A 40,914-nucleotide genomic window follows, 5' to 3' on the forward strand; every position below is an offset into this window, starting at 1 on the left:
GGCGTCTGCCATTGCCAAGGCGCTCCAGGCTAACCTCTGCTTTATCAGCGACATCCCAGGAATCCTGGTCGGGGAAGATGGAGCCAAGAAGAAGCTTGATAAAGTTTCTAAAGCGATTATTGAAGAATTGATCGAAAACAAAACCATTTACGGCGGCATGATTCCAAAGGTAAAAGCGGCCATCGATGGACTTGTCCATAACATTAGTGAAGTGGCCATCATCAACGGTTTTGAAAAAAGCAGCTTACTAGATTACGTGAACGGAAAAAATACAGGAACAAAAATTGTTTTAGAAGAGGAGATAGCGTAATGACAGCCAATAATACCGTCTCTCAACTTTCACCGGTAATGCCAACCTACGGACGTTTCCCTGTCACTCTCGAAAAAGGTAAAGGAAGCTACGTCTGGGACGATAAAGGCACAAAATATTTAGATTTTACCTCCGGGATCGCAACCTGTAACCTGGGCCATGTACCGGATGCTATAAAAGAAAAACTCGAAGAACAGCTGCAAAATCTTTGGCACTGTTCAAACCTATACAATATTCCAAACCAAGAAAAACTGGCAGCCCTCCTTGCAGCCAACAGCTGCGGCGATCAAGTGTTTTTCTGCAACAGCGGAGCGGAAGCAAATGAAGCAGCGATTAAGCTGGCTAGAAGATATGCAAACAAAGTAAAAGGGAGCGGCTCATCGACAGTCGTGACCTTCAAGCAATCCTTCCACGGCCGAACATTAGCGACCTTAACGGCAACCGGCCAGGAAAAAATTCAAAACGGCTTTGCGCCATTGATGCCAGGTTTCAGCTACCTGCCTTACAACGACATGGAAGCACTTGAAGAGCTTGGCGAATTAAAGCCAGCCGCTGTTCTTCTCGAACTTGTCCAAGGTGAGGGCGGCGTTATTCCAGCCTTCCCGGAATGGGTACAAAAGCTCGACCAGATTTGTAAGGAAAACGGGATTCTTCTGATGGTTGACGAAATCCAAACCGGCATCGGCCGTACAGGAACACTTTTTGCCTACCAACAATACAGCATCGAACCGGATGTCATCAGCGTTGCCAAAGGTCTTGGCTCTGGATTCCCAATCGGCGCCATTATCGCCAAGGAAGAAGCGGCAAAAGGCTTTGAACCAGGCAGCCACGGCAGCACATTTGGCGGCAACCCGCTGGCAACAGCAGCAGGGCTGGCAACCGTTACACATATACTTGAAAACAACATACTTACCAACGCGAACGAAATGGCAGAGTATCTCGACCAACAGCTTGAGAACCTGTCTGCAAAATACACTTTTATCAAAGAACTCCGCGGTAAAGGGCTTTTAAAAGGCTTAGTCGTCGACAATGATGCATCAGCCATTGTCAAGAAAGCAATCGAACAAAACCTGTTAATTTTAACAGCAGGTCCTAATGTCATCAGAATTTTACCGCCGTTAACGGTCACAAAGAACGAAATCGACGAATTTATTATAAAACTGGAAGAGGCGTTCCAAAGTTTAGAGAAAGGCGAGTGAGGTAAGTTGGAACAGGGATATCTTACTTTGGAAACGGGAGAAGTATTTGAAGGTGTGCTAATCGGCGCAAATAAGGAATCTCTCGGGGAAGTAGTTTTTAATACAAGCATGACCGGCTATCAGGAAATTATCACTGACCCGTCCTACGCTGGACAAATCATTACATTTTGCTATCCGATTATCGGAAACTATGGAATCAACGCCTTGGATGATGAAAGTATTTCACCGGCACTTGCGGGGGTTGTCATCGGTGACTTATGTGAAACACCGAGCCATTATCAATCCTTTCAAAAGTTTTCTGACAAATTAAAACAGGCCGGCGTTCCCGGAATCGTGAATGTCGATACAAGACTTCTTGTCAAAACCATCCGCAGCCGCGGAACCGTTAAGGGCTTCATCAGCAAAAAGGCTGAAGCAAGCTTCACGAAAGATGAAAAAGCACCATTATGGGTAGACCAAGTATCCACGAAAAAGGTGCAATTTTTCAAAAATAACGGCCCGCATGTGGTCTTAATGGATTTCGGTTATAAAAAATCGATCCTTACCGCTCTTTTAGCAGAAAATTGCGCGGTAACGGTTGTTCCTTACAACACACCTTTTGAAAAAATAAAATCTATAGATCCAGATGGAGTCCTCATCAGCAACGGCCCTGGGGACCCAATGTCACTGCAAAAATGGTTCCCGGAAATCAAGAAAATAAGCCAGAACTATCCGACACTAGGCATTTGCCTGGGACACCAGCTTATTGCCCTTGCTTACGGAGCTAAAACAGAAAAGCTTGCCTACGGCCATCGCGGCGGCAACCATCCGGTGAAAGAGTTAATGACCGGAAAGGTAAAAATCACCGCCCAAAACCATGGCTACGTAGTCGTCGACAACAGCATCGACGAAAAGGTATTCAATGTCACCTACCGAAATGTGAATGACAAGTCCATTGAAGGACTAACACATAAAAACTATCAAATTCAAACCGTGCAATTTCATCCGGAAGCGCACCCGGGACCAAGCGACACCGCTTATATTTTAACAGAATTCGTAAGCAAGATTGCTTCAGTGGGAGAGACACGTTATGCCATTAAATAAAAACCTGAAAAAAGTACTAGTCATCGGATCAGGCCCGATTGTCATCGGGCAGGCTGCAGAATTTGATTATGCAGGAACGCAGGCGTGTATCGCCCTGAAGGAAGAGGGACTTGAGGTTGTCCTCATCAATAACAACCCGGCGACCATCATGACAGATGAGGCAGTTGCCGATAAGGTCTATATTGAACCCCTTAATGTAGAAACGATTGAAAAAATCATTCAAAAAGAAAAACCGGACGGGGTCATTGGTACCCTGGGCGGGCAAACAGGCTTGAACTTAACCGTTGAATTATTTGAGCAAAAAATTCTTGAAAAATATAATGTGGAGCTTCTTGGAACTTCGGTTGCCTCCATCAAAAACGGCGAGGATCGCGAGAAGTTCCGGAACTTGATGCTGCAAATCGGCGAACCGATTCCGGAATCAGCGATAATTCACACGTACGACGAAGGCCTTGCATTCGTTAACGAAATCGGCTATCCAGTTATTATCCGCCCTGCCTATACGCTCGGTGGAGATGGCGGCGGTTTTGCCTATAACGAAGAAGACCTTGAGATCGTTTTGAAGAAAGGTTTGGCAGCCAGCCCGATTCATCAAGTATTAGTGGAAAAAAGCATCAAGGGCTGGAAGGAAATTGAATATGAGGTCATGCGGGATGCCAATGATACATGTATCATCGTTTGTAACATGGAAAACATGGACCCAGTCGGTGTTCATACAGGCGACTCGATTGTCGTTGCTCCTTCACAAACATTAACAGATGTTCAGTATCAAATGCTCCGTGACGTTTCTATAAAGGTTATCAAAGAATTAGAGATTATCGGGGGCTGCAACATTCAGTTCGCACTCCACCCGGAATCCAACGAATATTACATCATCGAAGTAAATCCAAGGGTCAGCCGTTCATCGGCACTCGCCTCCAAAGCAACCGGTTATCCGATTGCAAGGATGGCGGCCAAATGCGCAATTGGCTATCACTTGGATGAGATTGTGAATCCGATAACAGGCAATACCTTTGCCTCGTTTGAACCGGCAATTGATTATATTGTGGTAAAACTGCCGCGCTTCCCGTTTGATAAGTTCCCGGAAGCAGACCGGACACTAGGGACGCAAATGAAAGCTACCGGCGAAGTCATGGCGATTGACCGTACTTTTGAAGGTGCCCTAAACAAGGCGATCCGCTCGATGGAAATGAATGTATACGGTCTTTGCAAAGAAGCAAATCAAGCTTTAGAAGAAACTGCCCTGGTACAGCTTTTGGAAACGGCCAATGATCAGCGCCTGTTTATCATCGCCGAAGCATTCCGTAGAGGCATGACGCTTGAACAGGTACAGCAGCTAACTCAGATTGACCCGTGGTTTTTACACAAAATTAGCTCTATCGTGGCCCTGGAAAAGGAATTGGCTAGTTTCCAATGGAGCGAAGTGCCTGACACACTCCTGAAGAAAGCCAAGCGCACCAATGTTGGTGATAAGCTATTGTCGCAAATCTATGGTGTTCCTGAAAAAGAAATTAGAAGCAAGCGTAAAGAACTAAACCTGAAACCAGGCTATAAGATGGTTGATACCTGCTCCGCAGAATTTGACGCTGTAACGCCATATTATTACTCTACTTGGCACGGCTTTGACGAGGTGAAAGCTGAAGATTTGCCGAAAATCCTTGTCATCGGTTCAGGTCCAATTCGAATCGGTCAGGGAATCGAATTCGATTATTGTTCTGTACACGCCGCTAAGGCTATCAAGAAAAAAGGCTATCAGGCGGTTGTTATCAATAATAACCCGGAAACAGTCAGTACGGATTACTCCGTTGCCGACAGCCTTTACTTTGAACCTCTTGCTGCCGAGGATGTTCTGCATGTGATTGAAAAAGAACAGATTGAAGGCGTCCTGATTCAGTTCGGCGGGCAGACAGCTATTAATCTTGCCCATGAGTTAGAAGCAGAGGGAGTCAAAATTTTAGGAACTTCTGTAAAACATGTCGATCAACTCGAAGACCGGAAAGAATTTTATCAGCTCTTAGAGGAACTAGATATTCCGCATATCGAAGGGAAAACAGCTGAAAATGCTAAGGAATTGCTCAATGCGGCAACAAACCTTGGTTACCCGGTACTCGTAAGACCGTCTTATGTAATCGGCGGACAGTCCATGTTTACCATTTTTTCAGAGGAAGAATTAATTGGTTACATTCAGCAGCTTGAAAAAAATTCAAACGAAAAAATGTGGCCATTATTAGTAGATAAATATATGCCAGGATTAGAGTGTGAAATTGATGTTATCAGTGACGGTAACGATATTGTCGTTCCTGGAATATTTGAACATATTGAAAAAGCAGGGGTTCATTCCGGTGACAGTATCTCCGTATTCCCGCCGATTTCGTTGACAGCAGATACGAAAGAGACGTTAATCGAGTACGGTGCCAAAATTGCCAAGGCGACCTCCATCATCGGCATGATGAATATCCAATTCGTCGTCTATGAAAATATCGTCTATTGTTTGGAAGTGAATCCGCGTTCGTCAAGAACGGTGCCGATTATCAGCAAGGTAACGGGTGTTCCAATGATTGAATGGGCCGTACGAGTTCAATTAGGCGAGACTCTAAAGGATGTAAGTCAAACAATAGGTTTGCTGCCTGAACCGGCATACTATTCCGTAAAAGCACCAATTTTTTCATCAAGCAAGTTAAAGGGTGTTGACCATGTGCTTGGTCCGGAAATGAAGTCAACCGGTGAGGTGCTTGGTATGGGCGGAACTTTCCAGGAGGCTCTCAATAAGGCACTTCCTTCCATAGGTGGAACGGCCGGAGAAGATTACCTGTTATGCTCCATTTCTGACCGTGAGAAAACAGGAAGCCTGCCAATTCTAAAAGAGCTTGCAGGAAAATGGAAGCTTGCAGCAACAGAAGGCACTGCAGCCTTTTTAGCAGCCAATGGCATCGTTGTCGAGACTGTTGTGAAAAACGAACAGGATGTGAATGACCTGTTCAAAAAGCAAAACATGAAAGCTGTAATCAATATGCCAAATCAAGGACGGAACAAACAGAAATTTGGCTTTTATATCCGCGAGCAGGCGATCCGCTATAAGGTGCCGGTGTACACCCATCTTGATACGGTGAAAGCAATCCTCGACTTGCAAAAAACAGTGGCAGCAGATTTTACAGTTCATACTGTAAGTGAGTTTTATCAATTGGAAAAGGAAGGTGCGGTTCATGTTAGAAGCCGTTAAATTAAATTCAAATAAATTACAGCTGAAGGGGAAGGATTTCCTTCAGCTGGCTGATTATACAACAGAAGAAATTCTTTATATGCTGGAAGTGGCCCAGGAATTAAAGGCCCAGCAAAAGCAAGGGAAGCCGCACCCGCATTTGGGCGGCAAGGTCCTGGGAATGATTTTTGAAAAATCATCTACACGTACAAGAGTATCCTTTGAGGTAGGAATGCTGCAGCTAGGCGGGCATGCGATTTTCTTAAGTTCAAGAGATATCCAGATCGGCCGCGGGGAAAGCATTTCTGACACAGCAAAGGTCTTATCGCGCTATGTCGACGGCATTATGATTCGTACGTTTGCACACGAGACGGTTGAAGAATTAGCAGAGCATGCGACCGTTCCTGTTATTAACGGCTTAACTGACCTGCAGCACCCGACACAGGTCCTGGCAGATTTATTAACCATTTTAGAGAATAAAGGGAAATTAGCGGGCTTAAAGCTTGCCTATGTGGGTGACGGAAATAACAATATGGCTCATTCATTAATGGAAGGTGCTGCAAAAGTAGGCATGGATATCAGCATCGCCAGCCCGGCAGGATATTTGCCAAATGAGGAAATTACCGAGAGAGCCGTCAAGTTTGGGAAACAAACAGGAAGTACGGTTACGATTACAAACAATCCACAGGAAGCGGTTAAAGATGCAGATGTGATCGTAACAGATGTTTGGACCAGCATGGGGCAGGAAGAAGAAACGGCAAAACGCCTTGAGGCATTCCAAAGCTATCAAGTGAATACAGAACTATGCAAGCTGGCAAAAGACGACTATCTTTTCTTACATTGTCTGCCTGCACACCGCGGTGAAGAGGTAACGGCAGAAGTTATCGATGGCCCTCATTCCGTTGTTTTTGATGAAGCAGAGAACCGTCTTCATGCACAAAAAGCAATTTTAAAACTTTTACTAGAGAAATAGACTTTCTTTTTTTGAAATTTGTTGTATAATAATACCGTTGAATGAATTTAAATACACAGTAATGTAAGGAGCGTTTAAAATGGCAAAGGAAAAAATCGTATTAGCCTATTCAGGCGGTTTAGATACATCAGTTTCGGTTAAATGGATCCAAGAAAAATATGGCTATGATGTCATCGCGCTAGGACTTGATGTCGGCGAAGGAAAAGACTTGGAAGCTATTAAAAATAAGGCATTAAATGTTGGCGCTATTAAAGCCATCATGGTAGATGCTAAAGAAATGCTAGCAAAAGATTATATTATCCCTGCATTAAAAGCTAACTGCTTATATGAAGGCAAGTATCCACTATCTTCTGCGCTATCAAGACCATTAATTTCAAAATTATTGGTTGATGTAGCGGAGCAGGAAGGAGCAGCAGCGGTGGCCCATGGTTGTACGGGTAAAGGAAACGACCAAGTCCGCTTTGAAGTTTCCGTGCAAGCCTTAAACCCAAGTTTAAAGGTGGTTGCACCAGTTCGTGAATGGGGTATGACCCGTGATGAAGAAATCGCCTATGCACAGGAACATGGGATTCCGATTCCAGTTGATTTAGACAATCCATTCTCAATTGACGCCAACATTTGGGGCCGTGCCTGCGAAGCAGGAGTTCTCGAGAATCCTTGGGCAGAAGCACCTGAAGCAGCATACGATTGGACTAACCCAATTGAATTAGCTCCAGATCAGGCTGAATATATTGAAATCGAATTTGAACAAGGTGTTCCTGTAGCCCTTAATGGTGAAACTTTACCGCTTGTTCAATTGATTGAAACGTTAAATGCCCTTGGCGGCAAGCATGGTGTCGGCCGTATCGACCACATCGAAAATAGATTAGTTGGGATTAAATCCCGTGAAGTATACGAAAACCCAGCAGCACTTATTTTAATCAATGCTCACAAAGAATTGGAGTTCTTGACATTACCTCGTGAAGTAACTCAATTCAAAACACAGGTAGACCAGCAAATGGCGAAAATCATTTACGAAGGTCTTTGGTACTCACCATTGAAAGCGGCTCTTGATGCGTTTATTGACGAAACTCAAAAGGTTGTTTCCGGAACCATCCGCGTGAAGCTCCATAAGGGCAACCATATGGTTGTCGGCCGTAAATCCGTTCACAGTCTTTACAATGAAGAGCTTGCTACTTATACAAAAGGCGATGCATTTGATCATAATGCAGCAGTTGGTTTCATTAAGCTTTGGGGTCTGCCAACAAAGGTATATTCTGAGGTTAATAAAAAAGAAGAATCGGTTGTGAAACAATAATCTTATTTGAAAAAAAAATTTGGAGTGCCCTCGAAGCTTGAATTTCGAGGGCCCATCTTTTTAAATTTTAGGGGGAGCATTGAGATGTCAAAGCTATGGGGCGGACGTTTTACGAAGGAAACTAACAAACTAGTAGAAGAGTTTACAGCTTCGATTTCCTTTGACCAAAAGCTGGCCAAGGAAGATATTGCAGGCAGCCTTGCCCATGTGCAGATGCTTGGTGAATGTGGCATCATTCCGGTGGAGGATGCAGAAAAAATTAAAAATGGCCTTCTATTGATTAAGGAAAAAGTAGACCGCGGCGAGGTCGAATTTTTAGTTGAAGATGAAGACATTCATATGAATATTGAAAGACAGCTAATCGAAGAGATTGGACCTGTTGGCGGGAAACTCCACACAGGCCGCAGCCGGAACGACCAAGTGGCGACGGATATGCATCTTTATTTAAGAACAAAGACAACTGAGCTGATCACGTTGGTGGAAGAGGTTCAGCAGGCGATTATCGGACAAGCGAAGGAGCATGTCGAAACGCTGATTCCGGGCTACACCCATTTGCAGCGCGCGCAGCCTGTTTCATTCGCCCACCATTTAATGGCGTATTTTTGGATGTTTGAACGCGATAAGGAGAGACTGTTGGATTCGCTGAAACGCGTGAACTGGCTTCCGCTTGGTTCCGGTGCGTTGGCAGGAACAACTTTCCCGATTAACCGTGGGATTGTTGCCGAGCAATTGGGCTTTGAAACCATTTATCCAAATAGCATGGATGCCGTCAGCGACCGCGACTTTATCCTTGAATTCCTGTCGATTGGCTCGATTATCATGACACATATTTCTCGTCTTTCAGAGGAGTTGGTTATTTGGTCAAGCCAGGAATTTCAGTTTGTTGAGCTCGACGATTCGTTCTGTACAGGATCAAGCATCATGCCGCAGAAAAAGAATCCTGACGTACCCGAGCTTCTGCGAGGAAAAACAGGCCGCACGTATGGCAATTTGATTGGCTTGCTGACTGTGTTGAAAGGACTGCCGCTCGCTTATAACAAGGACCTCCAGGAAGACAAGGAGGGAATGTTTGATACAGTGGCAACCCTAGAAGGCTCATTGAAGCTTTTGGCACCGATGATTGAAACAATGACCGTCCGCAAGGATGTCATGCGAAAAGCCATCAATAATGACTTCTCTAATGCTACTGACATTGCCGATTACCTCGTCCGCAAAGGATTGCCATTCCGCGAGGCTCATGAAGTGATTGGAAAAATTGTTCTTTACTCGATTCAATCCGGCAAATTCCTATTGGATTTAACACTGGACGAATATCAGCAGTTCAGTACGCTGTTTGAAGAGGATATTTACGTTGTTTTGGCGCCAGAGCATGTGGTGGCGGTCCGAAATAGCTTTGGCGGTACCTCACCAGAGCAGGTAAGAGAGCAAATTAAACTTGCTGAGGGAAAACTAGAGCAGTAAGCTGTTTAATAGGTAAATAAATTACCTTTTGGGAAAGAAATTAGTAGGATATCTACATTAAAGCCAGCGCCCCTGCTGGCTTTTTATCTACTTACATATTTGGAATGCATTTCATTTGTATAAAGTGCTAGATTATAAGATAATTCAATATGGAATCTATCTTCCAATAACTTACCTGGAGGCGAAAAATGAAACTTAGAGTATCTGTTGTTCAGTACCATCTTCACACAATCAACTCATTTGCGGAATTTGCCGCTCAATGTGAGCATTATATAAAAACCGCCGAAGAATTCGGGGCTGAATTTGTTCTTTTTCCTGAATTCTTTACTACGCAACTACTTTCCATTGGAAATGGCCAGGGGCAAAGCCTGACCATCAATGACCTGCCTAGCTTTACTAACCAATACCGTGAACTATTTATCAAATTTGCAAAAGAAACCAACATGCACATCATTGCGGGGACCCATGTCCTTGAAAAGGATGGCAAGCTATACAATACTGCTCATTTATTTTACCCAGACGGCCGCGTCGGCGAGCAGGCTAAACTGCATATCACGCCAACCGAGGTTAACGAATGGAATATGGCAGCAGGGGACTCGTTTCAAATTTTTGAAACAGAAAAAGGAAAAATTGCTCTGTTAACCTGCTATGATATTGAATTTCCGGAAATCGTCCGGATGGCGAAGGCGAAGGGTGCAGACGTGATTTTCTGTCCATCCTGCACGGACGACCGCCACGGCTTCCACCGCGTTCGTTACACGAGCCATGCCCGAGCGATCGAAAATCAGGTATATGTAGTGTTAACCGGAACGGTTGGTGCGCTGCCAACGGTTGATTTTATGCGGGCAAACTTTGGCCAGGCCGTCATCATCACTCCAAACGATATCCCGTTCCCGCCAAAAGGGCTTTTAGTAGAAGGGGAAATCAACAACGACATGGTCGTAACCGCCGATCTTGACCTGGAACTGCTATACGAAGTTCGCGAGCGGGGGGCTGTGACCACCTGGCGCGACCGCCGCACTGATTTATATACAGATTGGAATTAAAACGAGGGGGGCCTTTTCATGTATCGCAGTGAATTTTACGTTTATGATCAGGACCGGCCGCTGCCGGTTTGTATACGTAATTACACAATGGAGGACTTTGATCAGCTCATCGAAATCCAGTCCGAATGCTTCCCGCCTCCTTTTCCATCCGAGCTTTGGTGGAATGAAGAACAATTAACGAATCATGTGACACTGTTTCCGGAAGGGGCATTATGCGTTGAAATCAATGGGGAATTGGCGGGCTCCCTGACCGGAGTTTGTGTCGAGTTGGACCCGTCTAATCACAGCCATACATGGGAAGAAGTGACCGACCACGGCTATATCCGCAACCATAATCCGAACGGCAACACCCTCTACATTGTCGATATCAGCGTCCGTCCGAAGTACCGCAAGCTGGGACTCGGAAAATTAATGATGCATGCCATGTACCATGTGGTCATTGAAAAAGGGTATGACCGTCTTCTTGGCGGCGGGCGGATGCCGGGGTATCATAAAGTGGCTGAAAAAATGACGCCGGAAGGGTATCTCGACGCTGTCATCAAGGGCGAGCTGAAGGATCCTGTTATCAGCTTTCTCCTTCGCTGCGGACGTGTGCCAATCGGTGTCGCCAGAAACTATTTAGAGGATGAAGAATCATTTAACAATGCGGCATTAATGGAATGGAAGAACCCATTTAAATAATTTATAAGGGGAATCAGAACCAATGGAATTTAAACGCATTACCAATATTGAAGACCCTAATTTTAAAAAGCTTCACGATTTAATGGGACAGATTTTTCCACCGGAAGAGGTCCTAGATTATGAATTGTGGAAAGAACCGTTAGAAGACCCAAGTATCCGCGTATTCGTTGCCGTCAATCAGGACCAGGTCGTCGGTGCGACTGAGTACCGCTATTATCCTGACTGGAATATTGCGATGACCGACTTCACGATCATCAGCAAACCGGGCCTCTCGCTTGGCCGATTTTTAGCTGAAAATCGTCTAAAAGACTTAAAACAGCTTGCTGCCCAAAACGGTAAGGAGCTGTTCGGAATGTTTGCCGAAATCTATGACCCATACCGTGTAGAGCAACACGAATTTGGCGGTGTGAAGGTCATGGACCCGTACGTGCGCCGTGAGGTTCTGTCACATTTAGGCTATAAGCGCCTTGACCTTGCCTATGTTCACCCGTCTTGGGAAAACAATGGGGAAGCTGTGTCTGGGCTTGATCTATGCTTCATGCCGATTAAGGAAGAAATCGCTGAAATACCGGCATCACTTGTCAAAGACTTTCTAACTACCTATTATTCTGTGCTTTCCAATAAACCACAGGAATGGCTGGACATGGTTGAGAAGTTAGCAGCAAAAGAAACGGTCGCCCTTTTGCCACTTTAATATTGACAACACTTGAAAATTCAGATAATATACTTTTTATATATCTTTGGAAATTTAATGAAAAATTAAATAAATACTCTTATCCAGAGCGGCGGAGGGACTAGGCCCGATGAAGCCCGGCAACCTTCAAGGTATTCCTTGAAAAGGTGCTAATTCCTGCAGGTTATTTGTAGCCTGATAGATAAGAGGAGGAATAGAGCCCTCTTCTTATGAAGAGGGTTTTTATTTTTCAAAAAAATAAAGGGGTGGCAGACATGTCTGTAATTAATGTGGCAATTCTCGGGTTCGGTACGGTAGGTGAAGGGGTTTATCGGACGATTCAATCACATAGCAATGAGCTGGCGGCAGAATTAGGGAAGGAAGTAGAGGTTGCTGCCGTCCTTGTTAGAAATAAGCAAAAGCCGCGGGATATTAGCGGGAATGTTCTGCTGACAACTGACTTCGAAGAAATTCTGCAATTGCCGAAGCTTGATGTCGTGATTGAATGCATCGTGGATAAAGACCCGACTTTTTCCTACTTGAAAAAAGCAATCCAACGGGGCTGCCACATCATTACAGCGAATAAGGAGATGTTTGCCCACCACGGGAATGAGCTTATCGAGTTGGCAGAACAGCATCAGGTGTCGGTTGGTTTTGAGGCGACAGTGGCTGGAGGGATTCCGGTCATTCAAACGCTCGGTCAGCTTTTAAAAATTAATCGTGTCCAGCGGATCCTGGGAATCCTCAATGGAACGTCCAATTTCATCTTGACCGAAATGAGGGAAAAACGGCAGTCATTTGCCGAAAGCTTGTTGCGGGCGCAGGAAAATGGCTATGCCGAGGCGGATCCGACCAATGATGTGGAAGGCTATGATGCTTTTTATAAAACAATGATCTTAAGCAGGCTGGCATTTGGAGAAGAGCCTGACTGGCGTGATGTTGAACGGGTAGGGATTACGTCTATTACGAGTGAATTGATTGAAGCAGCGCAAAACTTAGGGTTAAGGTTTAAACATATTGCGAGCATCTGGAAGTCAGGCGCCCGCATCCAGGCAACGGTGAAGCCGGTTCTGGTCGGCTCTGAGCACCCTTTTTACCATGTTGAGGGAGTGGAGAATGCGGTAAATGTAAAATCTGATATCGTTGGTGAAATCACCCTTCAAGGACCGGGCGCAGGTATGTACCCAACGGCTAGTGCCATAATCGAGGATTTGGTCCACGTATGTCAAAGCCACGTGACGAAATCTAATTATTTGAAAACCTCAGGGGAGGACATTGAATTGAAAAATGAACACCAGAGGGAGTACTGGCTGGTCCAGGGTCTGGTCCAAAAATATGGCAGTCCCGCGATTACCCTGGTGGATGAAATCTCTGAGGGAATCTTTGTCCTAAAGGGTTCCAAAAAGGACATCGAACAGCTTGCGCAAAGGCAACCATCGGTTCAATATTTTTCGATCCTGGGTAAGGAAGAATTCCTCGTGAGGGGTATTGAGGAAGCGAAGGCATTATAGGGTTGGATTGAGGGGCATCTTTTATGTGATGCTCCTTTTGTTATGTATGGACGTTCATTTATCCAGTGTTTTTTCCACATCTAAAGTCCTGTATTTATAGGTAGTCCACAATGTTATGCACATTATCCACAATTTTGAAAGCGGTTATCCACCGTTAGTTATTAACAGAAAAGCTGATTGTAAAAATCAGGTTTTATAAGGGGTTAGCTGGTGTTGTCCACATTATTAACATTGTTCACAAAAGAGGAGGGGGAACGTGCTGTATTGCGTTCACAATCTCTTCATATATCTAACATTAATATGTTAAGAAACTGTGAAAGCCCTTGTTTTTTCAATAGCAGGAGAGTATATTAAAAGTGTAAAGAAGATAGTGAAGCAATTCACAAAGACTTCCTTACAAGACACAGCTAGCTGATCAATCCCTTTCATAAGGGAATAACTTAAAGTTAAATTTGTGAAATACTTCACAAAAAAACTATGGAGATGATTATGATGAGATGGTACAAAACTCCTTACGCAGCTGTTGTTTGGACAGTATTACGTGTTTGGCTTGGATTACAATGGATAGAAGCAGGTTATCATAAGTTAACTGGCGGTTTCGATGCTACAGGGTTCCTAAAAGGAGCAATGGCGGCAGCAACTGGCGAACACCCTGCGGTTCAAGCATGGTATGCAGATTTCTTACAGCAATTCGCTATGCCTAACGTGGGAATTTTTAATACATTAATACCTTGGGGAGAAATGTTAGTCGGTCTTGGTTTAATCGTTGGTTTAGCCACAATCCCAGCCTTGATTGCCGGTGCATTTATGAACTTGAACTTTATGCTGGCAGGTACGACAAGCACGAACCCAATTCTTTATACAGCCGCGATGATTCTGTTATTCGCAGGTGCAGGAGCTTACTACTTCGGTCTTGACCGATATGCAGTTCCTTTTATCAAAGGCTATTTCAAAAAAGCTCATGTAAATGAGGTAAAAACGCAATAAGGCAGCACCAATTAATAATCGTTAACTCCCCCTTTAAATACATTAAAGAAGCAGGAATCCTGCTTCTTCTTTTTTTGCTAAAAGTATAAATTCAACTACGCCCCATGAACCGTCCTTTCGGACTCCCCAATCGGCGAGTTTTCATTTATTATTTTCGATTTCTGACGCGCTGATTTGCCGCATTTGCGCGCGCCATTGCCTCTAAATCAGCTCCATCAGCCATTTCCTTGGAGAATTCTACGTCCTGTCCATCTGATTTCATATTTTTCGGTACTTGTGGAAGTGAGGCTTTGTTTTTGTCACGACTCTTATGTCCGTGTGAACGGCCCATTAAAAAAACCCCTTTCATTTTATCACTAGTGGAGCAAAAGGCCTGCTCCCTTTACTAGCATTTGCAAATGGCAAGGGGTCCATTAATGGAAAAATTATATAAAGTTTTTAGTTGTTATCTTTTACGTTTCGTGTAGCCACCGGCCCGGTCCGCCATTTTAAACTCATGGCCGTACGCGACCTCCTGCATACTTGTTAAATTAGTTCTTTCCCGATCCTTATTGCGCTTCTTATTTTCTGACATCATGCTCATTCCTTTCAACTATTTGAATTAGGTAAAAATGGTACATAATGTACACTTCACCATTTTTGCCTTATCGATGAGGAAAGATACTGTCTTTAGGAAAATATATTTTTCAGGGCAGGTTTTAAATCTGGATATTGGAAGGTGTAGCCGGATTCCAAAAGTTTATTTGGCAGTACTCTCTGCCCATCGACAACCAGTGTGCTCATTTCCCCCAAGAGGGTTTTTAGGGCGATACTAGGTACCGGAAGCCAGTTCGGCCGTTTGAGGACTTTACTTAGCACTTGGCCGAATTCATTCATGGTGACAGGATTTGGGGCTGTAAGGTTGACCGGACCTTGAATCGTTTCATTTTCGATGATAAAGAATATGGCCTTAACAACGTCGTCAATATGAATCCAAGACATCCACTGCTTTCCTGTCCCGATGGGCCCGCCGATAAACGATTTATAAGGGAGTGCGATTTTTGGCAGGGCACCTTCTGCTTGATCAAGGACAATGCCAAATCTGCAAAAAACAGTTCGAATCCCGATTTCGGTTGCCTTTGCGGCTTCCTTTTCCCATTCCATGACTGTACGCGATAAGAAGTCATCGCTGCTGCCTTCGTTTTCTTCTGAAAAAGTCTTCTTGAATGAGGTCCCGTAATACCCCACCGCACTGGCGTTGATAAATGCTTTTGGCCTTGGGTTTAATTCGTTCATGATTTTTAGAAGCTCATGGACGGCTTCGAGCCGGCTGTTCAAAATTGTTTGCTTTCTTTGTTCGGTCCAGCGGCCGCTGTTTATGGATTCGCCGGCTAGGTTGATGATGATATCTGTTCCTGCTAGGGACGGGGCAGGGTCTGATTCTGGGTGCAGCCATTGGACATATTGAACCCTGGGGCCATCCTGATTTGAGTTTCGCGTTAAAACAATGACCTGATGGCCGTTTTTGGTTAATTCATGTACAAGTGCTTTGCCAACAAAGCCTGTTCCGCCCGCAATCGCAATTTTCATTTTTCCGCCCTCCTTATTACCTTTATTTTATTATATTTTTTGACCAATATGGTAAATTAGAGTGGGGGTGACCGTGATGGCTATAATTACAAAAATCACCACACAGCAAAAGAATACAGACCGTTTTAATATTTTTATGGATTACGGCAAAGGTGAACAGTTTGCCTTTAGTGTTGACAGTGATGTTCTGATCAAATTTGGCTTAAAAAAAGGGATGGAAGTGGATGAATTTTCTCTTTTGGAAATTCAATATCAAGATGACATCCGAAAAGCCTACAATTTAGCAGTTCACTATCTGGCAAGACGAATAAGGTCGGAGAAAGAAATCCGAGACTATCTTGTTGAAAAAGAAATGGAAGAGCCGGTTGTAAATGAAGTGATTCATAAGCTGACAGCTCAGAAATACATAAATGACAGGGAATTTGCCTTTGCCTATGTGCGGACGCAGGCAAATACCACGGATAAAGGCCCTGATGTGGTCAAGCAGGAACTGAAACAAAAGGGGATTATCGAGGTAATTTTGGTTGAGGCGCTAAAGGAATTTCCCTGGGAACAGCAAATTGAAAAGGCCGCAAAGCTTTGTGAGAAGTTTTTCAAAAAGGGGTCTAAGGATTCGCTGCGGATTCAAAAACAAAAGCTGGAACAAATGTTGCTTCGTAAAGGGTATTCGTTTGAGGTTATTCAGATTGCGCTTGAGGATGCGCGTACAATGAGAGCAGATGCTGCTGTTGACGATGATGGCGATGGTGGTAGCGAGCTTGAAGCGATCCGTTATCAAGGTGAAAAGGCCGTTCGGAAATACTCGCAATATAGCGGTTTTGAATTCGAGCAAAAAATGAAACAGGCACTTTATCGGAAAGGTTTTTCCATGGAGTTGATTGAAAAATACTTGACTGAGCTATAAAAGACAATATGCGCTCTCTTTGGAAGCAAAATGTCTAATAAGATGCTTTTTAAAGACAAAATAGTCGGCGGAGAGTATGGAAATGTCTAATAAGAGGCTTTTAAAAGACGAAACGGGTAGGGCTCCAATAGGAGACCTCTAAAGGACAAAATGCCCTAGGATCCGCCTCAAAATGTCCTTCATCAAGCTGATGAGGGACAAAATACAAGGGGGCCCGGGTCAAAATGTCCTTCATCAAGCCTATGAAGGACAAAACACATCAGGAGCTGCCGCAAAATGTCCTTCATCAAGCCCATGAAGGACAAAACACACCAGGGGCCGCCACAAAATGTCCTTCATCAAGCCCATGAAGGACAAAACACATTAGGAGCTGCCGCAAAATGTCCTTCATCAAGCCGATGAAGGACAAAACACATCGGAAGCTGCCGCAAAATGTCCTTCATCAAACCGATGAAGGACAAAACACACTAGGGTCCGCCACAAAATGTCCTTCATCAAGCCCATGAAGGACAAAACACATCAGGGACCGACTTAAAATGTCCTCACATCAAGCCAATGAAGGTCAAAACACATCATGAGCCGCCACAAAATGTCCTTCATGGAGTCACATAGCCCTAAATAATAACCGTCATCCTTTATTGCTCTCAATAACAATCGTATCCTGCTCCATCTGCTCGATAATGATCTCCGCCACTTCCCGGGCCGATCGCAAACGCGACGGGTCTTTCACATGGTCGCTGTCCGTCCAAAACGGTGTGTCCATGCCGCCCATATAGACAGCGTTTATTTTAATGCCTCGCCCTTCAAATTCCTTCTGCAGGCTTTCCGTAAACCCGCGCACCGCGAATTTGCTGGCGCAATAAACGGATTCGTTTACTTTTCCGCGCAGGCCGGCAGTGGAGATAATATTCATAATCCGGCCCTCGCCGCGTCCAAGCAAAAAAGGCAGAACCGCTTTCGTCATAAGAATGGTTCCTAACACATTGGTATCTAACATCTCCACAATCTGAGCATCATCCATTTCCCCGAAAGGCCCAAATTGGCCGACCCCGGCATTATTCACCAAGCCGTACACATCATACCTGCCAGACAATTCTTTTACCTTTAAAAAAACATCCTCACGATTCCTAATATCCACGACCATAACATCGGCTTTCCCGCCGCCATCCGCAAGTTCATTCCTCACAGAAGACAATTTTTCAGCAGTCCGGCCAGTAAGCACCACATGATACCCTTTCTGGGAAAAAAGCAGCGCTAATTCCTTTCCTAATCCGGATCCAGCCCCGGTAATTATAATTGTTTTCATATCGTCATATCCTTCCGTAGTTTTGCCTTTATTAATTTTACAAAAATCACTATACTAAAATAAAGAGGAACGGGGAGGAATTATCGATGCAGCAGGAGAAACGCTATAGTGACATGACCGAGCAGGAATTAAGACAGGAAATTTCCAAGCTTCAAGAGAAAGCCCGCAAAGCGGAACAAATGGGAATGGTCAGTGAATTTGCCGTGTTGGAAAGAAAGGCGCTTATGGCTAAGGCGTACATAATGGACCCTAGTGCCTTTAAGCCAGGTGAAATTTACGAAATTGAGGGTGCACCTGGAGAGTATTTCAAAATTGATTATATGAACGGCGTTTTTGCCTGGGGCTATCGTACGAAAGGGGACGGAACCCAAGAGGCGCTGCCGATTTCTTTATTAAAATGGCTGAAATAATATAAAAACAAACCAGAGAACCCAAGGTCTCTGGCTTGTTTTTAAAACTTACTGCCAAACTTGAGGCGATTCATCATCACGCTCGCCAGAGGCTCTCATACGCTCCTGTGGATGCGTGTTAATGGTGCCGTCTGCTCTTTTAGAAGCATATTCGGCTTTCGCCCGTGGCTCTCCTTCGAGCTTATTGTTATTTTGATTTGGAAAGCTGCGCTGTTTATTTCTCATGCTGTACCTCCAATTAAAGGGAATGAGAAACCATGAAAAGCATAGGACAGCCTAATGCTGACCACGCACTATTATTATTTACTTAATTCTTTTGCTTATGTGATAAGAAATTGCCAATGGGGTGGATAGATGAACGATTATCATGAAAAACTGACCAAGCTATTATTAAACAAAAACGACCATCTTTCTTATAACGAAGCCCGGACATGGGTAGAGCTTTTATGGGACGATTTTGAAACGACATTCGCCAGGGCCGGCCAAGAGTATATGGGCAGCGAAATGACAGAGAGAGTTGTCAAACAGTGGATTGAAAATTATGGAGACAAACTGCATGATTTCACGACAACCAATCCTAAATATGAAATATATTTAGCTCATGCAAAAAATATATTGCATTAAAAAAAGCGGGTGATTAAAATATCCCCCGCTTTTTCTATGTTATCCTGGAATAATCCCCAATTTTTTTCTCAGTTTTTTCTCGCTGAAAACCCAGCCAGTGTAGGAGCTGATTGGCTTTAAATCGCAGTCAAGCTGGACAACAGCGACGAACGGATAATGGCCGTTACTCCGATAGCGGAGGTCAATAAAGCGCACCTCGTAATAGTTGTCATATTCGTCTACCTCCCAGCGATAAACCGGAGAGAAGGAAAGGAACGCTGATATGTTATGATCCTTTTTGGCTGCTTCAATGACAGGTGTTTTTGGCACAGGAATTCGTCTAAAACGGTCGAGAATTTCGACCTTCCCGTCAATCGACCTTGCCACAAAAAAGATATTTTCATTCATGGCCGCAATCCGCCATTGATGGAACTTCATCGTAGGCGCAATGATGACCTCAGTCGCATCAGGAATTAAAGCCCTAACTTCGACAAGAACACGTTTTTTAGCCTGGTACCTTCTAAGATAGTAACCGATAATAATTACATACATGATTAAAAAAGTATATCCAGGAGGTGCTCCGAGAACCCAAGCGATGATCCCAATAACATGCATGGTAAAAATAAACGGATCGAACGTATTAATGACACCAAGTGCAACCCATTTAGCCGAAAAAGGCCTTAGTGCCTGCGTTCCATAGGCGTTAAAAATATCAACAAAGACATGGATAAAAACCGCAGCAAACGTCCACGCCCAGAGGTGCAGCAGGTTGGCATTCGGGAAAAAGAAATAAATCACCCCAGTAATGAGAAGCGGCCATAACAGGACGGCAGGAACAGAGTGGGTAATTCCCCGGTGATTTCGTATATAAATGGCGTTATTTCTAAGCTTTAAAACCGTATCAATATCCGGTATTTGTGAACCGGCAATCGTTCCAATTAAAACACTGGCAGCAGTGGCATGGCTGGCGGATACGGCCGGATCAAGCGTGGCCAGCCCTCCGAGCGCGATGCCCATTACAACATGAGTTCCAGTATCCAAAGGTAAAAAATCCCCCTTCAAATTATCTTGTCAAAACGCCCAATTTGGCATATCGTTAAAAAAGAATTGTTAATATTATATTCCCCCTTTTTAGAGTTGTTTACAAGCAAAAAGGAGTAAGTTTATGACGACTGAGCTAAAAAATATCGAAAAAATCAATATAAATGATTTTCAACATGATTTAATTACCTGGTTTAAGGAAGAGCAGCGTGACTTGCCTTGGCGGAAGGACCGTGACCCCTATAAGGTTTGGGTTTCCGAAATCATGCTGCAACAGACACGAGTGGATACGGTAATCCCGTACTTTAACCGTTTTATCGATTGGTTTCCGACCATAGATGACTTGGCGGAAGCTGATGAGGACAAGGTCCTTAAGGCTTGGGAGGGGCTCGGCTATTATTCGCGGGTCCGGAATTTGCAATCCGCCGTTCGAGAAGTGAAAGAAAAATATAATGGCGAAGTGCCAAACACCCCTGAAGAAATATCTACACTTAAAGGGGTTGGCCCATATACGGCAGGCGCCATCTTAAGTATTGCCTACGGCATTCCGGAACCTGCCGTAGATGGCAATGTGATGAGGGTGTTTTCGAGGATTTTAAATATATGGGAGGATATCGCGAAACCATCTTCACGGAAAGTTTTTGAACACGCTGTCCGGGAATTGATTTCGCATGAAGATCCTTCAGCCTTTAATCAAGCCTTAATGGAGCTTGGGGCTCTAGTTTGTACTCCGACTTCGCCATCCTGTTTGCTTTGTCCAGTCCGCGAACACTGCCAAGCGTTTGAGGAAGGGGTTCAAGCGGAACTGCCAATAAAAACGAAAAAGAATAAAACCCGCGATGTGCAGCTTGCAGCCGTATTGCTTTCAGATGAAGAAGGAAGAGTCCTAATTCATAAACGGCCATCGGATGGATTGCTTGCTAATTTATGGGAATTTCCGAACGTCGAAATTCAGCACCCGCTACACCATGAGCGTGAAAAGATTTCCGAGCTTTTCGAGCAAGAACTTAAAATCCATTTAAAGTTAGAAAAAATCATCGGGCAACTTGAACATGTTTTTTCTCATCTTGTCTGGAATATCAAAATTTATAACGGAGAATTACAATCCAACATACCGGAAGGAAGCGATTGGAAACTCGTCACCTTAGATGAAATAAAGGACTACGCCTTCCCAGTCCCTTATCAAAAAATGTTCAAAATCTATCTTGAATATTCAAATAGGCCTGACCCCAATGCTGCTAAAGCTTAACACAGTCATGCAGCTCTGGGGCTAGGCCCTTTTTTTGAGCATAAACCGGTTAATCGTATGTGGGCTTAGTGCCGTTTGTGTAATTTGCTTCAGTTCTGTCGAAGCCGCCTCGGTTTTCAATTTCTTCAATAATCTGTCTGTGAATAGATTGTCCCTCACTGTTCAAATAGGGAGTAATCTGCTGCAAGGCATGATGAAAAAAGGCAAGTTCGCTATCCTTCCAATCATTTTTTGCCATCATCGAGAGTTCAGTCATATCTCGTCCTACATACATTTGACTACATCCTTTCAAAAGGGTTTCTTGCCTTAGTTTTGTATATTAATTGTCATCTATTCATGGAAAAGCTAAAATGAAACCAATTGAATAAAAGATAGGAGACAGAAAGATGACACAAAAAGTAGCATTAGTAACAGGCAGTAGCCGTGGAATTGGCAGAGCAGCCGCCATCCGGTTAGCGGAGGAAGGATATGATATTGTAATTAATTATGCGCGCAGCAAAAAGGGCGCCTTAGAAACTGCGGAGCAGGTGAAAGCTTTAGGCAGGAAAGCGTTCATTGTCAAAGCCAATGTCGGCGATGTCAGTAAAATAAAAGAAATGTTCAAGCAAATTGACGAGGAATTTGGCCGCTTAGATATATTTGTAAACAACGCCGCATCCGGTGTTCAGCGTCCAGCAATGGAGCTTGAGGAATCACACTGGGATTGGACACTAAACATCAACAGTAAAGCCCTGTTATTTTGCGCCCAGGAAGCGGCAAAGCTGATGGAAAGAAATGGTGGCGGAAAAATTGTCAGCATCAGCTCATTAGGATCAATTCGCTATTTGGAAAATTACACAGCCGTTGGAGTATCAAAAGCGGCGCTAGAAGCACTCACCAGATATTTAGCAGTGGAACTTGCACCGAAAAATATTATTGTGAATGCCGTTTCTGGAGGGGCTGTTGATACGGATGCCCTAAAATCTTTTCCAAATCGCGAAGAACTCCTAGAAGAGGCAAGACAAAAAACGCCTGCAGGAAAAATGGTTGAAGTGGATGATATGGTAAATTGCATTATGTTCCTGCTTTCAAACGACTCCAACATGATTCGCGGACAGACAATTATCGTTGATGGAGGCATTTCGCTTTTGGTTTAAATTTATTTTTCAAAAATTTAAGGATAATCTCCACGAGGCTGGGTAAATTAAAATTCGTGGAGGTGATAATAAATGGCTAACTTCAATCAACAACCAAACAAAACTTCTGCTGGAACTAACATCCAGGAAGTAAGACAACAAAACGCTCAGTCTGCTGGTGCAGGTGCAGCTGGCCAATTCGGAACAGAATTTGCTTCTGAAACAAATGCACAAGAAGTAAGACAGCAAAACCAACAATCAGAAGCTCGTAAAAACCAAGGTACATCTGGTCAATTTGGCCAAAGCTAATAAAATTACCTACGTGAAGGCACTCTCATTCGGAAGAGTGCCTTCTTTTTTTCTGCAGAAATTCGACAAAACCTCCCTTTACTTTACATAAGTAGTCAAAGGAAAAAATATCTGCCATAAAGAATTATTAGTAAGGACAATTATGAAGGCGGTGAGGGAAATGGATCATTTTAATCGATTAGTTTCCGAGCAAATGGCAACAATGGAAAAGTTGCTTTTTCTTCAGGCAGAACTTGAGCGTTGCCAGCAGATTGAAGCGGAATTGCAGGCATTGCAAAATGAAACTGATTTAGAAAGTATCCAAGCCGATATTCAACAAATGAAAAAGGAATTAAAAGAAATTCAGGCGATGTTTGAAAAACAGACTGAAGAAGTGATCAATTCCTACCGGGAAATGAATTTAACACAAACCATTTAGAGGAAAAAATAATCCGCAAAATTTACAAAGAACCATAGAAATATGGTTCTTTTGTTTTAAATTCCGGCTTCAACCGTTATAATAATAGAAAAAGGAATTTACTTTGTTGCCTTTTGTCGGTTTATTTGAATAGCAGGTCAGGTTAGCAAAGGTTCGGAAATGAAGGTAGGGGAGAAAATGGGCGTACCCATCGAAGGTGAACCAGTACAAATACATAGCTATAAACACAATGGGCACATCCATCGCGTCTGGGAAGAAACAACGATTTTAAAAGGGTCGCAGAATTTAGTGATTGGCGCAAATGATCGGACACTTGTCACGGAGTCGGATGGCAGAACGTGGATTACACGAGAACCGGCCATTTGTTATTTTCATTCCCAATATTGGTTTAATGTGATTGGCATGATTCGGGAAGACGGGATTTATTATTATTGCAATATAAGCTCACCCTTCATCTTTGATGGAGAGGCGTTAAAATATATTGATTATGATCTTGATATTAAGGTGTATCCTGACATGACTTTTAATCTTCTTGACGAGGATGAATACGAACGTCACCGCCGGGAAATGAATTATCCCGATGTCATTGACCAAATTTTAAAACGGAATGTAGATAAGCTGATTCAATGGATTAGGCAGCGAAGCGGCCCATTCGCACCAGATTTTATTGATATTTGGTATGAACGTTATTTAACATACAGACGTTAATTGGTGTGTAGGAAACAAACGCCTGTTGATGAGCATCAACAGGTTTTTATATGTCTTCATTTTTAATAAGAAGGGGGAAACTGGTTTGGAGAGCATCCGCAGATACCTTCAATTTGTCAAACCATACCGCTGGCAAATCATCGCCACGATTTTCATCGGTATTATTAAATTTTCCATTCCTCTCATCATTCCCATTTTAATTCAGTATGTGATCGATGATATCATTGGCAATCATGCCTTATCCACCGATGGAAAAATTCATAAATTAATGCTCATCATGGGCGTCATGCTGCTCGTTTTTGTGATCCTGAGGCCGCCGATTGAGTATTATCGCCAGTATTATGCGCAATGGACATCAAACAAGGTCTTATATGATATCCGCAATAAAATGTATAAACATATTCAAAAATTAAGCTTTAAATATTATGCCAATACCCGGGCAGGAGAAATCATTTCACGGGTCATCAATGATGTTGAGCAGACAAAAACATTTGTTGTGACCGGATTGATGAACCTCTGGCTTGATATCGCCACCATCGTTATTGCCATTATTCTCATGTTTTCCATGAATGTAAAGCTGACGCTTGTGTCTATTTTGTTGTTCCCGCTTTATGCGTTTTCGATTAGGTACTTTTTCGGGAATCTACGCAATCTCACGAGAAGACGGTCACAAGCCCTTGCTGAGGTGCAAAGCTATCTCCACGAGCGGGTGCAGGGTATGCCGGTAATTAAGAGCTTTGCGATTGAGGAATATGAACAAACCCAATTTGATAAGCAGAATAAGAACTTTTTGGAAAAAGCACTCCAACACACGAGCTGGAATGCGAAATCATTTTCGGCAGTCAACACGATTACCGATATTGCTCCGTTAATTGTGATTGGCTACTCCGCTTATTTGGTAATTCACCATCAACTTTCCCTAGGGACAATGGTGGCGTTTTTCGCCTATATTGATAAGCTGTACAATCCGTTAAGAAGATTGGTGAACTCGTCCACGACGATTACCCAGTCGTTTGCCTCAATGGACCGGGTTTTTGAATTTTTGGATGAAAAATATGATGTCGTGGATGCCCCGGATGCGGTGGAATGCGGGCAGGTAACGGGGAATATCAACTTTGAAAATGTTTCCTTCGCTTATAACGAAAACGAAGAGTCGGTATTAAAAAATATAAACCTTCAAGTGAAAAAAGGAGAAACGATCGCGCTTGTCGGGATGAGCGGCGGGGGGAAATCCACGCTGGTAAGTTTGATTCCGCGCTTTTACGATGTCACCGACGGCCGGATTACGCTTGATGGGGTAGATATCCGCCAATTTAGGGTTCAATCGTTACGGGATAAAATCGGCGTCGTGTTCCAAGACAATATTTTATTCAGCGAGTCGGTTAAGGATAATATTTTACTAGGTAAGCCGGAATCTACCGAAGAAGAAGTGTTTGCGGCGGCAAAAGCGGCCAATGCCCACGAGTTTATCCAACATCTGGCGGAAGGCTATGATACGAAGGTGGGGGAAAGAGGCGTCAAGCTGTCCGGCGGCCAAAAGCAGCGGGTCGCCATCGCCCGTGTCTTTTTAAAAAATCCGCCCATCTTAATTCTTGACGAGGCAACCTCAGCACTCGATTTGGAAAGTGAACACTACATTCAAGAGGCGCTGGAGGAACTGGCGAAGGACCGGACGACCTTTATTGTTGCGCACCGATTATCGACCATCACTCACGCAGACAGAATAATTCTGATTGAACATGGCCAGATTGTGGAATCAGGTACGCACGATGAGTTAATGGCTAAGCAGGGGAATTATTATAAACTATTTCAAGTCCAGCAGCTGGACAATAAAAATGAACAAACATCCATTTAAAAAAACCGAAGCGTTATGGCTTCGGTTTTTTTATTGGTTGCTTTCTTCTTCAATGGATATTTCGTTGTGGTGGAAGGAATGAAAGCTGGTAATTAACACATCTAGATGCTCCACCTGCTCGCTGTAATCAATAATCGAGGCGACAATTTGCATGGTATGGTAGAGATGCTGATTATCATCATCAGCTGCAAACTCTTTTTGATGGACTAGAAATAAGTCAAAGAGCAGCTTTTTATCTGTGCTGACCTTTTCTACGGGTGAAGCTGTTGTAATAGGAATTTTTCCAATGAACTGCAGCATAATCTGTTCATGCTGGTAAATGAGGCTGTCAAGCTGCTCCTGGATGGCTTCCTTAAATGGTTCTGGCAGCAGCAATAGTTCATTTTCAAAGCGGTGAATTCTTTTTAAGGTGTCCAGACCTTTTCTGGCGGCTATGGTCATTTGCCGGTAAACCACGAGTTTTCTTGATTTTTCTAAAAGGTTCTTTTTAAAATAGCTTCGTTCTTCTTTATACATCGTATAAAATTGTTCAATGCTTTTGATGTTTTCCTTCAGCTTGCCAATATCCGTTTTCAGCAATTGATGGTCGTAATCGTGGCGTATGCTCAAGCGGATCCATCTGATGATTTCCTCGGTTGTACTGCCAATTTTTAAATAAAGCTTATTTTCATATTTGGGCGGCATAAACACCAGGTTGACGATAAAGGCCGAAAATACCCCAATCATGATCGTGGAGAAACGGATGGCCGCAAAGGTGATAAAATCACTTCCCGGTGCCTCCATAATCGAAATAAGCGTAACGAGCGATAACCCTATCGTATTTTCCAATTTAAATTTAAGGTTAAGCGTGATGACAATAATCGCTGCCAGTCCAATGACAATCGTATGATTTCCTAGCAGAAGAACAAAGACGACCGCAAGAATGGCACCAATGATGTTCCCTTGAACTTGTTCAATAATCGTTAGATAAGAGCGGTAAATGGTCGGTTGGATGGCAAAAATCGCGGCAATGGCTGCAAAGACAGGAGAGGGCGAATGCAGCAAATATGCCAAGTATAGAGACAAGACAATCGCAATTCCCGTTTTTAAAATGCGGGCACCTAACTTCATTTGATAATAGATTCCTTTCAAAGATACATAATTTCTTAATAGTTTGCTCGAGAGCTAAACAATTAAGTACTATACAGGGATTAAACTATTTAATCAAGAGAAATTATATGACATTATTTTTAAAAGTTGCTTAAAAAAAGCATCCGCAATAATACGCGAATGCTTTTTGGAAAATATATTATTCTGTAGATACGGATGGATCAGCCTGCTCTTTAACAGGAGTAATTTGCACGAAGTGCTCCTCTGGGCTTGCCAGCAAGCTTTGAAGCTGTTCGGCTTCTTCCGTTTGGCCGTTCTCGGCTAACAGGGCTGTATATTTGCCTAAGAGCTCATTAATGTCCTGTTTGCCTTTTTCGGTTAAATTGACAACCGATACTTTGGCGCCTTTGGCAACGCGTCTCTGTACAGCTTCCTTGGTTAATCCGAGTTCAGGCTGCTGGCGGACATAGATGACACCGCCGGTCATACCTGCGCAAATCCATGGACCTGGGTCCCCAAGAACAAGACCGCGTCCGTTTGTCATATATTCAAACGCAAATCCTTTGATATTAGCGTTGGCACCGATATTGCCGTTTTCTTTTTCAGGAAGCGCACTTTTCAGCTGTCCGCCGATTATAAGATCGGCACCAGAGAGGCGGATTCCGGCACGGGCATCAGCATTGCCCTGGGCAACAAGGAGACCCTTTTGGGCACCGTAGCCGAAGCCTTTACCAACAGAACCGTTGACGTATTGGCCGTTTTTGCCTTTTGATTTCAGAACATGAATGTTACCGCCAAAGGAGGTCTTACCAACGCCGTCCTGACCGCCGCCGTTAACGGTGATTTCAATTCCTTCACTGTTGTATGCGCCTAATCCGTTACCAGGGATGGAGCCCTCTTTGTACTTAAGCTGGACAGGCGGAAGCTGCTTGTAAGAGCCATCCAATCTGCCGCGGACACGGTGGCAGGAAACTCGGCTTCCCAATACCCGCTGTTCAGATGTGACGCTGACGAATTCCCTTGAAGAGTGAAGCTGATCCACACTTGCATCAAGATACTCAGCGCCAGCTGCCACTTGCAATTGCGCTTCGGAAACAGACTTAGAAGCTTCAATTTTAGCAAACTGGCTGATTTCTAATGGCTTTAATAGGTAAGAAAGGTTCAGCTGATTTTGGCCTTTCACTTGCTCTAATAGTTCGGAACGACCGACGGCATCTTGCAGATTGCGGATTCCAAGGCTTGCTGCAAGTGCTTTTAATTCAGTACCAAATGCAGTGAATAGATTCATAATTCCTTGAACGGCTAAATCAAATTGACGCGGTACGAAGCGGCGAAGACCGTGGTCTTTTGCCTGTGCTTCCGTTTCAATCTGAGTGGCAATACCCACGTGGCAGGTATCTAAATGACAGCCGCGGCAGGTCGTACAACCGATTGACAGCATTGCCAATGTACCAAAGCCAACACGGTTGGCACCAAGAAGCATGATTTTCATAACGTCCATTACACTCTTCATACCGCCGTCAGCCCATAATTCCACCTTGTGGCGCAGGCCGCTTTCAAGTAATGCGTTATGAGCTGCTTTTACGCCGATTTCAACAGGGAGGCCGACGTGCTGAAGGGCGTGGATTCTGGCCGCCCCTGTACCGCCATCAAAACCGCTCAGAGTAATGACATCTGCGCCAGCTTTAGCGATACCGACTGCGATTGTTCCAATGTTTGGAACGACCGGAACCTTAACAGCAATCTTTGCCTGGTCGTTTGCTGTTTTTAGCTCCTGAATCATTTGTGCCAAGTCTTCAATCGAATAAATATCATGGTTATTGGACGGTGAAATTAAGTCAGAACCAAGTGTAGCGTTACGTGCTGCCGCAACCTTGGCCGTCACCTTAGAACCAGGCAAGTGTCCGCCTTCACCAGGCTTTGCACCTTGACCGATTTTGATTTCTAATAGATTAGAAGAGTTTAAAAGTTCGGCGTTAACCCCAAATCGTCCCGAAGCAATCTGCTGGCCGCGTGTTCTTGGATATTTGCCGAGCATATCCTTGATTTCGCCGCCTTCACCGTTCAAGCTCACCATGTTCAAGCGGTCAGCCCCTTCAGCATAAGCTCTGAAGGCAATTTCGTTTTGCGAACCGAAAGACATGGAGGAAATCAAAAACGGCAGATCATGATCACCGACACGAAGATCAACATCATTAGGCGATACCTGATTTAGGCCTTGCTTTAATTGAACTAAATGGCGGATTGTAACCGGATTTGCTTCTTCCTGCTCGGAGATTTTATCGCGATATGCGCTGTAATCACCAGTGGAGGCCACTTCGCCAATCGCTTTCCAAATCCGTGGGAAGAGGCTGAACGTTTTTCCGACTCTTTCCTTATCATTCTGATAATCTTCTGCTCTTTTTAAAGCATCCTGTTTCATTGCTTCAAAATTATTTTCAATTTCATCTGAGCCGAAGAAGTTCACAATGTTTAATACATTGGCAATCGACTCGTGCAGACCGATACTGGAGAACAGGCGTCCATAGCCGCGCAGTTCATGGATACCAATCGTTGAAATGACTTTTTCTATACCTTTTGTTAATGCACTGTAAAGGTTCGTTAACGGCGTTGTTGATTCATTCTGAACCGTTAAGAACATATAGTATGGGCTGATTAAATCTGCACCTAAGCCAAAAACAGTAATAATGTCATGAAGTGAACGAATCGCTGCAGAGCGAAGCAATAATGAACAATCTCTTCTTAATTCTGCTTTCACTAAAGCTTGATCAATCGCAGATGTGACGAGATGCGGGTCAAGCCAATAAGAATTCTCTTGATGGGCTTTTGCATCGTCAAGTACAAGCAGCGACTTACCAGCCTGAACAGCCTGAACAGCTTCGTTTGCAAGTCTTTCAATGGCAGCATCAACTGTTTCATCCGTTTGGAAGGTAGTTGAAATATAAGCGATCAGCTTTTGCTCTTGGAACTGCTGGACAAGCTGATCAAAAGTCGGCTGTCCTAAGCTTTCGGCACATGCGAAGCCGGCTTTGCCTTCTAAGAGCAGCGGTGTTGTCAATTCAATGACTGATTCCGCTTTTTCGGCAGCTGAAAATAATGTTGGGCGCTTGCCAATAATGACACGGGTGGAGAAATGCTCTGTTTCCCGGTCGCGGTCAATCGCTGGATTTGTGACAACCGCTACGCTTTCTTTAATATAATCGGCAATGTTGACACGTTCTGGATTTAAGGCTGCAAGCGGTGAGTCATGGCCAAGTGAACGAATCGGCTCGACGCCTTTTTCGGCCATTTGCTCGATTAATTGAATATGCTCGCGTTCCCAGCCAAATGATTTGTATTGCCCGTTATGAATTTTATCTGGATAATTCATGGTTACGGTTTTGCCAAGTGCCGGCGGCTGCAGACGCAGTCTTGCTCCTTGGAGGTTAACCCGTTTTGAAAAACGGTTAAAAACTACTTTTTGGTATTGGCTTTGTTCAAAAACTTCAAGCTGGTTTCCGTTCCATTTAAAGCCAACCTTTTCACCAGGTGCTAATGGCTTCGGATCATTTACGTATTCGCTTGAAGGAATGATTCCTGGTTCAGACGAGAATAGGTAGGAAGTTTCCGTTTCAAGCATCCACAGCGGGCGGAGTCCAAGTGCATCGACACTGAACACGGCCTCATCACCATATCTTGAGATAATACCGGCAGGACCTTGGGCAAAATGTCCCCAGGCTTCACGCATATAAGTATATAAATCTTGTAAATGCTCTGGATAAGCTTTGATTTCATTAATAATCGGCGGGAATAATAAATCCATTACTTCGAATAAGGAGTAGCCATCACGACAGATTAATGTTTCCATCGTTCTGCTTAAATCCTGGGAATCACTCCCGTCTTTTACAAGTGGTACACCAATCATTCTTGCCTCATCACGAAGCTTGGAAATGGTATTGATTTCACCATTGTGACCAAGCACGCTGAAAGGCTGTACCCGGAAAAAGCTGGAGAGAGTGTTTGTAGAATAACGGTTGTGGCCAAGTGTCATGGTGGAAGCCACAAGTGGGTTTGCTAGGTCTTGGTAATAGCGCGGCAGAATGTCACCTGCGCCCATTACTTTGTAAACAACATGGTTTTGGCTGAAAGACGCTACGTGAACAAGTTCATTATTTTCAAAATCAACCAATGCTTCGAACAGGACCTTGTTTAATTCCTGGCCGTTCTTGTTTGATAGGATGGCAAATTGCCAGAAAACCGGGTTTTCCTGAATGGCAATTGGACCTAATGCTGATGGATTGGTGACCTCAGTTGTTTCAAAGATTAGCTCCAATTCATATTTTACTAGTTTGTCTGCTAATTCTTGCTTAACCTCAGCCCAATTTGCTTTCCTGCTGATAAAAACATGACCTACAGCAAAGCCCTCTTTTTCCGTGAGTGCTGGGTCAAGGTCTGCCTGAAGCAGCTTTTCCTTCCAAAGGTCCCTTGGGATATCTGTATGGATTCCAACGCCATCTCCCTCACCGTTAATAAAGCCTGCGCGGTGGTTCATGGTCACAAGAGCGTCTATACAAGCAAATATGTTATTCCTTGTTGGGATCTGTGCTTTTTCAAGGCAAGCGACTATTCCACAAGCATCGTGTTCATGTTTATGAAAATCTTTAAATTGAGATGGCGTCCATCTTTGTGTCATTTTGTCGGGCTTCTTCAGAATTCCTAAAGGAAGCCGCTTCACCTCCTGATAATTGATAACTTGAAAAATTGCAGGAAAAAAGTTAAGAGAAAAAAGGAAAAATAATAAACATATCGTATCATACGAATTTTCAGAAATCAAATAATTATTCAAAAGTTTGGATATCAATTTGGCATGATTCTAATCGAAAATATAGATGAAAAGCCTTACATGAAAACGTTTACAATTTGTTTTTCTAAATAAAAAGAGAGCCTCTATAGCTCCCTTTCGTGCATGAAATATGCATATTTATTCTTGTTTTAGTGAAGAAAATGCATTCCTGACCGCATGGAGAGTTGCTTCCACATCTTCCTCAGTATGGGCGATTGTGAGAAACCAAGCTTCATATTTGGATGGAGCGAGGTTGATTCCTTGATGCAGCATCAGTTTAAAGAACTTTGCAAACATCTCTCCATCCGTTTTTTCCGCCTGCTCATAATTTTCAATTTTTTCATCAGTGAAATAGACGGTTAAGGCACCCTTTAAGCGGTTGATGGTAATTTGGATATTGTGTTCCTTAGCAGCCTCAAGAATACCTTCTTCCAGCATCGCGCCGAGGCGATCTAAATATTCGTAAAGGCCCTCTTGTTTTAACACTTCTAAGCAGGCGATGCCCGATAGGATCGAGGCAGGGTTGCCGGCCATTGTTCCCGCCTGGTAGGCAGGGCCAAGAGGGGCGACTGTTTCCATGATTTCCTTCCGTCCGCCATATGCCCCAATTGGCAGTCCGCCGCCAATGATTTTCCCCATTGCCGTAAGGTCAGGCTTGACGTTGAGGAGGTCTTGGGCCCCGCCGTACATGAACCGGAAGGCTGTAATGACTTCATCGTAGATTACTAGCGCACCAGCCGCGTGGGTAAGTTCATTTACCTGCTCTAGGAAACCAGGGTTTGGTTCGACGATTCCGAAGTTGCCGACAATCGGTTCAACGAGAACAGCGGCAATTTGATCGCCCCATTTTTCTAGAGCTTCTTTGTACGGTTCAATATCATTGAATGGGACAGTAATAACTTCTTGGGCAATCGACTTCGGCACGCCTGCTGAATCCGGAGTACCTAAGGTTGAAGGTCCAGAACCGGCGGCGACAAGAACAAGGTCAGAGTGTCCATGGTAGCAGCCGGCAAATTTGATGATTTTGTCACGGCCTGTGTAGGCACGGGCAACACGGATTGTCGTCATGACCGCTTCTGTTCCGGAGTTGACAAAGCGGACCTTGTCTAATGAAGGAATAGCTTCCTTTAGCATTTTCGCGAATTTTACTTCATGCGGCGTCGGAGTTCCGTATAGGACGCCGGTTTCTGCCGCGCGCTTGATGGCTTCGGTAATATGCGAATGGGCATGACCGGTAATGATCGGTCCGTAGGCAGCAAGGTAATCAATGTACTGGTTGCCGTCAACATCCCAAAAATACGCGCCCTGAGCGCGTTCCATCACAACCGGCGCGCCGCCGCCGACTGCCTTATAGGAACGGGATGGGCTGTTGACCCCGCCGACAATATGTTCGAGAGCTTCATTATGTATTCGTTCTGAATTGGTAAAATGCACTTGGGTTTCCTCCTTTTTTATTAACATTCCTATTCTAGCATGTTTTTTGTGATTTACTATTTTGACATTTTGGGGTGGGGCGGGGGTGAAGGACATTGTGGGTTGGGGCTGATAAGATTTTGGTCTTCATAGGGTCCATGAAGGACATTATGGGGTGGAGGTGAAGGGTTTTTGTCCTTCATGAGGCGGATGAAGGACATTATGGGTCAGGGCTGATATGATTTTGGTCTTCATAGGGTCGATGAAGGACATTATGGGGTGGGTATGAGTTGGATTTGGTCTTCAAGAGGAGGATGAAGGACATTATGGGTCAGGGCTGAAATGATTTTGGTCTTCATAGGGTTGATGAAGGACATTATGGGTCGGGTATGAGTTGGATTTGGTCTTCATGAGGCGGATGAAGGACATTATGGGGTGGGTATGAGTTGGAATTGGTCTTCATGAGGCTAATGAAGGACATTATGGGTTGGGGCTGATAAGATTTCGGTCTTCATAGGGTCGATGGAGGCGGGACGGTTTTGTCCAATAGAAAGCCTAAAGGACATTTTGCTCCAACGCCAAACCGGAATTGTTCAATAAGAGCACCTCTAAAAGACATTTCCCCTGTCTCAAATCAAGAACTGTCTAATTGGAATCAACTCGCACCCAATTTACAAGAATTGCAACCCACTTCAAGCCTCAACCCTTCCCCAAAAATATAAAAAGCAAGATAGTTGTACCTCCGCCCCCAATTGGCTAAACTAAAACATTAGGGTAAGCCACAAGCCACATCAGGAGGTGCCATATAAATGAAGAACGCGATAGAAGTAAACAGCTTACGAAAAGAATTCAAAGCCTATTCCAGCCGTTCCGGCTTAGCGGGCGCGTTCCGCGACCTTTTTACACGAAATTATAAAATAGCACGTGCCGTCAACGATATCAGTTTTAACGTCAAGCAAGGGGAAATGGTCGGCTATATCGGCGAAAACGGGGCCGGTAAATCAACAACCATCAAAATGTTAACAGGTATTTTAACCCCATCCGGCGGGCAAATCAAAGTGAACGGCATGAATCCCCATAAGGAGCGGGAAAAATTTGTCCAAACAATCGGCGTCGTGTTTGGCCAGCGTTCCCAACTATGGTGGGACATCGCCGTCCAGGAGTCATTCCGGCTCCTCAAAAAGGTATATAAGGTAACGGATGAACAATATGACGACCATATGAACCATGTCATCAAAACACTCGATATCGAGCCGCTTCTTGACAAACCAGTCAGAAAGCTATCGCTCGGACAACGAATGCGCTGCGAGCTAGCCGCGGCACTCATCCACAATCCGCCGCTTCTTTTTCTGGATGAACCGACGATCGGCCTCGATGTCCTAGTAAAACTAAAAATCCGTGAATTTTTAAAAGAAATCAATGAAAAATACAATACAACCATTCTCTTAACAACGCACGATCTCTCTGACATCGAGGCATTATGCGAACGCGTCATTATGCTTGATGAAGGAAATATCATCTATGACGGGGCTTTGAAAAATTTAAAAGACACATTAGGGGATGGCAAAGAGCTGCAATTCCAGTTCCTTGAAAAAGTTGATTTGCCAGCCGTAAAAAAACTTACAGCCGCTCTTCCTGTCAAATGGGAGCACGACGAAAAGGAACAAATCTTTACCGCCAACATGCAAAACAACGACGAACTCATCTCACAGCTGATTGCCAAAATCGTCGCTGCTTTTAAAATAAAGGACATTAAAATCAACGAAACATCCACGGAAGAAATCATCCGCAATATTTACGAAAAGGGTGCGGTGGAAGTTGGATAAATATTTAGAAATGATTCGCATCCGTTTTTTAATGATGCTCGCCTACCGAACAAATTATTATACGGGCATCCTCATCTACGGCATCAACATCGGCGCCTATTATTTTCTGTGGACAGCAATTTACAGCGGCAAGGAGGAAATCCAGGGTCTATCCATTACACAAATGACAACCTATGTGGCGATTTCCTGGATGGCGCGGGCCTTTTATTTCAACAACCTGGACCGGGAAATGGCGATGGAAATCATGGAAGGGAAGGTGGCCGTTGAACTGATCCGTCCCTACAACTACCTCGGCATGAAAACCATGCAGGGACTGGGGGAAGGGATTTTTCGGTTATTTTTCTTCTCGCTGCCGGGACTCATTATTGTTTATTTCGTATTTCCAATCCAAATCACATTAAAGCCAGACGTATGGGGATTATTCGCCATCTCCATCCTACTAAGCTTTTTCATTAACACCCAGTTAAATCTGTTAACCGGAATTACGACTTTCTTCTTATATAATAATTCAGGCCTAATCCGTGCTAAGCGGGTCGTCATTGACCTGTTTTCCGGGCTGCTTTTGCCGATGAGCTTTTTCCCGGGCTGGGCGCAGGGAATTATGAAATTCCTGCCGTTTCAGGGAATCAGCTATATACCAAGCATGATCTATACAGAGGGATTCACGCACCAGCAGGCCATTCAAGCCATCGGCCAGCAATTTATTTGGGTTATCATCCTCCTCATTCCCATCCAAATTCTTTGGGTTATTGCGAAAAAACAGCTGGTCATTCAAGGGGGGTAAATGGTGTTTTACGTAACGATGTTTTTTCAATACATGTCGCAATATATGAAAACAAGATTGCAATATCGGTCTGACTTGTTTGTCGAGTTTTTCTCGGACCTTATGTCCCAGGCCATCAATCTCGTCTTTATTCTGGTCGTCTTTGGCCACACCCAGCTGCTCGGCGGCTGGAGCCGTGATGAAATTATTTTTATATATGGATTTTTCTTAGTACCTTACGCGGTCTTTTCGGCCTTCTTTAATATCTGGGATTTCAACGAGCGTTATATTGTAAGGGGAGAGCTTGATCGTATCCTGACTAGGCCGATTCATAGTCTTTTTCAGATTATCCTCGAGCGGCTGGAACTGGAAGCTTTATTAGGGGCGGTTACCGGCTTGGCTGTCATGTTTTATGCGGGTAGCCGGTTAAACCTGCAGGTGGATTGGTTTGATCCGTTTCTCTTTATTATTTTCGTCATCGGCGGCGCGCTTGTTTACGGCGGCATCTTTGTGATGCTCGCCTGCGTCAGCTTCTGGGCGGATGCGAAAACCTCGCTCATGCCGATGATGTACAACATCAGCAACTACGGCCGCTATCCGGTCAATATCTATAATACGGTGATCCGCTTCGTGCTCACTTGGATTTTGCCGTTTGCTTTCGTTGGCGTCTATCCCGCTGCTTTTTTTCTTAAAAAACAAGAATGGTATATCTATTCGTTTTTAACACCTGCAATCGGCATCATCTTTTTTGCGCTCTCCGTATTCCTCTGGAATCAGGGGGTCAAAAAATACCGCGGCGCCGGCAATTAATAATTAATTAAAACCGTGCTACATTCGGCACGGTTTTTTGATATTTTATTGGTCAAGCCCACATACAATGAACTAATCTGTACAAATATTAGAGGTGGTCTTGTGATTTATTTCTTGCTGCCGATTGTGATTTTTTGCATCTTCATGAGTATTCGGACCTTATTTATTCCCAACACGATTAAGGGCAAATTGGTGTCCTTTGACAATTTCTTTTATTTAGGAACATGCTATTTAACTGTCATCTTCGGATTTGGGCTGATTTATTTAATTTTTGAATTAGCGGGAATGAAGGTGTTGGCGGAAATAAATAACGCCGAACACCGGAACATTTTTGAAACGAGCTTTTATTTTAGTGCGATGATGTTATTCTCGGTCGGCAATGGAGATGTGATTCCTCAAGGCATCGGCAGGCTGATTGCCGTCATTGAAGCATTAATAGGCTATACGCTCCCAGCCGCGTTCGTGGCCAAGGTCATGTTTGATCGGGAAAAATAAATCCCCAGGTGCATGAAAGTTGTATTGTTCCATCACATTGGTTAGGCTATAAATAGGAATATTTTTCAAAGTGGAGTGAATAAAATGACAGTAGAAATTGGTAAACAAGCACCTGATTTTACACTAGAAGCACAAACTGGCGAGAAGGTTACTTTGTCAGAGTTAAAAGGAAAAAATGTCGTGCTTTATTTTTATCCAAAGGATATGACGCCGGGATGCACGACGGAAGCGTGTGATTTCCGTGATCAACATGAGCAGTTTGCCGACCTTAATGCCGTTATTTTAGGCGTCAGCCCCGATCCGGTAGACCGCCATCAAAAATTCGTTGAGAAATACGGTCTGCCATTTCTGCTCCTTGCCGATAACGATCATCAAGTGGCGGAGGAATACGGCGTTTGGAAGCTAAAGAAAAACTTCGGGAAAGAATACATGGGCATTGAACGGTCGACTTTTATCATTGATAAAGAGGGTAATATTGCGAAGGAATGGCGAAAGGTTCAGGTTAAAGGACATGTCGAAGAGGCTTTAACCTATATCAGAGAAAACCAATAAGATACTGCCTATTTTCGCAAGAAAAGGCTTTTGTCCAATGCAAAAGTGCTTCATGTGAATATCATTTTATTAGGGCATACCTCCTCAGATAAAACTTATTGGGTCCATTCGGGCCCCTTTTTTATGCCTTCTTTCTTTTCTAATAAATGACCTAGGTGATATGATGAAGAAAAGATTTATAGACATGTGGAGCTGAAATTTACCAATAGGGGGTATTGAAAAATGAAAATTTATACGAAAACAGGGGATAAAGGAACAACTTCACTTATTTACGGGCAAAGGGTAGCAAAGAACGACCTTCGCGTCGAGGCCTACGGAACCTGTGATGAAACGAATTCGATGATTGGACTGGCATTAAGCTATTTAACTAAGGAAAATTTTCAGGGGAAAGAAATAATTGAAAAAGCATATCATAAAATACAAACAAACCTATTTCATGTCGGTGCTGAGCTCGCAACTCCGAAAGGGAAGGAAGTAAAGTGGTCATTAGCATTAGCGGATATTGAAGAACTGGAAAAACAAATTGACGAATGGGATTCAAGCCTGCCGGCGTTGACGAATTTCATTTTACCTGGGGGACATCCTGCAGGTGCAGCCTTCCATGTGGCCAGGACCATTGCAAGAAGAGCAGAAAGATGTGCCGTCGGCTTAGGGGAGGATGTCAATCCGCTTGTGCTGGCGTATTTAAACCGTCTTTCTGACTTGTTGTTTGTCACTGCGAGATTTGTCAACCACCAGTTAGGAGCTTCTGAACAAACATTACATAGCTAATGAACTTCGGTGTTTGCAGTATTACAATATTGACAAAAGTACAAATTACCTAGTAAACTAATTATAACAATTACAATGTAAGAATATTTTTTTGAAAAGAGGTGCATGGCGATGAATCAATTAAAAGAAGCGTTGGATACCTTAAAGGATACTGGGGTGCGTATTACTCCGCAACGTCATGCGATACTTGAATATTTAATAAGCTCGATGTCACATCCTACTGCAGATGAAATCTATAAAGCGTTAGAGGGCAAATTCCCGAATATGAGTGTGGCAACGGTTTACAATAATTTACGAGTATTTCGTGAAGTAGGCCTTGTAAAGGAATTGACCTATGGAGATGCATCTGCCCGCTTTGATTTTGTTACCACCCATCACTATCATGTAATCTGTGAGGAATGTGGGAAAATTGTTGATTTCCACTATCCTGGCTTGGATGAAGTGGAGCACTTGGCGACACATGTCACTGGTTTTAAAGTGGCGAATCACCGCATGGAAATTTACGGCACTTGTCCGGATTGCTCTGCTAAAGAAGTTCACTAATGTAAAGCCGATTCTAATTTGGAGTCGGCTGTTTGTTTATAAAAAAGGGGATGACCGATTGCTGGTCATCCCTTTATTTCATTTTATTTTTATTATAAGTTTCGTCAAATTCCTTGCCTTCCAGGGCTTTATCCATAGTCAAAGGTTCGCGGCAGTGCATGCACATATCTACCCTGCCAAGCATTTTAGTGGGTTTGCCGCAGCTAGGACATTTTACAGAAATGGTTTTGGTTGACAGCATGCCAATCCAGAAATAAACAACCGTGCTGGCGATAATAAAAAGCAGACCAAAAATCATAAAGATGGTCATAATAAGTGGTGAAGTACGAAAATAAATACCACCATACATAACGATAAAACCAACAAAGATCAACGACAATGCGAACGTTCTAATTTTATTTATTTTACTCGAATATTTTGCCATGATTCTCCCTCCTAGACAAACTATACCACAATTCTCCATTGAGAAAAAAGGATACTCAGAAGAATGTCGAATTTTGTCTTAAATTTTAGAAGGATATTTCTTCTTCCTGTCGAACATATATTGCTAGCTAGAAAAATGGAGGTATAGAAGATGGAAGACATTCTTCGGCCCATTTATCAAGAAAGGGCAAGCCAATTAAATACCCTGGGGATTTTATTGGTAGAAAAGAAACAACGGTCAAGTCAAACGACGGATTCGTTTGATGCGATTCTTTTAATGATTGTGAAAGAAGCAGATCAGCCTGTATATACAAAACATTATTCGTATGATGACAAAAAAGCCGCCATGCATATTATCACTGAGCCGCAGCTGCAAGAATGGATTTTAATAGGCAGCAACCGAAAGATTTTTGAATGGCTTCATCATTCCAAAATTTTATTTGACCGCAATGAATATGTAGCCGATCTAAAAAAGGAACTAGAAGAATTTCCGTTCCATGGCCGAAAAATAAAAATGGGGTTGGAATTTGCGAAGTTAATCCGCCGCTATGTGGATGGGAAAGCACTGTTTGAAAATAAACAGTATTTAGATGCCTATAATTATGTCGTTCACTCCCTGCATCATCTGGCGAGATTAGCGATTATTGAAAATGGCCTTCATCCTGAACTGACGGTTTGGCAGCAAGTGAAGCAAATTGAACCGGAAATTTATAAATTATATGTTGAGTTGGTTGTGAGTGAGGAAACATTGGAACAAAGGCTCGAGCTTTTATTCCTTGCCAGTGAATTCTTGATTCACTCCAGAACTAACATCGGTTCCTCCCACTTAATAGACGTTTTAAGTAAAAAAGAGCATTGGATGTTTAGCGAAATCATGAGTGAGCCGGAATTGATGCCGTATTCCGTTGATATGTCAGTCCTGCTTGAATACTTAATTGAAAAACATTTATTAGAAATCGTTAATCTTGAGACAAAGGGACAGGGTGTTTTTCACCGCTGTTACCGCGTTAGTCAAAAACTATCGTAAAAAAACAAAAAAAGCTATTGACCTTTTCGTGAATACTTGATATATTAATAACCGTCGCTGCGAAACATTTTCAAAAAGTTTTCCGCAGTGGACGGTTTTAAAAAAGGTGTTGACATTAATAAACACCATGTGTTATATTAATAAAGTCGCTTTTGAGCGACGCGCAAGATAGTTCTTTGAAAACTAAACAAACAAAAACGTCAACAAACAATAATTATTCATTTTTTTTGAAATGAAGCCAACGTAACATTTTTGAGCTAATCAACTCAACTTTATTGGAGAGTTTGATCCTGGCTCAGGACGAACGCTGGCGGCGTGCCTAATACATGCAAGTCGAGCGAATCAATAGGAGCTTGCTCCTGTTGGTTAGCGGCGGACGGGTGAGTAACACGTGGGCAACCTGCCTGTAAGACTGGGATAACTTCGGGAAACCGGAGCTAATACCGGATAATTTCTTCCCTCGCATGAGGGAG

At 43.6% G+C, this 40,914-nt stretch carries 41 protein-coding genes, 1 rRNA gene and 1 riboswitch (1 of these 43 cut by a window edge); of the genes, 31 read left to right on the forward strand and 11 right to left on the reverse strand.

What is annotated here, in order from left to right; translation table 11 throughout:
* The 12 genes from argB to ACNQGS_RS15545 form a co-directional block, all read left to right on the forward strand.
* A protein-coding gene (argB, locus tag ACNQGS_RS15490) for an acetylglutamate kinase (RefSeq protein ID WP_491488104.1) crosses the window boundary here: on the forward strand, positions 1–310 show its end. Its footprint begins 488 nt before the window's first position; the window shows 310 of its 798 coding nt (coding positions 489–798); its start codon lies beyond the left edge, outside the window; its stop codon occupies positions 308–310.
* Positions 310–1,509: an acetylornithine transaminase gene (argD, locus tag ACNQGS_RS15495; protein WP_491488105.1), complete on the forward strand. Its 1,200-nt coding sequence runs from the start codon at positions 310–312 to the stop codon at positions 1,507–1,509. The genes argB and argD overlap by 1 nt, the downstream gene beginning before the upstream one ends.
* 6 nt (positions 1,510–1,515) lie before the next feature.
* Positions 1,516–2,592, forward strand: a complete 1,077-nt coding sequence (locus ACNQGS_RS15500) for a carbamoyl phosphate synthase small subunit (RefSeq protein WP_491488106.1) — start codon at positions 1,516–1,518, stop codon at positions 2,590–2,592.
* Positions 2,579–5,812, forward strand: a complete 3,234-nt coding sequence (gene carB / locus ACNQGS_RS15505; protein WP_491488107.1) for a carbamoyl-phosphate synthase (glutamine-hydrolyzing) large subunit — start codon at positions 2,579–2,581, stop codon at positions 5,810–5,812. The genes ACNQGS_RS15500 and carB overlap by 14 nt, the downstream gene beginning before the upstream one ends.
* Positions 5,796–6,764, forward strand: a complete 969-nt coding sequence (argF, locus tag ACNQGS_RS15510; RefSeq protein WP_491488108.1) for an ornithine carbamoyltransferase — start codon at positions 5,796–5,798, stop codon at positions 6,762–6,764. Before carB ends, argF begins: the two co-directional genes overlap by 17 nt.
* A 79-nt stretch (positions 6,765–6,843) precedes the next feature.
* Complete coding sequence (locus ACNQGS_RS15515) at positions 6,844–8,061, forward strand: argininosuccinate synthase (protein WP_423801291.1); 1,218 nt, start codon at positions 6,844–6,846, stop codon at positions 8,059–8,061.
* An 84-nt stretch (positions 8,062–8,145) separates the two neighbouring features.
* Positions 8,146–9,522, forward strand: a complete 1,377-nt coding sequence (gene argH, locus ACNQGS_RS15520) for an argininosuccinate lyase (RefSeq protein WP_213146687.1) — start codon at positions 8,146–8,148, stop codon at positions 9,520–9,522.
* Positions 9,523–9,710: 188 nt separating this feature from the next.
* Positions 9,711–10,568, forward strand: coding sequence for a carbon-nitrogen hydrolase family protein (locus ACNQGS_RS15525; protein ID WP_491488109.1), 858 nt, complete (start codon positions 9,711–9,713; stop codon positions 10,566–10,568).
* Positions 10,569–10,586: 18 nt separating this feature from the next.
* Complete coding sequence (locus ACNQGS_RS15530) at positions 10,587–11,249, forward strand: GNAT family N-acetyltransferase (RefSeq protein ID WP_491488110.1); 663 nt, start codon at positions 10,587–10,589, stop codon at positions 11,247–11,249.
* A 22-nt stretch (positions 11,250–11,271) separates the two neighbouring features.
* On the forward strand, positions 11,272–11,943 hold the full coding sequence (locus ACNQGS_RS15535; protein WP_491488111.1) for a GNAT family N-acetyltransferase: 672 nt from the start codon (positions 11,272–11,274) through the stop codon (positions 11,941–11,943).
* A gap of 76 nt (positions 11,944–12,019) precedes the next feature.
* Positions 12,020–12,131: riboswitch (SAM riboswitch) on the forward strand.
* 66 nt (positions 12,132–12,197) lie between these two features.
* Positions 12,198–13,433: a homoserine dehydrogenase gene (locus ACNQGS_RS15540; RefSeq protein WP_491488112.1), complete on the forward strand. Its 1,236-nt coding sequence runs from the start codon at positions 12,198–12,200 to the stop codon at positions 13,431–13,433.
* A 492-nt stretch (positions 13,434–13,925) separates the two neighbouring features.
* Complete coding sequence (locus ACNQGS_RS15545; RefSeq protein WP_213146778.1) at positions 13,926–14,420, forward strand: DoxX family protein; 495 nt, start codon at positions 13,926–13,928, stop codon at positions 14,418–14,420.
* Positions 14,421–14,568: 148 nt separating this feature from the next.
* Here ACNQGS_RS15545 and ACNQGS_RS15550 read toward each other — a convergent pair whose 3' ends face one another.
* The 3 genes from ACNQGS_RS15550 to ACNQGS_RS15560 form a co-directional block, all read right to left on the reverse strand.
* Entirely contained in the window at positions 14,569–14,751 is a 183-nt protein-coding gene (locus ACNQGS_RS15550; protein ID WP_213118038.1) for a YfhD family protein, read from the reverse strand.
* A 114-nt stretch (positions 14,752–14,865) separates the two neighbouring features.
* Positions 14,866–14,994 carry a YfhE family protein gene (locus tag ACNQGS_RS15555; RefSeq protein WP_213118037.1) on the reverse strand — a complete coding sequence of 43 codons (129 nt, stop codon included), beginning with the start codon at positions 14,992–14,994 and terminating at the stop codon, positions 14,866–14,868.
* Positions 14,995–15,089: 95 nt separating this feature from the next.
* Positions 15,090–15,989, reverse strand: a complete 900-nt coding sequence (locus ACNQGS_RS15560) for a TIGR01777 family oxidoreductase (protein WP_491488113.1) — start codon at positions 15,987–15,989, stop codon at positions 15,090–15,092.
* Between the two features lie 76 nt (positions 15,990–16,065).
* On the opposite strand from ACNQGS_RS15560, the gene recX reads away from it, so the two are divergent.
* Together recX and ACNQGS_RS15570 are read left to right on the forward strand one after the other, a co-directional pair.
* Entirely contained in the window at positions 16,066–16,893 is an 828-nt protein-coding gene (gene recX / locus ACNQGS_RS15565; protein WP_491488114.1) for a recombination regulator RecX, read from the forward strand.
* A gap of 380 nt (positions 16,894–17,273) precedes the next feature.
* On the forward strand, positions 17,274–17,399 hold the full coding sequence (locus ACNQGS_RS15570; RefSeq protein WP_491488115.1) for a hypothetical protein: 126 nt from the start codon (positions 17,274–17,276) through the stop codon (positions 17,397–17,399).
* 122 nt (positions 17,400–17,521) lie between these two features.
* On the opposite strand, the gene ACNQGS_RS15575 is transcribed toward ACNQGS_RS15570, so the two are convergent.
* Positions 17,522–18,199, reverse strand: coding sequence for an SDR family NAD(P)-dependent oxidoreductase (locus ACNQGS_RS15575; RefSeq protein ID WP_491488116.1), 678 nt, complete (start codon positions 18,197–18,199; stop codon positions 17,522–17,524).
* A gap of 86 nt (positions 18,200–18,285) precedes the next feature.
* Between ACNQGS_RS15575 and ACNQGS_RS15580 the strand changes: the two genes are divergently transcribed.
* A complete protein-coding gene (locus tag ACNQGS_RS15580; protein ID WP_491488117.1) occupies positions 18,286–18,609 on the forward strand; it encodes a YfhH family protein in 324 nt (107 codons plus the stop codon).
* 48 nt (positions 18,610–18,657) lie between these two features.
* Here ACNQGS_RS15580 and ACNQGS_RS15585 read toward each other — a convergent pair whose 3' ends face one another.
* On the reverse strand, positions 18,658–18,834 hold the full coding sequence (locus ACNQGS_RS15585; protein ID WP_423801300.1) for a small, acid-soluble spore protein K: 177 nt from the start codon (positions 18,832–18,834) through the stop codon (positions 18,658–18,660).
* A 129-nt stretch (positions 18,835–18,963) separates the two neighbouring features.
* Here ACNQGS_RS15585 and ACNQGS_RS15590 point away from each other — a divergent pair, with 129 nt between their 5' ends.
* The gene (locus tag ACNQGS_RS15590) at positions 18,964–19,233 is read left to right on the forward strand and encodes a YfhJ family protein (protein ID WP_213146697.1); all 270 of its coding nucleotides are present in this window, start codon (positions 18,964–18,966) and stop codon (positions 19,231–19,233) included.
* A gap of 39 nt (positions 19,234–19,272) precedes the next feature.
* Here ACNQGS_RS15590 and ACNQGS_RS15595 read toward each other — a convergent pair whose 3' ends face one another.
* Complete coding sequence (locus tag ACNQGS_RS15595; protein WP_491488118.1) at positions 19,273–20,253, reverse strand: metal-dependent hydrolase; 981 nt, start codon at positions 20,251–20,253, stop codon at positions 19,273–19,275.
* A 124-nt stretch (positions 20,254–20,377) separates the two neighbouring features.
* On the opposite strand from ACNQGS_RS15595, the gene mutY reads away from it, so the two are divergent.
* Complete coding sequence (gene mutY, locus ACNQGS_RS15600) at positions 20,378–21,502, forward strand: A/G-specific adenine glycosylase (RefSeq protein ID WP_491488119.1); 1,125 nt, start codon at positions 20,378–20,380, stop codon at positions 21,500–21,502.
* A 49-nt stretch (positions 21,503–21,551) separates the two neighbouring features.
* Here the strand turns inward: mutY and yfhS are convergent, their stop codons facing one another.
* Entirely contained in the window at positions 21,552–21,776 is a 225-nt protein-coding gene (gene yfhS / locus ACNQGS_RS15605) for a mother cell protein YfhS (protein WP_464493220.1), read from the reverse strand.
* 112 nt (positions 21,777–21,888) lie between these two features.
* On the opposite strand from yfhS, the gene fabL reads away from it, so the two are divergent.
* The 5 genes from fabL (at position 21,889) to ACNQGS_RS15630 (ending at position 25,907) form a co-directional block, all read left to right on the forward strand.
* Positions 21,889–22,638, forward strand: coding sequence for an enoyl-[acyl-carrier-protein] reductase FabL (fabL, locus tag ACNQGS_RS15610; RefSeq protein ID WP_491488120.1), 750 nt, complete (start codon positions 21,889–21,891; stop codon positions 22,636–22,638).
* A gap of 72 nt (positions 22,639–22,710) precedes the next feature.
* Positions 22,711–22,926, forward strand: coding sequence for a gamma-type small acid-soluble spore protein (locus tag ACNQGS_RS15615; RefSeq protein WP_423801304.1), 216 nt, complete (start codon positions 22,711–22,713; stop codon positions 22,924–22,926).
* Positions 22,927–23,086: 160 nt separating this feature from the next.
* Positions 23,087–23,344: a YgaB family protein gene (locus ACNQGS_RS15620; protein WP_213118025.1), complete on the forward strand. Its 258-nt coding sequence runs from the start codon at positions 23,087–23,089 to the stop codon at positions 23,342–23,344.
* Positions 23,345–23,521: 177 nt separating this feature from the next.
* Complete coding sequence (ntdP, locus tag ACNQGS_RS15625) at positions 23,522–24,052, forward strand: nucleoside tri-diphosphate phosphatase (RefSeq protein WP_213118024.1); 531 nt, start codon at positions 23,522–23,524, stop codon at positions 24,050–24,052.
* Between the two features lie 85 nt (positions 24,053–24,137).
* Positions 24,138–25,907: an ABC transporter ATP-binding protein gene (locus tag ACNQGS_RS15630; protein WP_491488121.1), complete on the forward strand. Its 1,770-nt coding sequence runs from the start codon at positions 24,138–24,140 to the stop codon at positions 25,905–25,907.
* Between the two features lie 30 nt (positions 25,908–25,937).
* On the opposite strand, the gene ACNQGS_RS15635 is transcribed toward ACNQGS_RS15630, so the two are convergent.
* The 3 genes from ACNQGS_RS15635 to ACNQGS_RS15645 form a co-directional block, all read right to left on the reverse strand.
* Positions 25,938–27,017 (reverse strand): FUSC family protein, encoded by a 1,080-nt coding sequence (locus ACNQGS_RS15635; protein WP_213146704.1) that lies wholly within the window; start codon positions 27,015–27,017, stop codon positions 25,938–25,940.
* Between the two features lie 178 nt (positions 27,018–27,195).
* A complete protein-coding gene (locus ACNQGS_RS15640) occupies positions 27,196–31,668 on the reverse strand; it encodes a glutamate synthase-related protein (protein ID WP_491488122.1) in 4,473 nt (1,490 codons plus the stop codon).
* Positions 31,669–31,956: 288 nt separating this feature from the next.
* The gene (locus ACNQGS_RS15645) at positions 31,957–33,252 is read right to left on the reverse strand and encodes a glutamate-1-semialdehyde 2,1-aminomutase (protein WP_491488123.1); all 1,296 of its coding nucleotides are present in this window, start codon (positions 33,250–33,252) and stop codon (positions 31,957–31,959) included.
* Positions 33,253–34,040: 788 nt separating this feature from the next.
* On the opposite strand from ACNQGS_RS15645, the gene ACNQGS_RS15650 reads away from it, so the two are divergent.
* The 7 genes from ACNQGS_RS15650 to perR all read left to right on the forward strand — a co-directional run bounded on the left by ACNQGS_RS15650 (position 34,041) and on the right by perR (position 38,991).
* A complete protein-coding gene (locus ACNQGS_RS15650; RefSeq protein WP_423801308.1) occupies positions 34,041–35,057 on the forward strand; it encodes an ABC transporter ATP-binding protein in 1,017 nt (338 codons plus the stop codon).
* The gene (locus ACNQGS_RS15655) at positions 35,050–35,841 is read left to right on the forward strand and encodes an ABC transporter permease (RefSeq protein WP_464493226.1); all 792 of its coding nucleotides are present in this window, start codon (positions 35,050–35,052) and stop codon (positions 35,839–35,841) included. Before ACNQGS_RS15650 ends, ACNQGS_RS15655 begins: the two co-directional genes overlap by 8 nt.
* Positions 35,842–35,844: 3 nt before the next feature.
* Entirely contained in the window at positions 35,845–36,630 is a 786-nt protein-coding gene (locus tag ACNQGS_RS15660) for an ABC transporter permease (protein WP_491488124.1), read from the forward strand.
* Positions 36,631–36,732: 102 nt separating this feature from the next.
* Positions 36,733–37,125, forward strand: coding sequence for an ion channel (locus tag ACNQGS_RS15665; RefSeq protein WP_491488125.1), 393 nt, complete (start codon positions 36,733–36,735; stop codon positions 37,123–37,125).
* An 84-nt stretch (positions 37,126–37,209) separates the two neighbouring features.
* Positions 37,210–37,677 (forward strand): thioredoxin-dependent thiol peroxidase, encoded by a 468-nt coding sequence (bcp, locus tag ACNQGS_RS15670; RefSeq protein WP_491488126.1) that lies wholly within the window; start codon positions 37,210–37,212, stop codon positions 37,675–37,677.
* Between the two features lie 222 nt (positions 37,678–37,899).
* Complete coding sequence (locus ACNQGS_RS15675; protein WP_491488127.1) at positions 37,900–38,448, forward strand: cob(I)yrinic acid a,c-diamide adenosyltransferase; 549 nt, start codon at positions 37,900–37,902, stop codon at positions 38,446–38,448.
* Between the two features lie 105 nt (positions 38,449–38,553).
* Positions 38,554–38,991, forward strand: a complete 438-nt coding sequence (gene perR / locus ACNQGS_RS15680) for a peroxide-responsive transcriptional repressor PerR (protein WP_378584452.1) — start codon at positions 38,554–38,556, stop codon at positions 38,989–38,991.
* A 73-nt stretch (positions 38,992–39,064) separates the two neighbouring features.
* Here the strand turns inward: perR and ACNQGS_RS15685 are convergent, their stop codons facing one another.
* Positions 39,065–39,418: a YgzB family protein gene (locus ACNQGS_RS15685; RefSeq protein ID WP_338088298.1), complete on the reverse strand. Its 354-nt coding sequence runs from the start codon at positions 39,416–39,418 to the stop codon at positions 39,065–39,067.
* Positions 39,419–39,565: 147 nt separating this feature from the next.
* Here ACNQGS_RS15685 and ACNQGS_RS15690 point away from each other — a divergent pair, with 147 nt between their 5' ends.
* Together ACNQGS_RS15690 and ACNQGS_RS15695 are read left to right on the forward strand one after the other, a co-directional pair.
* Positions 39,566–40,441, forward strand: coding sequence for a nucleotidyltransferase-like protein (locus ACNQGS_RS15690; protein ID WP_491488128.1), 876 nt, complete (start codon positions 39,566–39,568; stop codon positions 40,439–40,441).
* Positions 40,442–40,713: 272 nt separating this feature from the next.
* Positions 40,714–40,914: ribosomal RNA gene (locus ACNQGS_RS15695) — 16S ribosomal RNA — on the forward strand; the annotation flags it as partial.

It is taken from the genome of Neobacillus sp. PVCKKU3, from assembly GCF_058323225.1.

Excerpts from the sequence above, each read along its gene's own strand:
- argD (WP_491488105.1), top strand. The coding sequence starts at position 310 with ATGACAGCCAATAATACCGTCTCTCAACTTTCACCGGTAATGCCAACC.
- carB (WP_491488107.1), top strand. The coding sequence starts at position 2,579 with ATGCCATTAAATAAAAACCTGAAAAAAGTACTAGTCATCGGATCAGGC.
- argF (WP_491488108.1), top strand. The coding sequence starts at position 5,796 with ATGTTAGAAGCCGTTAAATTAAATTCAAATAAATTACAGCTGAAGGGG.
- ACNQGS_RS15515 (WP_423801291.1), top strand. The coding sequence starts at position 6,844 with ATGGCAAAGGAAAAAATCGTATTAGCCTATTCAGGCGGTTTAGATACA.
- argH (WP_213146687.1), top strand. The coding sequence starts at position 8,146 with ATGTCAAAGCTATGGGGCGGACGTTTTACGAAGGAAACTAACAAACTA.
- ACNQGS_RS15525 (WP_491488109.1), top strand. The coding sequence starts at position 9,711 with ATGAAACTTAGAGTATCTGTTGTTCAGTACCATCTTCACACAATCAAC.
- ACNQGS_RS15530 (WP_491488110.1), top strand. The coding sequence starts at position 10,587 with ATGTATCGCAGTGAATTTTACGTTTATGATCAGGACCGGCCGCTGCCG.
- ACNQGS_RS15535 (WP_491488111.1), top strand. The coding sequence starts at position 11,272 with ATGGAATTTAAACGCATTACCAATATTGAAGACCCTAATTTTAAAAAG.
- ACNQGS_RS15540 (WP_491488112.1), top strand. The coding sequence starts at position 12,198 with ATGTCTGTAATTAATGTGGCAATTCTCGGGTTCGGTACGGTAGGTGAA.
- ACNQGS_RS15545 (WP_213146778.1), top strand. The coding sequence starts at position 13,926 with ATGAGATGGTACAAAACTCCTTACGCAGCTGTTGTTTGGACAGTATTA.
- ACNQGS_RS15550 (WP_213118038.1), bottom strand. The coding sequence starts at position 14,751 with ATGGGCCGTTCACACGGACATAAGAGTCGTGACAAAAACAAAGCCTCA.
- ACNQGS_RS15555 (WP_213118037.1), bottom strand. The coding sequence starts at position 14,994 with ATGTCAGAAAATAAGAAGCGCAATAAGGATCGGGAAAGAACTAATTTA.
- ACNQGS_RS15560 (WP_491488113.1), bottom strand. The coding sequence starts at position 15,989 with ATGAAAATTGCGATTGCGGGCGGAACAGGCTTTGTTGGCAAAGCACTT.
- recX (WP_491488114.1), top strand. The coding sequence starts at position 16,066 with ATGGCTATAATTACAAAAATCACCACACAGCAAAAGAATACAGACCGT.
- ACNQGS_RS15570 (WP_491488115.1), top strand. The coding sequence starts at position 17,274 with ATGTCCTTCATCAAGCCGATGAAGGACAAAACACATCGGAAGCTGCCG.
- ACNQGS_RS15575 (WP_491488116.1), bottom strand. The coding sequence starts at position 18,199 with ATGAAAACAATTATAATTACCGGGGCTGGATCCGGATTAGGAAAGGAA.
- ACNQGS_RS15580 (WP_491488117.1), top strand. The coding sequence starts at position 18,286 with ATGCAGCAGGAGAAACGCTATAGTGACATGACCGAGCAGGAATTAAGA.
- ACNQGS_RS15585 (WP_423801300.1), bottom strand. The coding sequence starts at position 18,834 with ATGAGAAATAAACAGCGCAGCTTTCCAAATCAAAATAACAATAAGCTC.
- ACNQGS_RS15590 (WP_213146697.1), top strand. The coding sequence starts at position 18,964 with ATGAACGATTATCATGAAAAACTGACCAAGCTATTATTAAACAAAAAC.
- mutY (WP_491488119.1), top strand. The coding sequence starts at position 20,378 with ATGACGACTGAGCTAAAAAATATCGAAAAAATCAATATAAATGATTTT.
- yfhS (WP_464493220.1), bottom strand. The coding sequence starts at position 21,776 with ATGTATGTAGGACGAGATATGACTGAACTCTCGATGATGGCAAAAAAT.
- fabL (WP_491488120.1), top strand. The coding sequence starts at position 21,889 with ATGACACAAAAAGTAGCATTAGTAACAGGCAGTAGCCGTGGAATTGGC.
- ACNQGS_RS15615 (WP_423801304.1), top strand. The coding sequence starts at position 22,711 with ATGGCTAACTTCAATCAACAACCAAACAAAACTTCTGCTGGAACTAAC.
- ACNQGS_RS15620 (WP_213118025.1), top strand. The coding sequence starts at position 23,087 with ATGGATCATTTTAATCGATTAGTTTCCGAGCAAATGGCAACAATGGAA.
- ntdP (WP_213118024.1), top strand. The coding sequence starts at position 23,522 with ATGGGCGTACCCATCGAAGGTGAACCAGTACAAATACATAGCTATAAA.
- ACNQGS_RS15635 (WP_213146704.1), bottom strand. The coding sequence starts at position 27,017 with ATGAAGTTAGGTGCCCGCATTTTAAAAACGGGAATTGCGATTGTCTTG.
- ACNQGS_RS15640 (WP_491488122.1), bottom strand. The coding sequence starts at position 31,668 with ATGACACAAAGATGGACGCCATCTCAATTTAAAGATTTTCATAAACAT.
- ACNQGS_RS15650 (WP_423801308.1), top strand. The coding sequence starts at position 34,041 with ATGAAGAACGCGATAGAAGTAAACAGCTTACGAAAAGAATTCAAAGCC.
- bcp (WP_491488126.1), top strand. The coding sequence starts at position 37,210 with ATGACAGTAGAAATTGGTAAACAAGCACCTGATTTTACACTAGAAGCA.
- ACNQGS_RS15675 (WP_491488127.1), top strand. The coding sequence starts at position 37,900 with ATGAAAATTTATACGAAAACAGGGGATAAAGGAACAACTTCACTTATT.
- perR (WP_378584452.1), top strand. The coding sequence starts at position 38,554 with ATGGCGATGAATCAATTAAAAGAAGCGTTGGATACCTTAAAGGATACT.
- ACNQGS_RS15690 (WP_491488128.1), top strand. The coding sequence starts at position 39,566 with ATGGAAGACATTCTTCGGCCCATTTATCAAGAAAGGGCAAGCCAATTA.